55 protein-coding genes, 1 rRNA gene and 1 other RNA gene (1 of these 57 running past the window's edge) are annotated in these 57,671 nt (G+C 34.3%); 22 read left to right on the top strand and 35 right to left on the bottom strand.

What is annotated here, in order from left to right; translation table 11 throughout:
• Positions 1 to 188: 188 nt before the first annotated feature.
• Together rrf and trhA are read left to right on the top strand one after the other, a co-directional pair.
• Positions 189 to 300, top strand: a 5S ribosomal RNA gene (gene rrf, locus BUC31_RS15750).
• Between the two features lie 168 nt (positions 301 to 468).
• Positions 469 to 1,101 carry a PAQR family membrane homeostasis protein TrhA gene (gene trhA / locus BUC31_RS15755; RefSeq protein ID WP_073246026.1) on the top strand — a complete coding sequence of 211 codons (633 nt, stop codon included), beginning with the start codon at positions 469 to 471 and terminating at the stop codon, positions 1,099 to 1,101.
• Positions 1,102 to 1,123: 22 nt separating this feature from the next.
• Here trhA and BUC31_RS15760 read toward each other — a convergent pair whose 3' ends face one another.
• Both BUC31_RS15760 and BUC31_RS15765 read right to left on the bottom strand, forming a co-directional pair.
• Entirely contained in the window at positions 1,124 to 1,549 is a 426-nt protein-coding gene (locus BUC31_RS15760) for a DUF4268 domain-containing protein (RefSeq protein ID WP_073246028.1), read from the bottom strand.
• Positions 1,550 to 2,221 (bottom strand): ZIP family metal transporter, encoded by a 672-nt coding sequence (locus BUC31_RS15765; protein ID WP_073246030.1) that lies wholly within the window; start codon positions 2,219 to 2,221, stop codon positions 1,550 to 1,552.
• 94 nt (positions 2,222 to 2,315) lie between these two features.
• Here BUC31_RS15765 and BUC31_RS15770 point away from each other — a divergent pair, with 94 nt between their 5' ends.
• Positions 2,316 to 3,485 carry a THUMP domain-containing class I SAM-dependent RNA methyltransferase gene (locus BUC31_RS15770; protein WP_073246032.1) on the top strand — a complete coding sequence of 390 codons (1,170 nt, stop codon included), beginning with the start codon at positions 2,316 to 2,318 and terminating at the stop codon, positions 3,483 to 3,485.
• Between the two features lie 221 nt (positions 3,486 to 3,706).
• On the opposite strand, the gene BUC31_RS15780 is transcribed toward BUC31_RS15770, so the two are convergent.
• The 4 genes from BUC31_RS15780 to BUC31_RS15795 all read right to left on the bottom strand — a co-directional run bounded on the left by BUC31_RS15780 (position 3,707) and on the right by BUC31_RS15795 (position 7,750).
• Positions 3,707 to 4,492: a DUF6048 family protein gene (locus BUC31_RS15780; protein WP_073246037.1), complete on the bottom strand. Its 786-nt coding sequence runs from the start codon at positions 4,490 to 4,492 to the stop codon at positions 3,707 to 3,709.
• Entirely contained in the window at positions 4,473 to 4,979 is a 507-nt protein-coding gene (locus BUC31_RS15785; RefSeq protein ID WP_073246039.1) for a DUF6452 family protein, read from the bottom strand. The genes BUC31_RS15780 and BUC31_RS15785 overlap by 20 nt, the downstream gene beginning before the upstream one ends.
• Position 4,980: 1 nt before the next feature.
• Complete coding sequence (rlmD, locus tag BUC31_RS15790) at positions 4,981 to 6,393, bottom strand: 23S rRNA (uracil(1939)-C(5))-methyltransferase RlmD (RefSeq protein WP_073246041.1); 1,413 nt, start codon at positions 6,391 to 6,393, stop codon at positions 4,981 to 4,983.
• 184 nt (positions 6,394 to 6,577) lie between these two features.
• Complete coding sequence (locus BUC31_RS15795; protein WP_073246043.1) at positions 6,578 to 7,750, bottom strand: mechanosensitive ion channel; 1,173 nt, start codon at positions 7,748 to 7,750, stop codon at positions 6,578 to 6,580.
• Between the two features lie 247 nt (positions 7,751 to 7,997).
• Here BUC31_RS15795 and rocD point away from each other — a divergent pair, with 247 nt between their 5' ends.
• Complete coding sequence (gene rocD / locus BUC31_RS15800; protein WP_073246045.1) at positions 7,998 to 9,278, top strand: ornithine--oxo-acid transaminase; 1,281 nt, start codon at positions 7,998 to 8,000, stop codon at positions 9,276 to 9,278.
• Between the two features lie 51 nt (positions 9,279 to 9,329).
• Here rocD and BUC31_RS15805 read toward each other — a convergent pair whose 3' ends face one another.
• The 3 genes from BUC31_RS15805 to BUC31_RS15815 are packed head-to-tail and all read right to left on the bottom strand — an operon-like array spanning position 9,330 to position 10,336.
• Positions 9,330 to 9,641, bottom strand: a complete 312-nt coding sequence (locus BUC31_RS15805) for a CCC motif membrane protein (RefSeq protein ID WP_073246047.1) — start codon at positions 9,639 to 9,641, stop codon at positions 9,330 to 9,332.
• Positions 9,642 to 9,980 (bottom strand): CCC motif membrane protein, encoded by a 339-nt coding sequence (locus BUC31_RS15810; RefSeq protein ID WP_073246049.1) that lies wholly within the window; start codon positions 9,978 to 9,980, stop codon positions 9,642 to 9,644.
• Between the two features lie 17 nt (positions 9,981 to 9,997).
• Positions 9,998 to 10,336 (bottom strand): DUF2752 domain-containing protein, encoded by a 339-nt coding sequence (locus BUC31_RS15815; protein ID WP_317614963.1) that lies wholly within the window; start codon positions 10,334 to 10,336, stop codon positions 9,998 to 10,000.
• 26 nt (positions 10,337 to 10,362) lie between these two features.
• Here BUC31_RS15815 and BUC31_RS15820 point away from each other — a divergent pair, with 26 nt between their 5' ends.
• Positions 10,363 to 10,905: a Smr/MutS family protein gene (locus BUC31_RS15820; protein ID WP_073246051.1), complete on the top strand. Its 543-nt coding sequence runs from the start codon at positions 10,363 to 10,365 to the stop codon at positions 10,903 to 10,905.
• Between the two features lies 1 nt (position 10,906).
• On the opposite strand, the gene BUC31_RS15825 is transcribed toward BUC31_RS15820, so the two are convergent.
• Positions 10,907 to 11,413 (bottom strand): hypothetical protein, encoded by a 507-nt coding sequence (locus BUC31_RS15825; protein ID WP_073246053.1) that lies wholly within the window; start codon positions 11,411 to 11,413, stop codon positions 10,907 to 10,909.
• A gap of 104 nt (positions 11,414 to 11,517) precedes the next feature.
• On the opposite strand from BUC31_RS15825, the gene BUC31_RS15830 reads away from it, so the two are divergent.
• Positions 11,518 to 12,663 (top strand): cysteine desulfurase family protein, encoded by a 1,146-nt coding sequence (locus BUC31_RS15830; RefSeq protein ID WP_073246055.1) that lies wholly within the window; start codon positions 11,518 to 11,520, stop codon positions 12,661 to 12,663.
• On the opposite strand, the gene BUC31_RS15835 is transcribed toward BUC31_RS15830, so the two are convergent.
• From BUC31_RS15835 to BUC31_RS15845, 3 genes are read right to left on the bottom strand one after another with little or no spacing between them, the layout of a single operon-like run.
• Complete coding sequence (locus BUC31_RS15835) at positions 12,664 to 13,314, bottom strand: hypothetical protein (protein WP_073246057.1); 651 nt, start codon at positions 13,312 to 13,314, stop codon at positions 12,664 to 12,666. It abuts the gene before it with no gap.
• A gap of 9 nt (positions 13,315 to 13,323) precedes the next feature.
• Positions 13,324 to 15,789: a TonB-dependent receptor gene (locus tag BUC31_RS15840; RefSeq protein ID WP_073246059.1), complete on the bottom strand. Its 2,466-nt coding sequence runs from the start codon at positions 15,787 to 15,789 to the stop codon at positions 13,324 to 13,326.
• Positions 15,790 to 15,794: 5 nt separating this feature from the next.
• Complete coding sequence (locus BUC31_RS15845) at positions 15,795 to 17,486, bottom strand: M23 family metallopeptidase (RefSeq protein ID WP_073246062.1); 1,692 nt, start codon at positions 17,484 to 17,486, stop codon at positions 15,795 to 15,797.
• A 193-nt stretch (positions 17,487 to 17,679) separates the two neighbouring features.
• Here BUC31_RS15845 and BUC31_RS15850 point away from each other — a divergent pair, with 193 nt between their 5' ends.
• The 4 genes from BUC31_RS15850 (at position 17,680) to rny (ending at position 20,065) form a co-directional block, all read left to right on the top strand.
• Positions 17,680 to 17,970, top strand: a complete 291-nt coding sequence (locus BUC31_RS15850) for a hypothetical protein (protein WP_073246065.1) — start codon at positions 17,680 to 17,682, stop codon at positions 17,968 to 17,970.
• A 13-nt stretch (positions 17,971 to 17,983) separates the two neighbouring features.
• Complete coding sequence (locus BUC31_RS15855) at positions 17,984 to 18,280, top strand: cell division protein ZapA (protein ID WP_073246067.1); 297 nt, start codon at positions 17,984 to 17,986, stop codon at positions 18,278 to 18,280.
• Between the two features lie 56 nt (positions 18,281 to 18,336).
• Positions 18,337 to 18,447, top strand: a non-coding RNA gene (ssrS, locus tag BUC31_RS15860) — 6S RNA.
• A 49-nt stretch (positions 18,448 to 18,496) separates the two neighbouring features.
• Positions 18,497 to 20,065 (top strand): ribonuclease Y, encoded by a 1,569-nt coding sequence (gene rny, locus BUC31_RS15865; protein WP_073246863.1) that lies wholly within the window; start codon positions 18,497 to 18,499, stop codon positions 20,063 to 20,065.
• 48 nt (positions 20,066 to 20,113) lie between these two features.
• Here the strand turns inward: rny and BUC31_RS15870 are convergent, their stop codons facing one another.
• The 16 genes from BUC31_RS15870 to BUC31_RS15945 form a co-directional block, all read right to left on the bottom strand.
• The gene (locus BUC31_RS15870; RefSeq protein WP_073246069.1) at positions 20,114 to 20,434 is read right to left on the bottom strand and encodes a hypothetical protein; all 321 of its coding nucleotides are present in this window, start codon (positions 20,432 to 20,434) and stop codon (positions 20,114 to 20,116) included.
• A gap of 14 nt (positions 20,435 to 20,448) precedes the next feature.
• The gene (locus BUC31_RS15875) at positions 20,449 to 21,660 is read right to left on the bottom strand and encodes a sensor histidine kinase (RefSeq protein WP_073246072.1); all 1,212 of its coding nucleotides are present in this window, start codon (positions 21,658 to 21,660) and stop codon (positions 20,449 to 20,451) included.
• Between the two features lie 105 nt (positions 21,661 to 21,765).
• Positions 21,766 to 23,784 carry a DUF349 domain-containing protein gene (locus BUC31_RS15880; protein ID WP_073246074.1) on the bottom strand — a complete coding sequence of 673 codons (2,019 nt, stop codon included), beginning with the start codon at positions 23,782 to 23,784 and terminating at the stop codon, positions 21,766 to 21,768.
• Positions 23,785 to 23,932: 148 nt separating this feature from the next.
• Positions 23,933 to 24,685, bottom strand: coding sequence for a shikimate dehydrogenase family protein (locus BUC31_RS15885; RefSeq protein ID WP_073246077.1), 753 nt, complete (start codon positions 24,683 to 24,685; stop codon positions 23,933 to 23,935).
• Positions 24,657 to 25,676 carry a DUF368 domain-containing protein gene (locus BUC31_RS15890; protein ID WP_073246079.1) on the bottom strand — a complete coding sequence of 340 codons (1,020 nt, stop codon included), beginning with the start codon at positions 25,674 to 25,676 and terminating at the stop codon, positions 24,657 to 24,659. The genes BUC31_RS15885 and BUC31_RS15890 overlap by 29 nt, the downstream gene beginning before the upstream one ends.
• Before the next feature lie 13 nt (positions 25,677 to 25,689).
• Positions 25,690 to 26,604 (bottom strand): DUF368 domain-containing protein, encoded by a 915-nt coding sequence (locus BUC31_RS15895; protein WP_073246081.1) that lies wholly within the window; start codon positions 26,602 to 26,604, stop codon positions 25,690 to 25,692.
• Between the two features lie 17 nt (positions 26,605 to 26,621).
• Positions 26,622 to 28,025, bottom strand: coding sequence for a tetratricopeptide repeat protein (locus BUC31_RS15900; protein ID WP_073246083.1), 1,404 nt, complete (start codon positions 28,023 to 28,025; stop codon positions 26,622 to 26,624).
• Between the two features lie 104 nt (positions 28,026 to 28,129).
• A complete protein-coding gene (locus BUC31_RS15905; protein ID WP_073246085.1) occupies positions 28,130 to 29,305 on the bottom strand; it encodes an aspartate aminotransferase family protein in 1,176 nt (391 codons plus the stop codon).
• Positions 29,306 to 29,314: 9 nt separating this feature from the next.
• Positions 29,315 to 31,027, bottom strand: coding sequence for an OstA-like protein (locus tag BUC31_RS15910; protein ID WP_396627753.1), 1,713 nt, complete (start codon positions 31,025 to 31,027; stop codon positions 29,315 to 29,317).
• Positions 31,028 to 31,260: 233 nt separating this feature from the next.
• On the bottom strand, positions 31,261 to 32,697 hold the full coding sequence (locus tag BUC31_RS15915; RefSeq protein WP_073246089.1) for a Gfo/Idh/MocA family protein: 1,437 nt from the start codon (positions 32,695 to 32,697) through the stop codon (positions 31,261 to 31,263).
• Between the two features lie 11 nt (positions 32,698 to 32,708).
• Positions 32,709 to 33,506: a 3-keto-disaccharide hydrolase gene (locus BUC31_RS15920; RefSeq protein ID WP_073246091.1), complete on the bottom strand. Its 798-nt coding sequence runs from the start codon at positions 33,504 to 33,506 to the stop codon at positions 32,709 to 32,711.
• A gap of 138 nt (positions 33,507 to 33,644) precedes the next feature.
• Entirely contained in the window at positions 33,645 to 34,916 is a 1,272-nt protein-coding gene (locus BUC31_RS15925; RefSeq protein WP_073246093.1) for an adenylosuccinate synthase, read from the bottom strand.
• Between the two features lie 25 nt (positions 34,917 to 34,941).
• The gene (locus BUC31_RS15930; RefSeq protein ID WP_073246095.1) at positions 34,942 to 35,412 is read right to left on the bottom strand and encodes a Fur family transcriptional regulator; all 471 of its coding nucleotides are present in this window, start codon (positions 35,410 to 35,412) and stop codon (positions 34,942 to 34,944) included.
• A 49-nt stretch (positions 35,413 to 35,461) separates the two neighbouring features.
• Positions 35,462 to 37,666 carry a RelA/SpoT family protein gene (locus BUC31_RS15935; RefSeq protein ID WP_073246097.1) on the bottom strand — a complete coding sequence of 735 codons (2,205 nt, stop codon included), beginning with the start codon at positions 37,664 to 37,666 and terminating at the stop codon, positions 35,462 to 35,464.
• Positions 37,667 to 37,710: 44 nt separating this feature from the next.
• Positions 37,711 to 38,943, bottom strand: coding sequence for a M48 family metallopeptidase (locus BUC31_RS15940; protein ID WP_073246098.1), 1,233 nt, complete (start codon positions 38,941 to 38,943; stop codon positions 37,711 to 37,713).
• Positions 38,944 to 38,988: 45 nt separating this feature from the next.
• Positions 38,989 to 39,801 carry a TrmH family RNA methyltransferase gene (locus tag BUC31_RS15945; RefSeq protein WP_073246100.1) on the bottom strand — a complete coding sequence of 271 codons (813 nt, stop codon included), beginning with the start codon at positions 39,799 to 39,801 and terminating at the stop codon, positions 38,989 to 38,991.
• An 84-nt stretch (positions 39,802 to 39,885) separates the two neighbouring features.
• Between BUC31_RS15945 and BUC31_RS15950 the strand changes: the two genes are divergently transcribed.
• From BUC31_RS15950 to BUC31_RS15995, 10 genes are all read left to right on the top strand, one after another.
• Positions 39,886 to 40,680 carry a DUF6503 family protein gene (locus tag BUC31_RS15950; RefSeq protein WP_244534064.1) on the top strand — a complete coding sequence of 265 codons (795 nt, stop codon included), beginning with the start codon at positions 39,886 to 39,888 and terminating at the stop codon, positions 40,678 to 40,680.
• Positions 40,681 to 40,780: 100 nt separating this feature from the next.
• Positions 40,781 to 41,020, top strand: coding sequence for a MoaD/ThiS family protein (locus BUC31_RS15955; protein WP_073246105.1), 240 nt, complete (start codon positions 40,781 to 40,783; stop codon positions 41,018 to 41,020).
• Positions 41,020 to 41,436, top strand: coding sequence for a molybdenum cofactor biosynthesis protein MoaE (locus BUC31_RS15960; RefSeq protein ID WP_073246107.1), 417 nt, complete (start codon positions 41,020 to 41,022; stop codon positions 41,434 to 41,436). The genes BUC31_RS15955 and BUC31_RS15960 overlap by 1 nt, the downstream gene beginning before the upstream one ends.
• A gap of 149 nt (positions 41,437 to 41,585) precedes the next feature.
• On the top strand, positions 41,586 to 42,569 hold the full coding sequence (gene moaA, locus BUC31_RS15965) for a GTP 3',8-cyclase MoaA (RefSeq protein ID WP_073246109.1): 984 nt from the start codon (positions 41,586 to 41,588) through the stop codon (positions 42,567 to 42,569).
• On the top strand, positions 42,569 to 43,042 hold the full coding sequence (gene moaC / locus BUC31_RS15970; protein WP_073246865.1) for a cyclic pyranopterin monophosphate synthase MoaC: 474 nt from the start codon (positions 42,569 to 42,571) through the stop codon (positions 43,040 to 43,042). The genes moaA and moaC overlap by 1 nt, the downstream gene beginning before the upstream one ends.
• A complete protein-coding gene (locus BUC31_RS15975; protein ID WP_073246111.1) occupies positions 43,026 to 43,619 on the top strand; it encodes an NTP transferase domain-containing protein in 594 nt (197 codons plus the stop codon). Before moaC ends, BUC31_RS15975 begins: the two co-directional genes overlap by 17 nt.
• Entirely contained in the window at positions 43,616 to 44,689 is a 1,074-nt protein-coding gene (gene moeB / locus BUC31_RS15980; RefSeq protein ID WP_073246113.1) for a HesA/MoeB/ThiF family protein, read from the top strand. The genes BUC31_RS15975 and moeB overlap by 4 nt, the downstream gene beginning before the upstream one ends.
• Complete coding sequence (locus BUC31_RS15985) at positions 44,673 to 45,449, top strand: sulfite exporter TauE/SafE family protein (RefSeq protein ID WP_073246115.1); 777 nt, start codon at positions 44,673 to 44,675, stop codon at positions 45,447 to 45,449. Before moeB ends, BUC31_RS15985 begins: the two co-directional genes overlap by 17 nt.
• A gap of 65 nt (positions 45,450 to 45,514) precedes the next feature.
• Positions 45,515 to 46,708 carry a molybdopterin molybdotransferase MoeA gene (locus BUC31_RS15990; RefSeq protein WP_073246117.1) on the top strand — a complete coding sequence of 398 codons (1,194 nt, stop codon included), beginning with the start codon at positions 45,515 to 45,517 and terminating at the stop codon, positions 46,706 to 46,708.
• Positions 46,709 to 46,726: 18 nt separating this feature from the next.
• Positions 46,727 to 47,134, top strand: a complete 408-nt coding sequence (locus BUC31_RS15995; protein ID WP_073246119.1) for a hypothetical protein — start codon at positions 46,727 to 46,729, stop codon at positions 47,132 to 47,134.
• Between the two features lie 79 nt (positions 47,135 to 47,213).
• Here BUC31_RS15995 and BUC31_RS16000 read toward each other — a convergent pair whose 3' ends face one another.
• From BUC31_RS16000 to BUC31_RS16010, 3 genes are all read right to left on the bottom strand, one after another.
• Entirely contained in the window at positions 47,214 to 48,506 is a 1,293-nt protein-coding gene (locus tag BUC31_RS16000; protein ID WP_073246121.1) for an amidohydrolase family protein, read from the bottom strand.
• Between the two features lie 38 nt (positions 48,507 to 48,544).
• Positions 48,545 to 51,499: an amidohydrolase family protein gene (locus tag BUC31_RS16005; RefSeq protein ID WP_073246123.1), complete on the bottom strand. Its 2,955-nt coding sequence runs from the start codon at positions 51,497 to 51,499 to the stop codon at positions 48,545 to 48,547.
• 174 nt (positions 51,500 to 51,673) lie between these two features.
• Positions 51,674 to 52,741, bottom strand: coding sequence for a DUF3810 domain-containing protein (locus BUC31_RS16010; protein WP_073246124.1), 1,068 nt, complete (start codon positions 52,739 to 52,741; stop codon positions 51,674 to 51,676).
• A 68-nt stretch (positions 52,742 to 52,809) separates the two neighbouring features.
• On the opposite strand from BUC31_RS16010, the gene BUC31_RS16015 reads away from it, so the two are divergent.
• A complete protein-coding gene (locus BUC31_RS16015) occupies positions 52,810 to 54,255 on the top strand; it encodes an aminoacyl-histidine dipeptidase (protein ID WP_073246126.1) in 1,446 nt (481 codons plus the stop codon).
• A gap of 61 nt (positions 54,256 to 54,316) precedes the next feature.
• On the opposite strand, the gene BUC31_RS16020 is transcribed toward BUC31_RS16015, so the two are convergent.
• The 3 genes from BUC31_RS16020 to BUC31_RS16030 are packed head-to-tail and all read right to left on the bottom strand — an operon-like array spanning position 54,317 to position 57,031.
• The gene (locus BUC31_RS16020; protein WP_073246867.1) at positions 54,317 to 55,453 is read right to left on the bottom strand and encodes a peptidylprolyl isomerase; all 1,137 of its coding nucleotides are present in this window, start codon (positions 55,451 to 55,453) and stop codon (positions 54,317 to 54,319) included.
• A 13-nt stretch (positions 55,454 to 55,466) separates the two neighbouring features.
• Positions 55,467 to 56,018 (bottom strand): gliding motility-associated peptidyl-prolyl isomerase GldI, encoded by a 552-nt coding sequence (gene gldI / locus BUC31_RS16025; protein ID WP_073246128.1) that lies wholly within the window; start codon positions 56,016 to 56,018, stop codon positions 55,467 to 55,469.
• Positions 56,015 to 57,031: a DHH family phosphoesterase gene (locus tag BUC31_RS16030; protein WP_073246130.1), complete on the bottom strand. Its 1,017-nt coding sequence runs from the start codon at positions 57,029 to 57,031 to the stop codon at positions 56,015 to 56,017. Before BUC31_RS16030 ends, gldI begins: the two co-directional genes overlap by 4 nt.
• Before the next feature lie 75 nt (positions 57,032 to 57,106).
• Here BUC31_RS16030 and BUC31_RS16035 point away from each other — a divergent pair, with 75 nt between their 5' ends.
• Positions 57,107 to 57,671: the 5' portion of an alkaline phosphatase D family protein gene (locus BUC31_RS16035; protein ID WP_073246133.1), read on the top strand. 464 nt of this gene lie beyond the right edge of the window; only the first 565 of its 1,029 coding nucleotides appear in the window; its start codon is at positions 57,107 to 57,109; the stop codon falls past the right edge of the window.

Raw genomic sequence — 57,671 nt, forward strand, 5'->3', positions numbered from 1 at the left:
TGCCCGTCAGGCTTGCGCATACGCTCGTCCCGTTCTTAGGAACGGGGCGGACGACGATCTTTACTTCTTTCTTTTTATTACGAAAATTGCTTAATACTATAAGTGCTTCTTTCCTTTATAGGATCCTGTTCCATTCATGTCAACGATATTGCGGCGAAGGCCGCGATCGGGAATGCCCGATCTAAAACTTAGGTGGCCATGGCGACGGGGCCCACCCCTTACCATTCCGAACAGGGAAGTTAAGACCGTTTGCGCCGATGGTACTGCTATATCAAGTGGGAGAGTAGGTAGCCGCCTTTTTCGAAAGCCCTTTACAGTAATGTAAAGGGCTTTTTTTTATACCATAAAGTCAAGGTTAGGATTCATACTCTAATCTCTTGTTCTATTTTTGTCCTAAACTTCATAAGAATAATTATTCAATTGAATGGTTGATAATAAGATTGTTCGATATATTAAGAACCGATTTAGATGTCTTACTTAAAATCCTTAGAGAAAGAAGAAAAGTTCAATACCATTTCACACGGTATTGGTGCATTATTGGCTATTGTAGGTATGGTATTATTGATTAAGTCAAATAGTCATAAATCTGAGTATGCAACGTGGGGAATAGTAATATATAGTTTGTCATTAATAAGCATGTTAATAATATCTACGATATATCATGCAGTCGATAATAAAATTTGGAAACTAAGAATGAGAATTCTAGACCATATAAATATCTATTATCTAATAGCGGGCACGTATACTCCTGTAGCTTTAATAAAACTTATAAATGGTAATGGATGGTTGATTTTCTTTTCTGTATGGGGTATTGCTATTGTTGGGACTAATTTAAAGCTTTTTTTTACAGGTAAATTTGAAATTGTGTCATTACTTCTTTACCTGGCAATGGGTTGGCTAATAGTATTTGATTTTGAAAACTTAGTAGATAATACTTCTGAATTAGGAATTCAATTGTTGATGTTAGGTGGAGCTTTCTATACTATAGGTATTGTATTCTATGCGGTAAGAAAAATACCCTATAATCATTTTGTTTGGCACCTTTTTGTTTTAGCTGGTGCAATATGTCATTGGTTTTTTATCTATTTAGACGTTATTTAAGGGCTAGCTCTTGTTCTGTAAATTAAGAATCTATAATGTCTTTATATTCTTCGTAAAATGATTCTATTTTATACATAGAAGTATTCAAGAACTGCATAGTTTCTCTCCAACTGTTTTTATTGTGAATAGAAACATCCTTGATTTGAACGTAAATTCTTGAAATATCTTTTTGGTTATCTAGAATAAAGAAGTCTTCATAAATAGCTTCAGGAAGATATTCATCTATTAATATTGATTTTAGAGCTACCAGTTGGTCCCAAACTTTCACACGTTGTTCTAGATCTGAATCTACATCAATGGAAACCATTGCCATTTTTAAATTAAAATGAAACTTAAAGGATAGTCCTTTGACCTTAGTTTTATACAAAGTCCATTTATTTGGAAATGATTTTCCAAAAGCAATCCAAAATTCTTCACGTAATTTTCTAGAGTCTTCTTTACTAAACATTTATAAAAAATATGCGATTGTTATTCCTAGTATAATAACCAGTAACTTCCTTAAATTGAATTTATGACCTTCAGAACTTTCAAATAATATTACGGTAGAAATATGTAAAAATACTCCTATTACTAAAGCATTTAGATAAACACCGTATCTAGATAATAAATCAATGGTATGCGCTAAATAGGTGCCTAAAGGAGTCATTATGGCAAACAATACCATAAAGAGCCCGGCTTGCACTGGCTTTAAATTAGAACCTAAAAGGAAAATACTTAATATAATCGCTATTGGAATTTTGTGAATTAGAATTCCATAAATAATAGTATCATTGGTACCTATTGGAAGACCTTCAAGAAGTGAATGAATACAAAGACTGATAAAGAGTAACCATGGAAAATTTTGACTCTCTTTTGATATGTGTACATGACCGTGTTCTGCCCCTTTAGAGAAGAATTCTAAAAATATTTGAAATAGTATTCCTAACATTATGAAAACTCCAATGGACTTTGAATCAATAGTTGAATAAACTTCAGGTAGCATTTCAAATATTGTAAGTGCTAAAAGGAAAGCACCACTAAATGCTAGTAAAAGTTTAAATGATTCATTTTTTTGTGGCTTTGCTATAAAGACAAAAAGAAAACTAATTAACACTCCTAGAATTGGTAAAATATAAATCATGTAGATGCTAATTAAGCTTTTAGAAAAGGAAATAGGTCATTAATTAAACTAGCGTCAAAATTAGCGTATTTTTGCGGTACGAGAAAAGATGAATATGGGTAATAATTTTAAAATGGTCGCTAAGACCTTATTTGGTTTTGAAGAGCTTTTGTCTAAGGAACTTAGAAATCTTGGTGCTAGCAATGTTGTAGAGGGAACTAGGAATGTATCTTTTGAAGGAGATACTGGTTTTATGTACAAAGCTAATCTATGTTTAAGAACAGCAATTAAAATTATTAAGCCTATACATTCTTTTCGTGTTAGGGATGAAAATGATTTGTACAAGAAAATTTATGCAATGGATTGGACAGAACATCTTTCTGTCAGTGAAACCTTTGCTATAGATGCTACCGTGAACTCTGAGCAGTTTACACATTCTTTATATGTGTCTCAAAAGACAAAAGATGCGATAGTTGATAAGTTTAGAGAAACTGATGGTACAAGACCAGATGTAGACGTTAAAGATCCAGATCTTCGTATAAATATTCATATTCATAATAATGAGTGTAATGTTTCATTAGATAGTTCTGGTTATTCATTACATAAAAGAGGCTACCGTACAGCTACCAATATTGCACCTATAAATGAAGTTTTGGCTTCAGGGTTGTTATTATTAAGCGGGTGGGACGGACAGTCTGACTTTTTAGATCCTATGTGTGGTAGTGGTACCATGTTAACAGAGGCAGCAATGATTGCTTGTAATATACCGGCGAACATTAATAGAAAAGGTTTTGCTTTTGAGAAATGGACCGACTTTGATGCTGATTTATTTGAAAAAATTATTGATTCAAGCTTAAAGAAAACTAGAGAGTTTCATTATAAAATTATCGGTTACGATAAAGCACCTTCAGCGGTAAGAAAAGCTCAAGATAATATTGAGAATGCTAATCTAGAAGATTATATAACAGTAGAGCGAAAAGATTTTTTCAAAACAGAAAAAGAATCGCAAGGAACGCTTCATATGTGTTTTAATCCGCCATATGGTGAGCGTTTGGATATTGAAATGGAGAACTTTTATAGTGCAATAGGTGACACCTTAAAACAAGGATATCCAGGTACGAATGCATGGTTTATAACTAGTAATCTGCCAGCTTTGAAATATGTAGGCTTAAGACCTTCTCGTAAAATAAAAGTGTTTAATAGCCACTTAGAGTCTCGTTTGGTGAAGTATGAGATGTACGAAGGTAGTAAGAAAGCGAAGTATCAAAAAAACACAGAAGAATGAAGTTAAAGTATAAAGTTCTAATCTTTAATTTTTTAAGTTTCGCGGTGCTGTTTGTTTTATTTCGTTATATTTTATACGTTACCGTAACTATGAACTCTCTTTATTTATCTGCTATTGCTGCCATTAGCGCTTCTTTCTTAGCGCCTAAATTTGCTGTAACCAAAATAGAGGGTGTAGAGAAAATTGTGATGAAATGGATTTTTATAAAGGGCTTTAAAATTTTATAGGCGTTCTTTTGGTTTTGGTGGACCTTGTGGTTCGCTAGATAATTCAATCTTTTTCTTAATCTTATTTTTCTTTTTATAAAGCGGTAAGAAATAAGAAATACTGTAGTTATACCCTATCCCGAAATTACTATCCCAGGTTACCTTGTTAAAACCTGGTATCCAAAGATTAGGAAAGCGCTCATCTTCATTTTGACTTAAAATAAGACCTAAGCGAATACTTGCTCCCATATACAAATTGGAGAACACTTCCACTTTCGTGCCAAAAACGCCCTCTATCCATGTGGCATTAAGACCAGAGAATTTCTCAGGTACATCAGAACCGTTAGAAAATCCGTCTGGACTCCAGTATCTATTCGTATCAAAGTATTGATAATTATTAAGCGTATTGTCGAAAGTACTGAATGCTAATCTGCCACCCATATAAATTAAGTTTCGCTCACCGTACCAGTTTGCATAAGTATTTTTGTTTACACCTATTTTTAGGTAATTACCCGAGGTGGTGAAGTTATATAAGTCTTCTTGTCGCGTTTTCTCTTCTGTACCTAATTCTGCAGCCAAATATAAATTTTGCGTTAATCTATAATCAGCTACTATTTCGAAGCCTTTGTAATTATCATCTAAAGCACCTGTTATAATTCTACTTAAATCAATACCCAAACCTAAGCCATATGACTGTTTGTACTCAACAGTATCTTTGGGGTTTAGATCAATAGGCTTACTTTGGCTAAATACCGAACAAGTAATTAAAAGGAATAAAAGATTAATGAAATATCTTGACATGTGTAGAATCTGAGTTAGTGACTAACGATTTTGTTATTTCGATATCTTGAATCCAATTATCAGAATCGGCGGTTACATTTGCATCCAATTCATCATAGTTAACTACAAAACCACAACCACGAGATAGAAAGTCTTCAATTCTTGAGTATGAAAAATTAATGGTGTCAACGTTACCTGTTTCTGCCCCGTCATCATTAGCAGCGGAGTTTTTTATTAATATAAAGCTAGTAGTGTCTTCATCTGTTTTCAACGGAATTGATATAGTACTTAAATTGCTGCGGTCTGTAACGGTATTTACGGTAACCGTTTGACCAACACCAACGACTCTTAAAGTTGGTACTTCTTTTAAGGTAGCTGTATCTGAAATATCATAAAATTCTATGACAAGTAGGGGAGTGTCACCTTCTACGCAGATATCATCTTTCTCACATGATGATGCGGACATAATCCCCAGAAAAATTAATAATCCGATTTGAAATCTTCTCATTTTAAACTTTCTTTTCTAAAAGTACAACATTTTCTACGTGATGGGTTTGCGGAAACATGTCTACAGGCTGAACCTTGGTAATATCATACATTTCTTTCATTAGCTCTAGATCTCTTGCCTGTGTTGCGCTATTACAGCTCACGTAAACTACTTTTTTAGGCGCTATGTTCAGTATTTGCTGAACTACGTCTTTATGCATACCATCGCGCGGAGGATCTGTAATGATAACATCTGGGACACCGTTTTGAGCTATAAATTGTTCGTTGAAAACATTTTTCATATCGCCAACAAAAAAATCAACGTTCTCAATTTCGTTTCGTTCTGCATTTGCCTTGGCATCTAAAATTGCTTCAGGTACCGATTCTATACCCACTACTTTTTTTGCTTTTTTAGAAACGAATTGTGCAATAGTACCAGTGCCCGTATACAAATCATATACTAATTCATCACCTTTTAAATCGGCAAAATTTCTGGTAATTTTATATAACTCGTATGCTTGCTCTGAATTTGTTTGATAAAAGGATTTTGCATTAATCTTGAATTTCAACCCTTCCATTTCTTCAAAAATATGGTCTCTACCAGAAAAACAGATAATTTCTTGATCGTATATAGTATCGTTCTGTTTTGGGTTGATTACATATAATAAAGACGTAATCTCAGGAAAAGTTATAGAAAGATGATTTAAGAGTAATTCTCTTTTCTCTTTATCGTTTTCAAAAAACTGTACCAATATCATTATTTCACCAATAGATGATGTACGTATCATTAATGTACGCAGCATGCCATATTGATTTCTTGGATTAAAAAAGGTTAATCCGTTTTCAACTGCAAATTTTTTGGTTTCTAGACGTATTGCGTTTGATGGGTCTTTTTGTAGGTGACACTTTTTTATGTCCAAAATCTTGTCCCACATGCCAGGTATATGAAAACCTAAGGCATTTCTATCTTCAATTTGATTATCAGATTTTACTTCTTCAAGCGTTAACCAACGACTATCAGAAAAAGAAAATTCCATTTTGTTTCTGTAGAAGTATTGTTGTTCTGAGCCAAGAATTGGTGTGAGCTCAGGCAAATCTAAATGACCTATTCTTTTTAAATTATTTTCTACTTCTTTCTGCTTATAAAAAAGCTGGTGTTCGTAGCCCATATCTTGCCACTTGCAGCCTCCACAAACATTAAAATGCTGACAAACTGGATCTACTCTTTTATCTGAAAGACTATGAAAGTTAATAGCAGTTCCTTCAAAGTATGCTTTTCTCTTTTTGGTAGTTTGAACATCTACTACGTCACCTGGTACGGTGTTGTTTAAAAAAATGACCCTACCATCAGGAGCTTTGCCAATAGTTTTACCTTTTGCAGCAGCATCGGTTACCATTACATTTTCAAAAACTACTCGTTTTGTCTTTTTTCGCATGTGGCAAAAGTAAGCATCCGTTGGCATTTATTATAACTAATAAACAAAGTAGACCTGTTATATTTAGTTAAAAAAGTTAGTTTAATTAAGAGGTGAAGCTATGATTTGTTTTGTAGAAATGAAAAAGTCCGGAAACCTTTGTTATAAGATTTCCGGACTCTGAAAATTAAATAGGTTTTTGCTACTATTTAGTTTTATTGAATTTATTTAAAATTCTTTCCATTTGTTTACCAGCGGCTTCTCTACCTCCAAGTCCAAATGATAAAGCAATTGTTACAGCAATGGTACCTAGTGTAATACCAAAAGCCATATTTATTATTTCATCGCCAATACCCATTGTTTTAAGACCCATTGCCAAGAAAATAGCTAAAATGCACATTCTTACAATTGAAGCAACAAAAAGACTGTTTTCATCTTTAGCCATTGCTTTGTGAGCTGTAGAGGCTATCCAATTTCCTATGATTAAGATTACTAATCCGAAAAGAATATTTCCAGAAACTCCTACTAAAGTGTCTAGTACATTGGTAAGTTTTTCAAATTCTAATTTTTCTAATGCAGTGGTAATTCCGAAAAGAACAATGAAAAAATATACAACATTACCTAGAAGTTTTGCAAGGTTTGTGTTCGATGATAAGCTGCTTAAATTCATTCGGTTAACAATACCATCTAAATTTAAACTCTCTAATAAGTCTGTAACTAAGTTAGCAACAAATTTACCTCCAATAACGAAGATTAATAGAATAAGTACAGCAACAATTATTTTCGGAATTGCATTAAAAAATTGTTCTAACATATGGGTAGCTGGAACAGAAATAGCATCCATATTTAAAATATTTAAAGCCGTAATCAATAAGGGTATAAATATGAATATGAAAACAACTTTTTTAAGTATGTTGACTAAATTTAAATTCTCTGGTAGTTTTAATTTAGGTACAAAACTTTGTATAGTTTCACCAGAAAGACCTACTAGTTCAGATACTATGGTAGCTAGCATATAACCTATATAACCTACTAGTCCTGCACCAACAATATTAGGTATGTAATCTGTAAAGCCATTTAGTAAATTTTTGACCGGGTCTAAAACACTTGTCATGCCTAGTTTTTCTAGGGCTAGCATGAAAACAAAAATCATGATAAAGAAGTATACAAGTTTGCCTATAAAAGAAGAAAGCACAACTTTACCAGACCCTAGTTTACTATCAATATCAGTTCGTTTAATTAATTTGGTAATAAGTCTTTTCAAAAATCCGGCAATAAACCATCCTATAAGAAGGATAAGTATTGCGCCGATGGTGGTTGGTAAAAAATCGCCGACTGAATTTGAAAGGCTAGACATCATGTTCTCTAAATAATTCATAGTGTTCTTTTTATAATAAATTGGTTCTATTCATTAGGACACAAATTTTTGTTAAAGGTCACATTTTATCGTAGTTCATAGGTTCTTTTAAGTTTTATAGTGGTTCGAAAAAAATATTTATTATGTTTGTAATTCTACAGGATGATTTCTCTCCCACGCTGAATTTTCGCCCCGATGACTTTTCGGGATTTGAAAGGAAAAAGGTATAGAAGGAATTGCTAAAGTTTTATTTAAAGTAATTTTTATCATGTCAATTTTAGAAAACATCACTTCTAAGGATGCTATTGCATTAGAAGAAAAACACGGAGCTCACAATTACCACCCATTACCTGTTGTATTAAGCAAAGGAGAAGGTGTTCATGTTTGGGATGTGGAAGGGAAAAAGTATTATGATTTCCTTTCTGCTTACTCTGCGGTAAATCAAGGTCATTGCCATCCAAAAATTGTAAATGCAATGACAGAGCAAGCCAAAACATTGTCTTTGACCTCTAGAGCGTTTTACAATGATATGTTGGGTAAGTACGAGAAATATGCAACAGAAACTTTTCATTTCGATAAGTTATTACCAATGAATACAGGTGCAGAAGCTGTAGAGACGGCTTTGAAAATTTGTAGAAAATGGGCATATGAAGAGAAAGGTATTGCAGAGAATGCAGCTGAAATTATAGTTTGTGAGAATAATTTTCACGGGCGAACTACTACTATTATTTCTTTCTCTAACGATCCTGTAGCTCGTAAGAATTTTGGACCATATACAGACGGATTCATTAAAATAGAGTATGATAATTTATCTGCTCTTGAAGAAGTTTTGAAATCAAATTCAAATGTTGCTGGCTTTTTAGTAGAACCTATTCAAGGTGAAGCAGGGGTTTATGTGCCTTCTGAAGGTTATTTAAGCGGAGCTAAAGCATTATGTGAAAAGTATAATGTATTGTTTATTGCAGATGAAGTACAAACTGGTATTGCTAGAACAGGTCGTTTATTAGCAACTTGTGGTAATTGCTCTTGTTCAGATAAGCATTGTAGTGGTACACCTGAGATTAAACCAGATATTTTAATATTAGGTAAAGCATTGTCTGGTGGTGCTTACCCTGTTTCTGCTGTTTTAGCTAATGATGCCATTATGAACGTGATAAGACCAGGAAACCATGGTAGTACTTTTGGGGGTAACCCAATTGCTGCAGCTGTTGGTATGGCCGCTTTAGAAGTAGTAAAAGAAGAGAAGCTTGCAGAAAATGCCTTTGAATTAGGTGAGCTTTTTAGAGCTGAGCTGAATAAATTTATTCCTACTACAGATTTGGTTAATAGTGTTAGGGGTAAAGGTCTTTTAAATGCAATACTTATTAATGACAGTGAAGATAGTTCTACTGCATGGGATATTTGTATGGCGTTAAAAGAAAACGGATTACTGGCAAAACCAACGCATGGTAATATTATAAGATTTGCACCGCCATTGGTAATGACAAAAGAACAGCTTTTAGATTGTGTTTCTATTATTGTAAAAACACTGAAAGAGTTTAAAAACTAGTAATAAAAAATCCCCGATGTAAATCGGGGATTTTTTTTGATATTTATTTTCTTATTGAAAATCGGCTGTCATAAAGAAAGCCATTATCAATCCGAAGTAAAGAATACAAAACACTAAATATATTAGGGCTAAAGCTAGACCTACATAAGAGAGAATTCTTCCCGTACTAATATTTTCATATCCTCTATAATTACCAGGATTAGCCTCATAATGTCTCTTTGCTGTTTTAGCATTGCTTAAGCCGATAAAACTGAATATGGCACCGAAAGGACCACAGCAGAAAAGGGTTAATACAATAGATAAAATACCAAAAGTTAATGCGTTACTAGAACCTGGTATTTGTTGATATTCTGAATTGTTCATTTATTCCATTGGTATTCCAAGTTGTTCATAAATTTCAGAGGTCTGCTCTATATAAGCATCCCAACCGCCCATAGAAACTATAGAGTATATTGTCCATATTAGTGATAGAGCTCCCAAGACTAATCCGATTATAGCAACAATTTTAGTTGTCTTAAGCGTACTGAAGTTGGAATATTCTTGAGGATTTTCCTGATAAGTTTTAGTGTCTTTGTTTATTAATATTAAAGCAATCCCAGACATAATAACACCTCCAATACCTGCACTTACGCAGCAGCATAAAAAAGAGACGATACTCAGAATAAGAGCGATAGTAACATTAGGTAATTTTTGTTGTTCCATAATTTAAGGTTTAGTTATTAGATAAATTTTAAAATATAATTGGTTAGTATAAAACCTACGGTACTTACCATAAGAGTAATTGTAATTGCATTTGAATGTTTAAAAGGGTATAGCTTATTGAGCCCTAAAAAGCCAAAGAGTAATAGCATAGGGTAAATAGCAGGGTACATTAAAAAAGCTGAGATAAACTCGCCCTTTATTAAAAATAATAGTGAACGCTGTAAACCACAGCCTGGGCAATCAACGCCTAATAACTGTTTGGTAAAACAGGGTAGCATGAAACTTTCTAGTCCCAGAAAAATGATTAATGCCTTAATGCGCATCTGTAAATAAATTAATAGTCCGAAAATTACCATTATTTTTGTGTATTCAAAACAAAAACATGTCTCATTTTAATATTGGCGATACCGTAGAAACAATTGATGACGTCATTAAAGGCGTTGTTGAATCTATTAATGGCACTAATATTACCATGTTAAGTGACGATGGTTTTCCATTAACATTCGCGGCTCATGAACTTGTTTTAATTGCCGATGATATTAGAGTTTCTAATTATGAGATCGCTCAAATAAAAAAGGAAAAGGAAATACCTAAACGTAGAAAGACAACAGTTTTAAGGACTAAAGAACGTACGGCACCAAAAATGGAAGTTGATTTGCATATTAATCAACTAATGAAAAATCCTAAATCGGTAAGTAAGTATGATATGCTAAATCTACAATTAGATACTGCCAAACGTCAGTTAGATTTTGCCATCAGTAAACGAATACAAAAAATTGTGTTTATACATGGTGTAGGTGAGGGAGTATTGAAAGAAGAACTTGGTTATCTATTCCGAAAGTACGACAACGTTAAATATTACGATGCCGATTATCAAAAATATGGGCTAGGGGCTACCGAAGTATATATTTTTCAGAATTTTTAGATTACTCTGCAGTTGTAGTTACTGTACCAAACTCACTTATTTGTAAATCTGTAATTCTACTGCCGTTTTCATTTAAGAAGGTAATGCCGCTTAGCTGAATGGTATGGCTGTATGTAATGTCGTCTTCAGTAGTGGTCGTTACAAAAATACTACCTGCCTCTGCCTCAATTTCTTCTAGAACAGTTGGTGTAAGTGGTGGTGGTGAATCACAAAAATAACTACTGCTAACGGTCTCAGAGAAAATACGATAGGTAATTTGAGAACTTCCAGGAACTAGACTTTCAATTTCAGTAGTTGAAACTTCATTTTTTAAAAGTTCACTAGGAAGATTCAATATTAATGCCTCATCACCATTTATCTTGAACAAAACATTTTCGGTCGTAGCAGAAACATCATTACAACTTTGAATTGTATCGATACTATCAAAATCTACGGTTTCTATTTGAAGGTCACCATCATTACATCCAAAGAACAAAATCGAACAACCAATTAAGAGGTATTTTTTCATAATTCAAATTTAATTTAAAAATTGGAAATCTGTCTGTAGCATCACTGTCAATTATGGGTTAATTAACTATTTTTGTTCATTATTTATTTTAAGAGTAGGCTTATATGAAACATGTATATTTAGATAACGCAGCCACTACGCAAATTCACCCTAATGTTATTGCAAAAATGCAAGACGCATTAGGTACTTATGGTAACCCTTCTTCTACACATAGTTTTGGTAGAACGGCAAAGACAGCCATAGAAAGTGCTCGTAAAACTATAGCTAAGTATATTAATGCACAACCTTCAGAAATTATTTTCACATCTGGTGGCACCGAGGCAGATAATATGATTATTAGATGCGCCGTGCGTGATTTGAATGTAAAAACTATTATTACTACAAGAATTGAGCACCATGCAGTTTTACATACCGTAGAAGAATTAGAACAAAAGGGTTTAATTCAATTATTATATGTTGATTTGGATGAATATGGTAACCCAGATTTGGTACATTTAGAAGCACTTCTACAAAAAGATGAATCTAAAAAGTTGGTAAGTTTAATGCATGTAAATAATGAAATTGGAAATAAAATAGACTTAGAAGAGATTACTCTTTTGTCAAAAAAATACGGAGCTTTAGTTCATTCTGATACCGTACAATCTCTAGGACATTTTAATTGGGATGTAAAATCATTTCCTATTGATTTCTTAGCAGCTGCAGCACATAAATTTCACGGACCTAAAGGTATTGGTTTTGCTTTTATTCGTAAGAATTCTGGTTTAAGCTGTATGATATCTGGTGGTTCTCAAGAACGCGGACTTAGAGCTGGTACCGAGTCTTTTCATAATATCGTAGGTCTAGAAGAAGCTTTTATACATGCATATGATAATTTAGATGAAGACAAGAAATATGTTGAGGGGTTAAAATCTTACTTTATCGAGATGGTTAATAAAGAAATACCTGGTGCCAAATTTAATGGGCATTCGGGTGATTTAGATAAAAGCACGTATACTTTGGTGAATGTTTGTTTACCTATTTCTGAAGCTAAATCAATGCTACTTTTATTCAATTTAGATATGAAAGGTATTGCTTGTTCTAAGGGTAGTGCATGCCAGTCTGGTAGCGATGCAGGTTCTCACGTACTTACACAAGTATTATCTGCTGAAGATATGAAAAAGCCATCTGTACGCTTTTCGTTTTCTACTTATAATATCAAAGAAGATATCGATTATACGATTGGTGTTTTAAAAGATATTATAGAGGCGTAATTAATTTTTACGATCGCGTTTGCGCTCTCTCTCATAAGGGAATTTTCTAATAGCTAACTTCATCATACGATCAATAAGGTCGGTGGTGTTTTTGCCGGTCTTTTTATTAATTTCCTTTTCGTATTTCCATAGTAATTTACCGGAATCGCCATCGCTTATCTTAATGCCAATACGACCATAATTAGCACCGCCAGAGAAGTAGTCTGTAAAGCTGAATTCTGTAGGAACGCCGTTAGATAGTAGAATGTTCAAATCTAAAGTACCACTGATAATGCCATCTACCCCTAATATTTCACTTAGCTCTTTGGTGGTATACACATCAATATTGTCATAACTAATATTTTCCTTTGCTAGTATAGCAGCCGTATTTTCGATATTTTGAAAGGTTACAGGCAGCTTTTTCTTTTTACTACGTTTAGAGAAATACGTTTCTAATGCATTTTGTACAGCATAACCTTCGTTCTCTTCCAATCTTTTTTGTTCAGACTTAGAGATTTTTTCATTCAAGTCTAAATTGGTCAAGAAAGGTATAATGGCCAAAATATTATGATCAGCGCTCAAGTCATCAAAACTGGGGCTTTCATAAATGTTTTTCTGAGCCATAACGGCGAAAGAAGAAATAAATGCAAATAAGAAAAGTATTCTTTTCATCTGTAATGTTTAAAGGCGTAATCCTAATTTTAAATTTAATACTCTAGAAGTAAGATAATTTGGCACAGCATACTCAATTTTGCTGTCTGCATCTCTCACCCAAGTATTGGTAATTGAATTCTGATTGTTGAATAAATTGAAAATTTCAAAACCTAAACTCAATTCTTTAAAATTATGAAGCCAATGTGTTCTTGAAAATTGTTTGTCCTTATTTGCAAAAATATAGGAAATTCCTAAATCTGCACGTTTATAATCTCTTAATCTATTCTGAAAAATGTAAGGATCAGCATAACTGGGCGAGCCACCAGGAACACCAGTTTGATAAACTAAGTTTAAATACATCTTTACATCTGGTATGGTAGGTATGTAATCTTGAAAAAGAATAGCGAATTTAAAGCGTTGATCTGTAGGGCGAGGTATGTAGCCTCTATTATTTCTATTCTCTTCGGTTTTCAAATATCCTAGACTTACCCAAGATTCTGTGCCAGGTACAAAAGCACCGTTTAGTCTAACTTCTGCACCATATACATAAGCTTCTGCATCATTATTAGCAGCGTAACGAATACGAACATCTTCTAAGGTATATGGGTTTACATTTTCTAATTTCTTGTAATATGCTTCGCTAATCAGTGTAAAAGGCCTATCCCAAAGCAGAAAGCTATATTCATTTCCTGCAACGAGATGAAAAGCTTTTTGTGCTTTTACATTGGGTTGAATAGTGCCGGTGTTATCACGTAGCTCTCGGTAGAAAGGTGGTTGATGATAAATTCCGGTAGATAGTCGAAAGAGCATATCTTTTTTCCATTCAGGCTTTATAGCAAATTGTGCACGCGGACTGAATACGGTTTGTGATGCTTTTTCTACACCAGTACCACTCACGGTCCAATGATGTGAGCGTATACCTATATTATAGTATATATATGCATTTTTCCATGTATTTTGGGTGCCTAATTGAACATAACCAGAAAACCGATTCGTTTTTACAAAGTTTAGAGCATTTAACCCTGTATATGCTTCCAATGGTGCATCAAAAGGTTCAGAAGGCTGATTGTTTATGAATTCAGTGCGAGGTGGTCTAATAGAAAATCCGGCGGAATCTATAAACTCAGATTCTCGCAACTGATCTCTTATGTCTTCATGAGTATATTTTGCTCCCCATTCCAATACAGAATTGTTCATGGAGTGAGAACCTTTATGTTCTAAATTGAAGATTAGAGCATCTAAATCATTTCTTGTACGGTTGAACTGAGAACCAATTCCGCGAGATGTTAATACCTCGCCTGCCGTGTTGCTTCCTATATTGCTATCAACATCACCAAGCTCATAGGCTGCAACAACATCTGAATATTCTTCTTCAATGGTATGGTAAATAGAGGATATAAGTTTTAAAGTGGTCTTTTCATTTAAAAAATAACTGCCTTTTAAAGCACCTAAGGCGGTAGTGTATGTATTGTTTTCCTGCCCTTCATAATACACTACTAATGCCTGCGGGTTATCTATAGTGCCAAAATTAGTCTGTCTATTTAACGGTTCATTTTTATAATCGTTAACAGCTAAATTACCTAGAAAATTAAGTTGAAACTTTGGCGAAAAGCGGTACGTCAAATAACTTTGAACATCTGTAAATGCCGGATTAAAATTGCTTTGTGTCTGCTGGCTATTAACCAATAAAGAGTTATTTCTATAACGAACTCCAGATACAGAACTTAATTTTTGATTTTTAGAAACGGTTTCTAAACTAGCGCTAGCGCCAAGAAAACTTGCATTTGCCCTAAGAGAAAATAGGGTAGGGGTCTTGTATTTAATATCTAGAACAGAGGCTAGTTTATCGCCATACTTCGCTTGAAAACCGCCAGCTGAAAATTTTACATTTTGTACTAAGGCACTATTTACAAAGCTTAAACCTTCTTGTTGTGCAGAACGAATTAGAAACGGTCTATATACCTCTATTTCGTTTACATACACTAAGTTTTCATCGTAGTTGCCTCCGCGTACAGCATATTGTGTACTTAATTCATTATTAGATGAAACACCAGGTAATAACTTTAATATTGTTTCTACTCCGGAATTTGCACCTGGTATCTTTCTGATTTTTTCTGGAGATATGTTTAAAATATTGCTGACTTCTTTCTCGCCAGTTGCAGAAACGGTAACTCCGTCTATTTGGGTAACATCACTTTTTAAAACAGGATTGAACTCAAACGTTTCATTCGTATTTAATATGATATTTTCTAAAACAACATCTAGATAAGCAATATGAGAGAAAATTATAGTATTCTCTTTATCTGAGGTAATCTCTAAAATGTAAAAACCGTTAGAATTTGTTGTGGTCCCTAAACCTTTACTCGTAATATTTACATTTGGTAAGGGCTCATTGTCATGACCTAATACTATACCTGTAATAGTAGCATTCTGTGCAAAACCAATGGCGCTGCATAGTAATAGTATCAGGCTTAGAATGTTAGGTGGTTTCAAATATGTTATTTTCTATAAAAAGAGGTGGTTAGGGTGTTCGTATTTCCTACATTATCTGTAACGGTAACTTCAAGTACACATTGCGTTTGGTCTGCAATCTTATCATCAAAATTATAGGTTAATGTATTACGCTTAGGTTCGTATTCCATTAAAATCCATTCACCATTTAATGTAGCAGAATATTTATCTATACCACTTAAGTCATCAGCTATTTGTACACTCAAGTACTTATAATTGTTTAACCATTGCTTGTCTTTAAAATTCTTGGTTCTGATAGTGGGTGCAACAGAATCTTTAGCTAAAGTGTACGTACCTAAATTACGTGTTCTTGTTGTAAATTCGTTACCACGCTTATAGGTGTTCGCATGGTTTGGTCTAAGTTTGGAATCTAGCCTAGCAATAAATAATTGTTTTTGTTCTTCTTTTGAATATTTAGAGACATCAAAAGTTATTGTGAAATTTTTATGTGCCGGCACTGTGTTACGATGAATGGTTACCGTGTCTTTTCCCTTCTTTAAATCGATATAAAAATTTTCATAAAAAGTGTTTGTTGGAAAATAAACTTTGGCACCACCTAAATCAAAATTATTAGGTTTTTTTGCAATAACGTAATTATCTGTTTTCGCAATTACTTTTTTGTTGCCTAATAAATTCTTTACGCCTTCAACAGGTATATTAAGTTCTACCTTATTACCAGCGTAATCTTTGATCAATAATTTTGCAGTATAACTTAAACCTTCGTTTATTTTTATTTTACCATCGTTATATAAATCTTTATAAATACTCAGGTTATTGCCTGCCGATTTAAAGCTCTTCTGAATTTTCTGTCTATTTCTACCATAATAATCATAGTCTACGAGCGTGTTTATGTATCTAGTCTCACCAAAAGAAAATGACTCAAAATCATACAAGGAATATATTTTTCCATTTACACTAAGTTCAACACTATATACACCGTTTTTATTGGCGGCCATATCTAGCCTATCAAAACCAATAAAACCGACTCCAATTTCACCTAGGGCAGTAACTTTATCTGCTAAAAATGAACCATCAGTCTGTTTACTGAAGTTTACCTGTGTTCTTTTATAATTATTATTAACATGAGATTTATCTGTAAGCGGATAAACAAATAATTTTTCAAGGATAGGATTTGTAGCATCAGCTACATCTAAGCCATACATTAAAGGGTTGGTCGGTTTTTCAGAAATGCTACTTCTAATTTCAAAATGTAAATGTGGACCAGCAGAACCACCAGTGTTACCACTATAGGCAATTAATTCACCTTTGGATACTTTTAATTCCCCGTAATCAGGAAAAACCTCGACTTCAAATGATTTTTTATTGTATTGTAATTTTTTGATATAAGCTTCAATAGTAGGAGAGAACTTCTGAAGATGTCCGTAAACCGAAGTATACCCATTTGGATGCGCTATATAAAGAACTTTGCCATAGCCCCAAAGTGAAACCTTTATACGGGTAATGGTACCATCGCCAATTGCGTTTATTGGTACACCTTCTCGTTGCTGTGTTTTAATATCAACACCAGAATGAAAATGGTTAGAACGCAGCTCGCCAAATGTACCCGCTAAAATAATGGGGATATCCATTGGTGGTCCAAAAGCATCTTTCGGATAATTTTCTTGTGCGAAAAGATTGAAACAAAATAATAATAACAGACCAAGGGATATTTTTTTCATAGGTAGACAGCAATAGTGCGAAAATAATTAATCAATAACAATTCCGTGAAGTTGAGGGCGCTAAAATTATTATAAAGAGTTTATTGTAATGTATTCTGAGATTAAGAACGACAGATTTACGAATATTTCATAAAACTATTGCTAAGTCATATAATGTATGTTAACTTTGTGTAAATCGCATTGATTGTAATGTATGGGCGAGTTAATTAAAATTGTTGATTCTTTAGAAAATAAAATTAGCAAATTGTTGCATAAACTTGAGGTTTTAAACAATGCTAATATTGAATTAGAAAAAGAATTAACGAATATAAAATCTTCACAAGAGAATACCAGTAAAACGGTATCTGAATGGGAAGAAAAATATAATTCACTCAAACTTGCAAATTCAATGCTTGGCAGTAATACCAATAAAACAGAAGCTAAGCTTAAAATAAATACATTAATACGAGAGTTGGACCATTGTATAGCTCAATTGTCGGAGTAATGTTTATAATAATATGTCAGAAAAGCTCAAAATAAAACTTTCTATTGCTGATAGGGTCTACCCATTGACTATTGACCCTGCTCAGGAAGAAGGCTTGCGTAAAGCCGCTAAAAACATAGAACAGTTGGCTAAAAAATTTGAGCAGAATTATGCAGTTAGAGACAAACAAGATGTTTTGGCCATGTGCGCCTTGCAATTTGCGTCTAAAATTGAACAAAATGGCATAGAGCAAACAGAAGGAACCAAAGAAGCTGAAGAGCGTTTACAAGCGCTAGAAGATTTGGTGACATCTAAATTAGCTTTGAAATAAAAACGTTCTTTTAAATACATTAAGTTACTGCCCACATTGGTAATACCTTTTGACAAACTCAACATTTATTTTTTTTAAAAAGGGTGAGTTTAGATTGTAAAAGCAAGCCCTACTTGTATAGGGATCCTTGATCAGTCTGTTAGCCCTAAACCTGTTTACCGGAGTTTGATCAAAACTTCTCCAATGTGGGCTTTTTTTTTATTAATAAATTACACTATGGATAGTACAATGATAATTATTGCCGCAATAGTTGGGCTGGCAATCGGTTTTGCAATAGCAAAATTTTTGGAAAAAGGGAAAGCCTCTAAAACCATAATAAACGCAAAGAAAGACGCTGAACGCATATTAAAAGATGCAAATGCAGAAGGAGAGAGTGTCAAGAAAGAAAAGATTTTACAGGCGAAAGAGAAGTTTTTAGAATTAAAAGCTGAGCATGAAAAGGTTATTAATAGTAAGGACAGAAAGATAAACGAAGCAGAGAAGCGCACTAGAGATAAGGAGTCTCAAGTGAGTAGTGAACTTGCCAAAAACAAGAACATGAACTCTCAGCTAGATAATAAATTGAAAGACGTAGAGCAGAAAAAAGAACTTTTTGACAAACGTCATGAAGAGTTGGATAAAATGCATAAAAGCCAAATTCAACAATTAGAAGTTATTTCTGGTCTTTCTGCTGATGAAGCTAAAAATCAATTGGTACAAAGTTTGAAAGAAACGGCTAAGACTGATGCTATGGCCTACATTCAATCTACTGTTGAAGAATCTAAACTTACAGCACAACAAGAAGCACGTAAAATTATAATTAACACCATTCAGAGAATTGGTACAGAAGAAGCAGTTGAGAACTGTGTATCTGTATTTAATATTGAATCTGATGATGTTAAAGGTAGAATTATTGGTAGGGAAGGTAGAAATATTAGAGCTTTAGAAGCTGCTACCGGAGTTGAGATTATTGTTGATGATACGCCAGAAGCTATTATACTTTCTTGTTTCGATTCTGTTAGAAGAGAGGTTGCAAGACTTTCGCTTCATAAGTTAGTGACAGATGGTAGAATTCACCCGGCAAGAATTGAAGAGATTGTTAAGAAGACCGAAAAACAAATAGAAGCAGAAATTGTTGAAATAGGTAAGCGTACTGTTATCGACCTAGGTATTCATGGTTTACACCCAGAGTTAATACGTGCAGTTGGTAGAATGAAGTATAGATCTTCTTACGGTCAAAACTTGTTGCAACACTCTAGAGAAGTAGCAAAACTTTGTGGTGTTATGGCTTCTGAATTAGGATTGAATCCTAAAATTGCTAAACGTGCAGGACTTTTGCATGATATAGGTAAAGTACCAAATACTGAAAATGAAATAGAAACACCACACGCTATCTTAGGTATGCAGTGGGCTGAGAAGTTTGGTGAAAAACCAGAGGTATGTAATGCCATTGGTGCTCACCACGATGAAATAGAAATGACAACTCTTATTGCACCAATTGTTCAGGTTTGTGATGCTATTAGTGGTGCAAGACCAGGAGCAAGAAGACAGGTGTTAGATTCTTATATTCAGCGTTTAAAAGACCTTGAAGAGGTTGCATTTGGCTTTAGCGGTGTACAGAAGGCTTACGCTATACAAGCTGGTAGAGAGCTTCGTGTTATCGTTGAGAGCGAGAAAGTAAATGATGATAGAGCTGCGCAGTTGTCGTTTGAGATTTCACAGAAAATACAAACAGATATGACTTATCCTGGTCAGGTGAAAGTTACTGTAATACGTGAGACAAGAGCTGTCAATGTAGCAAAGTAATATTAGTTTATAAGATAAAATTAAAGCCTCTATTTATAGCGGCTTTTTTTATGTCTTATTGAGAGAACTGATCCATTTCAATAATTTCTCTTCTTCTAAACTAGATAGGTTATTCTTTCTGCCTTTTGGCATTTTTTTAGTTATAAAGACCTGATATTCTATTGCTTTTGCTAGGTCATCCATATTTTCCAATGAAAAGATGGTTCTGTTCTTTTTTGCAGAATGACAAATGTTGCATTTTGTACCTAATACTAAATAGGCATCTTGTTTTGTCTTATTAGTTTGATATTCTAGTACTTGTTGGTCGTTAATTGATGTTTGAGGAATAAAATTGATAAAAACTAAAATAATATAGATTATTGATTTCATTCACTAACCAATATTTAGGAAAGGTTTTTGGAAAGTGTAAAACTGAAATGCACACCTTCTTTATCGTCATCACGCTTTCTTATGGTAATTTTACCTCCTAGTTTTTCTATTAGCTCTTTAATAGTTGTTAGCCCAATACCGGTATCGGTAGCACCTTCTGTGTTAAGTTTTTCGAATAATAAGAAAACCTTTTTCCAATATTTCTCAGGTATACCAGGTCCATTATCTTCATATGTGAAAGAATAAGCATTTTCATTTTCACTAAAAGAGACTTTTATTTCAATATCAGACTTATTGGTGAATTTAATACTGTTGGATATTAAATCTCTAAATATTTGGTCAAAGCTATTTAAGGAGTGTTCTATATTATGGTCACAATTTTCTAATTGTAATGAAACAGATTCACTATAAGATTGTTTACTAAGTACGTTTTCAATTTCTTTTGATATATTAAAATTTTCCAAATTTATCTCAGCATTGGTAATGGAGTTGTAATTGATAATGCCAGTGATCAAAGATTCCATATATTCAACCCTATTGTCTATAATACCTAAGTATTTTGGTATCTCAGTATCTTTAAAGAACTCTGTATAATCCTCTTTTATAAAACCAACAACAGAACTAATACCTAATAAAGGGGTTTTCATATCATGTGCCATTCGATATGATAACTGCTTTAGCTGATTATTTTTAATACGTAATTCTTCATTAATAATCTTTTCCTTAATATTTTGTCGTCGAAGTTCTAGTTGTGCCATTACCTGATCGGCAAGGTCTTTTAGAGAGGCTTGTTGTCTCTCGGTAAATTCAGCCCGTGGTTTAGTGTCTATAACACAAAGTGTACCTATAGATTCACCTTCTTTAGTATTTAATGGGGCACCGGCATAAAACTGCACTGATGGCCCGCCTGTTACTAAGGGGTTATCAGAAAAACGTTCATCTTTACTGGCGTCGTTTACTAATAATAGAGAATTGGGAGTGTTAATGGCATGTGCGCAAAAAGCTAATTCTCTTGGTGTTTCGGTAGCATCTATGCCATGATGAGATTTAAACCATTGCCTACCTTCATCAACTAACGAAACTAATGCCATGGGCGTATTGCAAATATCTGCTGCAATACGCGTTATGGCATCATATTCTTTTTCTTCTAGGGTATCAAGAACATTAAAGCTTTTTAATGCTTCTAACCGCTGTTGTTCGTTTTTTGGTATTTCTGGCTTAACCATATATTAGATATAACTAATCGCTAAATTTATAAGTAGGTAATTTTTTACATAGTTAACGCCCGAATGATATAAATGTTATATGTCTAGCAATATTAAAAAAAATACTTATTCTTCGGTTGTAGGCTCATCAGTCTCCTCAACTTCTTCATCTTCTTTTAGAAGTGTATTTTTCAAGATGTTTAATTTTTTCAGTTTTGCTTTCCAAGCACCCAATGACTCTTTGTGTTGATTGACTCTTTTAATAACATCTTGTACTAACGGATTAGTTTCAGATGCGTTAGAGAAAAACTGTAAGTTATTTTCTAACTGTCTAATTTCATCTTTGCTTTCATCTATTTTTTTTCTGATAAATGCACGTTCATTCTGTATAGCACGTTCTTGATTGTCGTTATTGCTAAGTTGCTGAATCTTGTTACCATATTTCAACAGTTCAGATTCTTGCTTGCTAACACCACATTTTTCATATAGTGCATCTATAATTTTATCGAACTTCTGATTGATATTTTTCTTTTTGAAAGGAACTCTTCCATAAGTTTTCCATTCTTCAGAAAATTTCTCGATTTCCTCTAAATCTTTAGCTTTGTCACCGCTTAATTCAAATGCTTTAAGACGGTCAAGGAATTCATCTTTTAATTTAAAATTGGCTTCCTCTTCTTTAAAAGCATCATTTTTAAGCGCATTTAACCTATCGAAATAGTGATTGCAGGCAGTTTTGAATTCTTTCCATAATTTGTCGGAGTACTTTCTTGGAACATGCCCAATTTTTTTCCATTGACCTTGTATACGCTTCATTTCTGCAGTAGTCGCATCAAAATCGTCACTATCCTTTATTGAAACCGCTATTTCTAATAGGGCTCTTTTTTTGTCTAAATTTTCTTGTTGATCTTTTTTAAGGTTCTTGTAAAAGGCATTTTTATTCTGATTGAATACACGTACTGCTCCTTTAAAACTGTTCCAAGTTTTAGAATTCACTTTTTGTGGTACTTGACCTGCTTTGAAAAAGGCCTCTCTAAGTTCTTCTAATTTCTTTATCTGTTGCTGCAGTGTACCATGATTGCTAGATACATTTTCACTAAGCGTATTTATCTCAGCAATAATTGCATGCTTGCGTTCTAAATTTTCTTCTTTTATCTTATCAAGATTTTTAAAATAATCTTGTCTTCTTTCGTGAATAATTTTTGTTGCGGCACTAAAACGGTCCCAGATTTCTTCTCTGTGGTCTTTACCTACCGGACCTAAATCTTCTTTCCAGATTTTGTGTAAAACCTGTAGTTCTCTAAAGGCTCTATTTAAATCTGGTTCTTTTGATAGTTCTTCGGCTCTAGCAACTATTTTACCTTTTTCCTCAAGGTTGTGCTTAAAGTCTAAATCTCTTAAGTCTCTATTGATATTTAAAAAATCATAGAAAATTTCAATGTGGTGGTGGTATGTTTTCCAAACATTATTATAATCTGCACGTGGTATAGCTCCTGCATGGCGCCATTTAGCCTGTATATCTTTGAAATTGTTATACGTAGTATTTATATCTTCTTCAACATTAACTAAGGCTTTCAGCTGTTCAATAAGATCTAATCTATAGGCAAGATTTTCTTTATGGCTTTTTTCTAAGCTCTTATAATGTTGGTTACGCTTGTCTCTATATTCTGAGTATACTTCGTTGAATTGTTGTTTGTCTACAGAATTATATCTAAAATCAATTTCATTACCACCGTTAGCAATAAATTCTTCTTTCTTTTCTTCTAGAAACTCATCAAATTTCTGATTGAATTCGTCTTTAATGGTATCAACATGTTTTCTTATGGCTTGAACTTTTTCGTTCTTCACTAAGCGTTGTAATTCGCCAACCAAATTTTCCATGCTCATTTCATGGTAATCTGGCATAGGTATTTCATGTCTTTTTACAGTATCCGTATCTTCAGCGTCTTCAGCATTAGAATCGTCAATCTCATTCATTACATCAGTTTCTTCTAAGGCTTCTTTAGTATCAGTTGAAGGTTCTGTTGGTAATTCTGTTGATTCTTCAGTAGTATTCACTGTTTCTTCTACTGTGTTTTTAGCAGATTCTATTGCAGTATTTTCCTCTATTGAATTCTCTGGTAATTGTTGTTCTTTATCCTCAGACATATTCCTAAATTATATGCTTACAAGATAGTGACAACCCTACTACTGGCAAAGTATTGATTAGTCTTTTTAGTTAAAAGGTAAAAGAGTAATCTTACGAAAATCTATTATTTGCAATGTCTTGCTTGTAGATAAGTTAAAGGTTAAGAGGTTAACGGTTCCAGATTTCCCAAGATTTTTCAGCTTGGAATTCTAGCATTCTATGTCCGTTACAAATTGTAGCCCCATTAGCTTTGCCTGCAGATAAGAATGCAGTTTCTTCAGGGTTATATATTAAGTCAAAAAGTAGATGTTCTTTACCAATTTTGGAATACGGAATTGCAGGTTTTTCTTCAACCTTAGGAAAAGTGCCTACAGGAGAGCAGTTTATAATTAAAGTATGTTTAGCTATGATATCATTGGTTAAGTCATGGTAAGTAAATCCATTGTTTTTACCACTTCTTGATACAAAAGAAAGTGTTATGCCAAGCTCTTCAAGTACAAATGCTACAGCTTTTGACGCTCCGCCAGTACCTAATATTAGTGCTTTTCTATGGTGTTCTTTTAAATGTGGTTCCAGTGATTTTTGAAATCCGTAGGCATCAGTATTGAAGCCAATTAAACCATTCTTAGTAAATTTTATGGTATTTACGGCACCTATCTTTTTGGCCGCAATATCTATATCGTCTAAGAAAGCCATTACTTCTTCTTTATACGGAATGGTAATATTCAGCCCTTGTACATTTTCAGTGTTTTTGAAGATGGTTGGAAATTCTGAAATAGCTTGTAAATCGAAGTTTTGATACGTGCAATGGTCTAGCCCCATATCTTCAAACTTTTTTTTAAAATATCCTCTTGAAAATGAATAAGAAATATCTTTACCTATTAAGCCGTAATTAACGTTCTGTTTTTCTGTTTTTTCCATACCAATCTAAAAGTAGCAAAATACTAATACCAAATATAATACAGATGATTGCCATCCAATTTTCTACGGTGGTCATATCTGGTAGAAACCGTTCGTAGTTCATTATTATTTGTTTTCCGTTAGAATCTAAAATGCTTTCACCATCTATTCCTGTTTTGAAGATAGTTTTTTTCCATGGCCAAACAACTCCTAGAGATCCTGTTATAAAGCCCAAAATGGTTGCCGTAGTAACATGTTTATAGTGTTTTAGTACGAAGGTCAATACATGTGAAAGAGTAACTAGACCTGTTGCCGATCCTAATGTGAATACGGCTAAGATTTTAAGTGTGTGTAATCTTTCGGTATTAGAAGTGAAACTAAAATCACCTATTAGTAATTCTGAGAACGTATCATATAATGCGTTTACAGAATCTACTAGTAGCAGCACATAATTACCTAAAAGTATTAATATAAAGGAACCTGAAAGTCCGGGTAATGTCATGCCTGACACACTGATCATTCCACATAAAAAGATGAATAGTAAGTTATCGTTTTCTTTCGCCGGACTAAGAAAACTGATGGCTACACCCACGCTTAGACCTATAATAGCAGCTGTAAATGTTTTCTTTTTCCAATAGTCAAAATCTTTACCTATGTAGTAAATAGAACCTAAGATCATACCGAAAAAAGCAGACCACACATACAATTCATGTGTTACTAAAAAATAGTCTAATATTTTAGAAACACTAAAATAGCTCACTAACATACCGAAAATGAGTAGCGTTAGAAAAGAGCCATTTATATATCTGTAGAAACTTTTAAGTCTACCATTAATAAGAAGCTTAAATGCTTTTGTATTTATTTTTTGAAGTGAATAAATAAATTCTTCGTAAAAACCACCAACAAAGGCGACAATACCGCCAGATACACCAGGTACTTTATTGGCAGCACCCATACAAAGTCCCTTTACGACCAAGAAAAATTTATCGGTAAAGGATCGGGGTTCGTTCATGTAGGTTTTTGCGTTACTTCTTAGAAGCTGATTTTTCTAATATAAAAATAAGAGAAAAACCTATTACAGCAGCTACAATAGCAAAGGTTAATTGATTATCGCCTTGAAAAGCGAAAGGTGAGATGTTTTCATCTACAACAATTTCTTTTTTACCAATTTTAATTACCTCTATAATATACTTCCAAGGCCATATTTTGTTCAATGAACCTAAGATGAATCCTGTTAAAACCGCAAGTGTTGCATCTTTATAATTGGTAAACATCCATTTTAATACTCTAGCAAAACTTAAAATACCAAAAACTATCCCGAAAATGAAGGTTATTAGAATACCAAAATCCTTTTCATTTAAAGCTCCTAAAACAGTTTTGAATGATCCCATTAGAACTAAAATGAATGCTCCGGAAATTCCTGGCATTACCATTGCACAAATGGCTACAGCACCTGATAAAAAAATGTAAGGCAGACTGCCAGAACTAGTTGAAGGGGGTAGGGTCGTAATATAAAAAGCACTTACGGTACCTATTATGAATAATACAATTGCTAATACGTTCCATCTTTTAATCGATTTGGCTACGAAAATGACACTTGCTAATACCAAACCGAAAAAAAATGCCCATGTAACTATAGTGTGCTCTTCTAATAACCAGGCAATCGCTTTGGATAATGTTAAAATACTAATCATCATACCAATTGCCAATGCCAACAGGAAGTTGCCATTTAATTTCTCCCAGAACTTTTTAAAACCTTCTTCTTTTAATACTTTTAAAGTAGTAAGGTTAACGTTGTTGATTGAAGTAATGAATTCTTCGTATATACCTGTTACAAAAGCTATTGTGCCACCAGATACGCCTGGCACTAATTCGGCAATACCCATTGCCATACCTTTTAGAGATATGAAAGTGTAATCTTTAAGTTTTCTATTGTCCATGAAATGTAGAACCTAATCTATGAGGTTTTATTGTATTTTCTTACAATTTCTTGTGTCCATTCAGACTTGCCGTATTCCGGAAAATTTTCAGTGAACAAATGTAGTTTTTTCTGTTTTTTGTCAATTTTTAGAGCATCCATTAACATAATACGAGCATTAATTGGGTCTTCAGCAAGTAGTAGATAGCCTACAGACCTATATAAAAGCTTTAAACTTTCAGGATAAAACTCTCTTCCTTGAGATAGAATTTCTACGGCAGATGATTCATCTCCGTTTAAATGAACAACTTCAGCCCAATTCAACCACGTGTCCAATTCATAATTTCCTAGTTCTACCGCTTGTTTAAATGCAAAATCTGCTTGGTCATAGTTTTTTAATGCCATGTAAATATTTGCGCATTTTTTCCAGTACTGCGGATTTTCACCATCTATATTTAAGGCCTTATTGATGTAAAATATAGCTTTTTCAAAATCTTTAGTATTAAAATATAGATTTGTTATAGCCAACCAACCTTTGTCTAACAATGGATCTTCGTGAACCGTTTGGTAGAAATAGTATTTAGCCATTTCTGTATCCTTCAGTTTTTCATAACATTTTCCTATTCTTAAAAATGCATGAGATGTTGGGTCTTCAATAGCAATAGTAGTCTCGTAATTTTCGATAGCCTCTTTATGTCGTCCCAATTTTTCAAGTACTTTGGCTTTTTCAAAATATGCACCTATAAAAGTGTCATCTGAAATAACAGCAAAATCAAAAGCGCTCAAGGCTTCTGTAAACATTTCTTTATAATAGTATTGTTTACCCAATTGATGCCATGCGACTTCGCAATATGGGTTATTTTCTAAATAACTGTTCAAGTAAACAATGGCACCATCGTAATCTTCAAGAAACTCAAAGCAATACACCACATTATAAAGTGAAGAGTAATCTTGTTCATCAAACTCTACACATTTCATAAAGCTCTCTTTGGCATTATCAAAATTGTCCATGAACAAATATTCCATGCCCAAAAGACTATAAATGTCAAAACTATTATTTGTAAAACTTAATGCCTTTTGTAGTAATTCTATAGCACCTTCGTGATCATCTCTCTTCGAAAATATATTGGCACGTTGAATATAAATTTCATCATTGTAATTATCTAGCCTTTGTAGCTCATCTAGAAGTGCTTCAGCCTTTTCCATCTGGTTTTCAAAAACCATGACTTCTACTTGAAGTAATTTCAATTCTATAGAAGCTGGATGTTGCTGTAGACCAATTTTAATTCCTTTTTTAGCCAAAGAAACCTTCCCATGATTTAGGTAGTGGTGCACAATATCTTCAAAATCCTCAGCATCAAAGAAATAGACATCGTCTGTCTTTAACATTGATTCGAATTTCGTAATTGGCTTGTCCGGTCTCTCGTTAGATTCTAACGCCATAGGAACTTTTTGGTTTTACAAGATATTTTAAAAGTAAGTGATTGTACGGGGTTTCAGCCACGGTACGAATCGATATTATTAACAAATTAGTTAACAACGTTGATTTACATAGAGTTAAGAAGTGCTAAAATTTTTGCGCAACCTTCTTTAATTTCTTTTTCTGAAATAGTTAATGGCGGAGAAATTCTTACGGCTCTATTTTCGAATAATAACCAGAAGAGAATTAGGTTCTTTTCCTTTGCTTGCAGTACTAATTCGTTTGCAGTTTCTGGTGTATCCATTAGTAAAGCAAGCATTAAACCTTTGCCTCTAATTTCTTTAATCTTCGGATGTTTTAATAGCGATTTAAATAGTGCTTCTTTCCTTAAGGTATCTGCGATTAAATTCGAGTTTAATAATACATTCAGAGTTGCTAAACTTGATGCTGCGATTACAGGATTACCGCCAAACGTAGTAATGTGACCCATTTTCGGATTCTCACTTAACGTATGCATAATCTCTTTACTGGCTGTAAATGCACCAACAGGTAAACCTGATGCCATGCCTTTGCCGATAACTAAAATATCGGGAACGCAATCAAAATGTTCAAATGCAAATAGCTTTCCTGTTCTGCCGAAACCTGGCTGTATTTCATCTAAAATAAGTAATGCACCCACTTCTTTGCAGCGTGCTTTTACTTTCTTTAGATAATCGTTTTTTGGGAGTATAAAACCAGCACCACCTTGTATGGTCTCTAATATTACACATGCAGTTTTGGTGGTGATTTTCTCTAAATCTTTTTCGTTGTTGAATTCGATATGATAAATATCTGGCAGCAAAGGTCTAAATACACTTTTACGCTCTTCAAAATCCATAAGGCTTAAACTACCCATGGTATTACCATGATAGGCAGATTTAGCGGCTATAATTTCAGAACGACCAGTATATCTGCGAGCCAATTTTAATGCGCCTTCAATAGCTTCGGTTCCTGAATTTACCAAATAGGTAACCTCTAAAGGTGCAGGTAAATTGTCTGCCAATAATTTGGTATAGGTAGTCGCTGGTGATTGCGAATATTCGCCGTACACCATTACATGCATATATTTATCTACTTGATTTTTTATTGCTTCAACAATCTCTGGGTGACAATGACCAAGTGTGCAAGCTGAAACACCTGCAACAAAGTCTAAATGTGCATTGCCATTGGTATCATGAATATAACTGCCTTTGGCATGAGATACTTCCATACCTAAAGGATAGGGGGAAGTTTGTGCTTGATATTGTAGAAAGTCTTTATTCATTTCAAAGACCTATTTTATCTTTTTTGGTTTCACAGATTTTTTAGGGTCTGTTGCTTTGTCTTGACCCGAAATATTGTTGATTGGGTCAGTATCGTTTTTACTTCTTTGTTGCTCTTCGGCATCAATATCAATGGGGTTGTCAATACCGTTAATAACTACAAGTTCTAAGTTGTTATCATCTTCATCAAAAATATCACCTTTGGTGAGTATACGCTCATCTCCACGCCAAACGAAGCCTTTTAATATTCTGCTATTTTTTGGTAAATCTTTTTCCGGAAATATATCTCCATCAGGATCTGTGTAAAATGTAAGATCTTCAATATCATTTTCCGCCATAGTAATTCTAATTTTACTGCAAACGGTTTTATCTATCCCTATAAGTTCATCATCATCATTATACATATAGTAAACTACCTCAGTATTCTGAACTAAGTCTATGAGTTTTAATTCGTTTTCAATAAACTTCCCATACAAATTAATCCCTTTGGCTTGGTTGTAGCCTGTCATGCTAACACTGTCTAAAGAGATTATAAAAGCATTGTTCAATACTTTTAAAGAATCTAATTTTTCAGTTTCTAAATTAGATTTTAGGTGAATACTATCACCTGTCATTTGGTTGGCGCCGTTCCAAATAATCGGATTTTTAATTAACTGAGTAATACCTGTCTTTTGTGCAGAGTGTATACTATCACATTTTCCGCTTAAATCAGTTTTGTAGAATTTTGCATTTCTAAAAGCACGCAGAATTCTATCTTCTGGTTTACCGGTGACCATTAGCGTATCGCCATGTACATAAAGTGAATCTCTTTCTTGCACAGAGATAGAAACCGCTCTTCTCGTGGCGAAAACAGAATCTTTTGCCTTATATACTTCGGCGTAATGTGCTCTAATTATACCGTTATTGATAGTATCTGTTACAGTAATGTTGTTGGTCGCAGATGCAAATTCTTTAGCCTTATTAAAGTACACGCTGTCACCTTCAATAATTCTGTTGTTATAATCTATACGTGTGTTTTTAATTCCGTAGCCGCTTTCAATCTTGGTGTCGTAAAATCCTCTCTCACAATATATTTTGTAAGCCTCGCCATTAATTGTGGACGGACCGTACATATAAGCGTTCTTGGAAGTAGTGTAGTAATCTAATTGTTCAGAGTCTAAAGTGTATTCAGGATTTTTTACATGTACACTATCTAAAAATTGATACTTTTTTAGTTCCATAAAATACTTGCCAATTTTACTGGTCAATGTATTTGCAGAATCTATTACCGTACCATTATCTTGATAAAAAGCTTCTTGTTTTTCGCGATCTAAACGTAAGGTATCTGTTCTTAAGGTCATGTCTGAATTTGTTAAAACAACATTTCCCCAAGCCTTAGCCAATTTTACATCACCTAAATAATTGATTTTTTTACTGGTCATTTCAACCGAATCGCCTTGCTTTAGTATAACATTGCCAATGGCTTCTAAACGATTCTCTAACTGGTAGTAAATGGCAACATCGCACCATAAATCGGCACCTTGATGTTCAAATTGTACTTGTCGGTCATCTTTACTAAATATAGATGCACCTGGGTATTCAGCTTCATTTTTTGTGAAGTTGGCACCATACACAATATTAATTTGTTTGGATTCTTCTTCTACTGCATCTTGTTGGGCATAACCAAAAAGAGTACATGCAAAGAATATTAGAACAACTGAATAAATCTTTTTCAACCTAAAAATTTTTTCAAAAATAGAACATTTTAAAAGAGCCTTGTCATGCTTAAGATACTTTTGGGAGATTAAAGCGAAAAGTGCTAGTGTTTATTTTATTTGCATACGGGTAATTGGATTAGAAAAATTACTTTCTAGTTAACCTTTAAATACTATGCTTTTCAAACATGTTATGTCAATACAGTGAAATAAGGCATAAAAAAAACCACTGGAAAGTGGCTTTTTTTTATTTTAAATATGAATTAGAAGTTTCTGTAATCTCCTTCTAAAAAAGCGTTGGCTTCATCTTCAGAGAATTTAGCATTTTCACTGTCCCAATGTAAAACTTGATTAGGGAATCTGCCAGCGATAACACCTAATAAAATAGTTTCAGTAAGTCTAGATGCATATGAAAATGGTGCGGTAGTTTCACCTGTGCCCAAACAGGCATCTACAAATTGGTGGTAATGTTTAGGTCCTTCCAAATCATAATCGCGAATTGGTTTGCTCATATTATTTGCTTTTTCTACAGCTTCTATTTCTGCAGAAATATCTACATATTTACCGTCTACTATCTTTTTTGGTAGTTGCATAAAATGCGGTAGTAATAGTCTTCCTTTTTCGCCAATGAACATAGCACCTTGATCTGGTAATGTACCTTCGCCAGCAGTTTTAGTTTCTAGAGACATTTTATCTGCCATAGAGTCTTTAGAGGTTTCTTTTGAATCTGCCATGTTCTCAGCTCCCGGTAGAATTAAATCTACATGGTCTTTAGGTGCTCCAGGTCCATCATACCAAACCCATTTTAATGTTTCAGTTGTATAAGCCGTTTGTGGGAATTCGTAAGTGACAATATTGTTTTGCGGAAAACCGAATCCGTTTGGTTCTCTACATTCATTTTTAATGTTCATAGGAACTTGTAGGTCTAGAGCATTATACGGGGTGTCAAAAATATGGACGCCCATATCACCTAAAGTACCACAACCATAATCGACTAATTTTCTCCAATTACCTGGGTGATAGAATCCTTCTTTATATGGTCTCTCAGCTGAAGTTCCTAACCATAAATTCCAATCTAATGATTCTGGTATTGGATCTGACCCTGTTGGTTCGGTTCCGTCATAGCCCCAATCTTTTGGTGACCATGCTCGTACCGTATGTACTTTGCCAATAATGCCAGATTGTATTAATAGGGTTGCTAGTTTATAATCGTAAAAAGAATGTACCTGAATTCCCATTTGGGTAACCAAGCCTTTTTCTGTTGCCAATTTGTTCATAGCCCTAGCCTCAGATACATAATGTGTCAACGGCTTTTGACAATATACTGGCTTGTCTAATTCCATTGCCATCATTGAGGCAGGTGCGTGGGTATGATCAGGAGTAGAAACGACTACAGCATCGATTTCATCACCCATTTCTTTTAGCATTACCCTATAGTCGGTATATGTTTTTGCATTTGGATGCAGTTTTTTTGCTTCTGCCAAGTTATTTGCATCAACATCACACAATACAGTTACATCCACTTTATTATGAGATGAAATTGCTTTTAAGTCTTCGGCGCCCATATTACCAACACCAATATGCGCAGTACGGAGTCTGGTTAATTTCTTTTCTTCCTTTTTACAAGACCAAAGTCCAGATGGTAATAATACAAACGTGGAAAGTGCTGCTGCGTTTTTTATAAAGTCTCTTTTGTTCATTGGTGTGGTGGTTAAAGTTTTTTGATTTTTATGTTTCTAAACCATATAGGGCTAGAATGATCTTGAAAGCCTATGTAGCCAGTTTTGAATTTGCCATAATCTTTACTGTTCTTCCATTTGTCTGAATTCTTTTTCAGGTACCAGGCTTCATCCCAAGGTACAAATGACACTACTTTTTTACCGTTTAGCCAATGTTCAACTTGCTCAGGTGTAAAAATGATTTTAGTAGTGTTCCATTCTCCAACCGGATTCAATATTTTTCCTTCTGGATCTGCCGCATGCATGGCATAATCTGAAGCTGTTTGTTGAAGTGGTTTTAGTTCCTCTGGTTTATCAGTATAGCCTAAACTTAAATTGTAGTCGGTTAAGTCGTGAATGCTGGCGTAGTTTTCGTCGTCTATCAATTGATACTCTGGTGAAACTTCTGGCGGACTATCATAACCTTCTTTTAAGTGGTAGAAAATACCGCTATTACCACCTTTTGGTAATTTCCATTCTACATAGAGTTCAAAATTATCAAACTCTTCTGCACCGTAAATAATGTCAGTGCCACCCGTGTAGTCTTGCTCTTTACCTAATTCAGTATCAAATTGTAGTTCTCCATCTTTAGCGATCCATCCTGGTGGTAGTTCTTTACCATTATAAGCGCGCCAACCTTTAGTTGTGGTGCCGTCGAACAAAGTGATCCATTCGCCTTTAGCTGGTTCTTCAGTTGCTGTTTGCTCTTCTGCTGTTTGTTTTTTTTCCGTTTTACAAGAAACTGCTAAAGCAGCAAATAAAAATAGGATAGAGAAGGTGGTTTTTTTCATATATCGAGTTGTAGTTGAAAGATGTGAAATTTACATTTTACACGATACTGAAATTACAAAAAAAAAGAATGGCGATAAAGGTATTTCCCTATATCGCCATTCCTGTAAGTTGAACAACCTCTCCTGGTCGTTAGATGTCTATCTTGATATTGTTTGAGTTCTATCTGGACCTACAGAAACAATCTTAATTGGCACTTCTAATTCTTTTTCAAGGAAATCAATATAATCATTAAGTTCTTTCGGCAATTGGTCTGCTGAAGTCATTTTGGTTAAATCTTCTTTCCAACAAGCGAACTCAGTGTAAATAGGAGTTACATTTTCTGGTTCTATGTTATAAGGGAAATGAGTTATAGTTTCACCTTTATATTTATAAGCAGTACATACTTGTAGGCTATCAAAACCAGAAAGTACATCACCCTTCATCATATTTAATTGTGTAACACCATTTACTTGACAAGCGTATTTTAATGCTACAAGGTCTAACCAACCACAACGACGAGGTCTACCTGTTACTGCACCAAATTCGTGACCTACTTTAGCCATTTCTGCACCAACTTCATCAAACAATTCTGTTGGGAAAGGACCAGAACCTACACGTGTAGTATATGCTTTGAAAATACCATATACTTCTTTTACTTTATTAGGTGCAATACCTAAACCTGTACAAGCACCTGCAGCTGTTGTATTAGATGATGTAACAAATGGGTATGTGCCAAAATCGATATCTAATAAAGAACCTTGAGCACCTTCTGCTAAAATAGTTTTTCCTGCTTTTATAGCTTGATTTAAGTATTCTTCACTATCTATAAAAGTTAATTCTTTTAAACGCTCTACAGCTTCAAAGAATTCTACTTCCATTTCATCCAAATCATACTGTACATCTACATTGTAGAAACTAATCATAGTTTCATGCTTATCTGCTAAAAGACGGTATTTTTCTTTCCAAGACTCTAATTCTAGATCTCCAACACGCATACCATTTCTACCGGTCTTGTCCATATAAGTTGGACCAATACCTTTCAAAGTAGAACCAATTTTTGCTTTTCCTTTAGATGCTTCAGAAGCTGCATCTAACAAACGGTGAGTTGGTAATATTAAATGTGCTTTTCTAGAAATAATAAGTTTTGCTTTGTAGTCTATGTTGAACTGGTCTAAACCTTCTAGTTCTTTTACAAAAACAACTGGATCGATAACAACACCGTTACCAATAACATTCATTGCCTTTTTATGAAAAATTCCTGAAGGAATAGTTCTAAGTACGTGTTTAATACCGTCAAATTCTAAGGTGTGACCAGCATTTGGACCACCTTGAAAACGCGCAATAATGTCGTAATCTCTAGTTAATACATCAACAATTTTTCCTTTTCCTTCGTCACCCCATTGTAGGCCTAACAATAAATCTACTGCCATCTAAATATTATATACTTGGTTAGTTCTATTTAATTTCTTTTTTGCCCGCATCTTTTGCAGGAGTATTTTTAGTCCCATAAAAATAAAGGGAATGTGTGTTTATTGTAATATCAAAAACTTCTTCTATCGTTTTCTTTATAGATTGAATTCGTGGGTCACAGAACTCCATTACCTCACCGGTATCAGTAAGAATAACGTGGTCATGCTGACGGTCAAAATATGACTTTTCGTATTGTGCCTGGTTTTTTCCAAACTGGTGCTTACGTACCAATTTACAATCTAAAAGGAGTTCTATAGTATTGTATAGGGTAGCCCTACTAACGCGATAGTTTTTATTCTTCATTTTAATATAGAGTGATTCTATATCAAAATGCTCTTCACTTTCGTAAATCTCTTGAAGTATGGCGTAGCGTTCAGGTGTTTTTCTATGTCCTTTGTCCCCCAAAAAGGTTGTGAAGACGTTTTTTACAATTTCTTGATTTTTATCAGAAGACATATTTACTTATTAATACACAAAGGTACAGTTAAATTTTAATTTCCTTTTTCTAAATACGTGTAACTTTATGAATTCCGTTGATGTTCATAAGATTGTCGGTCAGCTTTTTTAATACAGCTTTGTTTTTGACCACCACGGTAATCTTCCCTTTAAAGGTTCCGCCATCTGTACTGAAATTTAAATTACGCATATTTACGTGCATAATATCAGATATAACTTCTGTTATATCACTCACAAGACCCATATTGTCAATACCGGTAATTACAATATCTGCTTGGTATTCTTGTTGAGAAGAATCTATCCACTTTGCGCTAATTATACGGTATGCATAATTAGATTGTAAAGAAATGGCATTGGGACAGTTCTTTTTGTGAACCTTAATGCCTTCAGATACGCTAACAAAACCAAACACATCATCACCAGGTATTGGGTTGCAGCATTGAGAAAGTTTATATTCTAATTTTTCTTCTTCTTTACCAAAAACCAACATGTCATACTTAGAAGTAATCTCATCCTTGTTGATGTCTTCTGGTATAGGCGTTTTGCGCATTCGGTTCTTGAAGAAACTAATGAACGCATTACTGTATGATGAAGCAAAATCTTTAAGCATGGCATTGTCTATTGATCCAATACCAACTCTATAAAATAAATCTAAACTTGTTTTAAGTTTAAAGAAGGTGACCATTTTATTAATGGAATCTTCATTTAAAGTAATTTTTTGTGATTTTAACTTACGACGTAATATCTCTTTTCCGTCTTCAGCAACAGATTTTTTCTCTTCCCTTAAAACAGATTTAATTTTTGCTCGTGCCCTTGCTGTTGTAGCATAATCTAACCAGTTTTGATTAGGTTTTGCTTGGTCAGAGGTTATAATTTCAAGTTGGTCACCACTAGATAATGTGGTATTTAATGGTACTAATTTACCATTGACTTTTGCGCCTCTTGTGCGCATACCTACTTCTGTATGTATGCTAAATGCAAAATCTAAAGGAGTAGCACCCTTTGGTAAAGATTTTAATTCTCCTTTAGGGGTAAATACAAATATTTCTTTTGAATAGAGGTTGAGCTTAAATTCTTCAACAAAATCGACAGCATTGGTATTGGCGTTTTCCAAAGCTTCTTGAAGTTTGTTTAACCAAATTTCAATACCCTGTTCTTTTTGATTACCATGCTTGTATTTAAAATGCGCCGCATAACCTTTCTCAGCTATTTCGTGCATGCGCTCACTTCTGATCTGTACTTCTACCCATTTGCCTTTAGGTCCCATTACGGTAATGTGTAAGGCTTCGTAACCCGTAGATTTTGGCGAGGATATCCAATCTCTTAATCTAACCGGGTTAGGAGTGAAGTGATCGGTAACTATGGAATAAATTTTCCAGGCAAGAAATTTTTCGTTCTGTGCGTCGGATTTGTAAATAATTCTAATGGCGAATTTGTCATAGATTTCCTCAAAAGTGACATTCTGGGCAATCATCTTTTTACGCATAGAGAAGATAGACTTCATCCTCCCTTTTATAATATAATTGAGTCCTTCTTTTTTAAGAGAATTGTCAATAGTATCAGAGAAAGCATCGATATAGGCTTGCTGATCTTCCTTGCTATCTTCTATTTTGTCTTTTATAGATTTATAGACCTCAGGTTCAGTATACTTTAAACTTAAGTCTTCTAATTCCGTTTTAATATTGTAAAGCCCTATTCTATGTGCTAAAGGTGCATATATGTATAAGGTTTCAGAAGCAATTTTTACTTGCTTATGCTCTGGCATAGAATCCATGGTGAGCATATTGTGATAACGATCGGCAATTTTAATAATGATTACCCTAACATCATCATTTAAAGTCAAGAGCATTTTTCTGAAATTCTCTGCCTGTTGAGAGATATTCATGTCTTTCTTTAAATGCGATATTTTTGTGAGTCCGTCAACAATACGAGCTACAGTTTCACCGAACATGCGGTCAATATCATCTAATGTGTATTCGGTATCTTCAACAACATCATGTAGTAGGGCAGAGGCAATAGATACAGCATCTAGACCAATTTCTGATGCCACAATTTTTGCTACCGCTATAGGGTGAAAAATATAAGCTTCGCCCGATTTTCTTCGTTGAGTTTTGTGCGCATCAACAGCTATCTCAAAAGCACTTCGTATTAGTTTTTTATCCTCATCTGTTAAGGTTTGGTAACTAATACGCAGTAATTCTTTATACTCGTGAGCTATAAGTTTATTTTCTTCTTCTATTTCTACCTGTGTCATACTAGATTAAAAATAAGATAATCTTATATGATGGGCAACAAAAATTATGCCTTTAAATTACGTATGCGATCAATAAGTGGTGGATGTGAATAATGCATAAAAACATATGCAGGATGCGGAGTTAAGTTGCTAAGACTGTTTTTTGATAGCTTTTTTAAAGAAGTCACTAAAGGCAAGGCTGCGTAAGTATTCTTTGCATAGTCATCTGCCTGATATTCAAATTTTCTTGAAAAGTGATTCATTAGCAAGCCTGTGATTTCTGAAATGGGACTATATAAGATACCAAAACCGATTAATGCAGCATGAAAACTTGGTCTTTCTACACCTATTGCCAATGAAACTTCAGGATTATTAATAAATAATGAAAGTATAAATAACATTACTCCTGTAAGTACTATTGATGTGGCTAGATTAAATATGATGTGTTTTCTTTTATAATGCCCTATTTCATGGGCTAAAACAGCAACTATTTCTTCTTCTTCTAAATCGTTGATTAAAGTATCATATAGGGTTACTCGTTTTTCTTTTCCGAAGCCTGAGAAATAGGCGTTGGCTTTTGTGGAGCGTTTAGATCCATTGATGACAAAAATGTTTTGTAGATCAAAACCTACTTGAGCTGCGTAATTTTCTATTTTCTCTTTTAAGCTACCAGCTTCTAAAGGCTCTTGTTTATTAAACAAAGGCACAATTAATTTACTGTAGAATAAATTCATGAACAATGTGAAAATCGCTACAAATGCCCAGGTATACACCCAGAAGTTAGTGCCTGCCCATTGAAAGAACCATATTACCAGAGATAGAATTGCACCGCCAAAAATAATGGTCATTGCCCATTGCTTCAATTTATCAATTAAAAATGTCGCTTTTGTGGTTTTATTAAATCCAAATTTTTCTTCAATTATAAAGGTTTGGTAGTATGAAAACGGAATGTTGAGAATATCGCTTCCGATCATGATAATGCCAAAGAATACTAATGCCTGTATAATAATGTTCTCGCTGATAATTTGAGCAACATTATCTACCCAAGCAAATCCGCCGAAAAATAAAAAGGCTAAGATTAATGCTAACGAAAAAATAGAGGTAAAAACACCAAACTTGTAATTGGTTAATTTATATGCTTGTGATTTTTCATATTCTTCAGCATTATAAACGTCATTTAAATCTTCAGGAATAGGGTCTTTAAAGCGTTTTGCATTCAAATAATTCATTACTGTAGCAAGTATGAATTCTGCAATCAAAATGAAAAGGATGCAATAAAAGACGAATGTTTTATCCATATAGTGTAGTTGCAAACGAAAACTGTACTATAAAAAGTATAAATGTTACTTGTTTATTTTTCGCTGACGTTTCGCTTCAAAGATAAGTATTGCCGCAGACACAGAAACGTTCATAGAATCTATTTGACCCTCCATTGGTATAATGATGTTCTGAGTACTGTTTTTTAGCCATTCTTCACTTAATCCAGAATGTTCGGTACCTACTACTATTGCAGTAGGTGCTGTGAAATTGACTGTCGTATAATCTTTAGATGCTGATAGTGCTGCACAGAATATTTGAAATCCTTCTTTTTTTAAATAAGATATAATTTCAGTAGTGCTACCCATTTTTACATTTCTAGAAAAAAGGCATCCTACGCTGGATCTTATAATGTTCGGATTATATAAATCTGTTTTAGGGTTGGCAATTAAAACTGCATCTAAATTTGCAGCATCTGCAGTTCTTAGTAATGCACCAATATTACCAGGTTTTTCGGGAGCCTCGGCGATAAGTATTAGCGGATTCTTAGTTTCGAATTTCAATGTGGAAAGTTGATGGTCTTTACTTTTAGCAATGGCTATTACTCCCTCGGTCGTGTCTCTGTAGGCTAATTTTTTATAGATTTCTGTGGTTACTGAAATAAGTTGATCTGAGTGAAAAGATTTTAAAATACCGCTACTTTCAGAACTCTCTAAAATGTCTTCACAGTATAATACCGTTTCTATTTCATACTGTGCGCCAATTGATAGTTGTAATTCAAGCAGCCCTTCTAAGATGAAAAGACCTGTTTTTTTGCGCTCTCTAGATTTTTCTTTTAAGAGTAAAATCTTCTTTATCAGTGGGTTTTGAGCGCTACTAATGTGTTTTGTTGCTTGCATGAAATACAAAAATAGTTCAATTTGGTAAGTCTACTATAGTTTCTCGACTAAGCGATTTCAAAAAATAATAAATAATTAATTGAAATGATGAGTAAATTTTACCTTTTAGTTTTAGCCTTTGCTATATTTTCATGTAAAGAAACACCAAAGAAAGAAATGATTACCGATGCTGTTGAAGAAGTAGCTATTCAGGTAAATTTAGATAAATATCCTGCCAAATTAAATAAAGTATTTGAAGCACATGGTGGTTTAAATGCTTGGAAAGGCTATAAAACATTGAATTTTGAAATGCCTAATGAAAAATTCAACGAAATTCAAACTATTGATCTTCAGAACAGATTCGATAAAATTTCTACACCAGATTATACGCTTGGTTATAACGGGGAAGTTTGGCTTTTAGATAACACCGGTAATTATGAAGGCAAGCCAAAATTCTATCATAATTTAATGTTCTATTTCTATGCGATGCCTTTTGTATTGTCAGATGACGGAATTAAATATGAAGAAGTTGATGCTTTGGTTTATGACGGAATTTCATACCCTGGGTACAAAATTTCATATAATAGCGGAGTAGGAGCGTCTTCTACAGATGAGTACTATATTCATTATGATGCAAAAACGTATGAAATGAGATGGTTAGGGTATACCATGACCTATTTTAGTGGTGAGCCATCAACAAAAATTAACTGGATAAATTATGCTGATTGGGTAAATGTTGATGAAGTTTTGTTGCCAAATTCTATTACATGGCATAAGGTTGAAGAGGGTAAAATTAAAGAAGCAGCTAAAACGGTAAATTTTGAAAATGCTAGTTTATCTACAGACGCTAAACCTCTTGATTTTTATGCTGCACCTGAGAATGCTGTAATTGTGGAGTAAGGCTTTTCTCAAAATCATATAATTTTTTTAAAATAGGTGCCATTTTTATGGCACCTTATTTTTTATACCTAACTTGGAATTTATCTAATTTTAAAGGGATATGAATGTACTTTTTTTTGGCATTACAAAAGATATTGTAGGTAGCTCTGAAATCAGTTTTTCTGATGAATTTAAACCTATAAACGTTGCCGAATTAAAAAAGCAACTTGTGGAATCGTATCCTGAATTTTCTAAATTGAATTCATTGGCAGTAGCTGTAGATAGTGAATATGCTGATGATAATGTACTATTGAAAGGCAATGAAGAGATTGCCATTATACCACCAGTAAGCGGAGGCTAATGAAGAAAGTAATTGAGATAGTTGATGTTATTGATACCGCGAAGGTGTATGCTGAATTAAGCGATGCCAATAGTGGCGGAATCTGTGTTTTTGTAGGTGCCGTACGTGAGTTTACGAACAATGAAGAAGTAGTTGCTTTAGAGTTTGAAACGTATAAGGCAATGGCTTTAAAAGAAATGGAGAAGATTGCCGATACCGCAATGCAAAAATGGTCATTGAATAAAGTGGTCATGAGACATGCCGTTGGTGAAAAAGGGGTTGAGGAACCAGTAGTAATTGTTGGTGCGTCATCCGCTCATAGAGATGCTTGTTTTGAAGCATGTAGGTTTTTAATAGATACCCTAAAGGAAACAGTACCTATCTGGAAAAAAGAGAAGTTTAAGAATAAAACGGTATGGGTTTCAGCACATCCGTGATTTTATAGAGAATAGAAATTAGAGACAAAGAATAAAGAAAATAGATTAGAGAGAAGAGAGAATTTGAACTTGTTTTAGAGTTTGATTTTTGTATTTGAACTTGACTCTTGAACTTGAACTTTTTTTGTATTTCAATTGGTAATGAAAGTATGTTAGTAGACAACCACAATAGAGAAATAAATTACTTGAGATTAGCGGTTACAGACCGTTGCAATCTGCGTTGTAATTATTGCATGCCAGAAGAGGGAATCAATTTTGCCAAAAACGACAAGTTGTTTACCATAGATGAGTTGGTGAAATTAAGTGAGATAGTGGTTTCTCAAGGCATAGACAAAATACGAATTACAGGTGGTGAGCCTTTTGTTCGTAAAGACTTGATGGTGTTGTTACGTAGCTTGTCAAAATTAGATGGGTTAAATGACATTTCTGTGACTACGAATGCAACTTTGATTGGTCCGCATATAGATGAGTTGAAAGAATTGGGCATTAAGAATATTAATGTGAGTATGGATGCTATTAACCGCGAGACTTTTGAGCGTATTACGCGCCGCGATCATTATGATGTGGTGTATAATAATATGATTCGATTAATTACCGAAGGCTTTAATGTTCGTATTAATTTCATTGCTTTAGAAGGTCAGAATACTGATGATATTCTTCCAATGCTAGAATTGACTAAGCACTACAATGTATCTGTACGTTATTTGGAAGAAATGCCTTTTAATGGTGGTTCAAAAGAATTTCAGACTATAAAATGGGATTTTAAGACCATACTTGAACATATTAGAAGTGAGCATCCAGATTATTATAAATTAGAATCTCCAAAGACATCAACTTCCATGAATTATAAGATTCCCGGTTTTAAAGGGACTTTCGGAGTTATTCCTTCTTTTAGTAGAACTTTCTGCGGAAGCTGTAATCGATTGAGAATTTCGGCTACAGGTGATGTAATTACATGTTTATATGCCAAAGCAAGTGTAAATCTTAGGGATATTATGAGAGCTGATGATGTGGAAGAGAACATCAAAAAAGAAATTTTAAAGGCTGTAGGCAGTCGTGCCAAAACAGGTTTTGAGGCACAAGAAAAATATAAGGATGTATTTAGTAATTCAATGACTTCAATAGGAGGATGATGCAGAAGAAATTATCACATATAGATGAATCTGGGAATGCTACCATGGTAGATGTTTCTCAAAAAATAGCTTCGGTAAGAACAGCAATTGCTAGTGGAACTATAAAATTTCCATCAGAGGTTTTCAAATCTTTATCTGATCAAGATTTTGTTGGTAAAAAAGGAAGTATTGTACAAACAGCTGTTATTGCGGGTATACAAGGTGTAAAGAAAACGGCGGAATTGATTCCGTTGTGCCATCAAATAAACTTGTCTAAAATCAATGTTGAAATTGAACCAAGTTTAGACGCTTTTCAAATTACATGTACGGTAAAATGTAATGAAAAAACAGGTGTAGAAATGGAAGCTTTAACGGGTGTTTCAATAGCTGCATTAACTATCTATGATATGTGTAAGGCTCTTTCACAAGATATAGTGATTGGTGCAATTCAATTAGAACAAAAAACAGGAGGGAAAAATGATTTCCAACGCTAAGTTGTACGGATTGGTGCTTTCTGGTGGTAAAAGCACTAGAATGGGTAAAGATAAAGGTCTAATTACGTATCATAACCTGCCACAACGTGAACATTTATACCATTTGTTAAGTGAGGTTTGTAATCAAACATTTCTAAGTATCCGTAAAGATCAAGAGAGTGAGATTTCTAATTCGTTTAAAACTATTCTAGATCAAGATGAATTTCGTGGTCCTTATAACGGACTGCTATCTGCTCATAAAGCACATCCAGAAGCTGCTTGGTTAGTATTGGCGTGCGATTTGCCATTGATGGATAAAAACGCACTTAAAGAATTAATAGCTGCAAGAAACTCAGATAAGATAGCGAGTGCATTTGCTGATGCTGAAGATCCTTTACCGGAACCACTTTGTGCTATCTGGGAACCAGAAGCTTTAAAGCAATCTGTTGAATACCTAAAAGCAGGAAATGGATCTTGCCCAAGAAAATTCTTAATTAATGCAGATGTCAACTTGGTGTTTCCAAAACAAAAAGAAGTACTGCTCAATGCAAATTCAAGAGCAGAATATGAAGAAGCGCTACTTAAAATAGTACCATGAACCAAAATCGTTACCAAAGACAAATCACCTTAGCCGGATTTGGAACCGAAGGTCAGCATAAGCTAAATAAAGCTAAAGTGCTTGTTGTTGGTGCTGGCGGACTAGGTATTCCCGTGTTAACTTATTTGAATGCCATGGGTGTTGGTACTTTAGGTATTGTTGATGCAGATGTAGTTTCGTTATCTAACCTTCACCGTCAAGTTTTGTTTACCGAAGCTATGGTGGGTAGTCTTAAAGTTGAGGCAATAAAAAAGCAATTATCAGCTCAAAATTCAACTACACAAATACATACGTATCAAACTTTTTTAACGGTCGCTAACGCACTTGATATTATTGAAAATTATGATGTAGTTGTTGATGCTACTGATAATTTTCCCACTAGATATTTAATTAATGATGCCTGTGTAATTGCAAATAAACCTTTCGTTTATGGTGCATTACACGCTTTTGAGGGTCAGGTGAGTGTTTTTAATTATAAAGGTGGACCAACATATCGGTGTTTGTTCCCGTCCATGCCAGCGGCAGATGCGGTGCCTAATTGTAATGAAAATGGCGTATTAGGTATTTTGCCTGGTATTATTGGTAATCTACAAGCTTTAGAAGTAGTAAAGATTATTGCAGAAATAGGAGAGGTGCTGTCGGGAGTTCTATTGCTGTTTGATACGCTTACTCAACGAACACAACAAATGAAGTTCAAGTTGCAACCAGGTAACAATGATATTAAAACACTCGCAACCAGCTACGAGTTTAACTGTGAGCTTCCTTTGAAATCAGTAGAGGCTGTGGAGTTTAATGCTATTCTGATTGAACAGGCTGTTGAGCTAATTGATGTGCGCACAGTAAAAGAATTTCAAAGACAACATTTAAAAGAAGCCAAACATATTCCTTTAAGTGAATTAATCAATAGAGTATCTGAGGTTGATCTTGAGAATACAGTTTATGTTATTTGTCAGTCTGGTGTACGAAGTAAAAAGGCAATTATCAAGATGCAAGAATTATTCCCAGGTAAAGACTTTGTCAATGTTAGCGGAGGTATGAACCAGATGAAAAATTATGTTGATACCTATTGAGCAATTGGTGTTTTTATGCATTGGTTTTTTTATCATTGCCACCTTGTATTCTTCTGTAGGTTTTGGTGGTGGCTCTAGCTATTTGGCTTTATTGACACTTGTTTTAACTAGTTTTTTTGCCATCCGGTCTATTGCATTGGTTTGTAATTTGGTGGTAGTTTCAGGTAGTACGTATCTCTATTTTAAAAATGGTCATGCAAAACTAAAAGATTTTCTTCCCTTTGTTTTGGCGAGTATTCCGTTAGCATACATAGGCGCAACATTCCGATTAAAAGAAAGCGTTTTTTTTATAATTTTAGGATGCTCACTTATTCTTTCCGCATTGTTTTTGGCTGTTCAGACGGTTGAAATTGATAAATCAAAAAAAGAAGTGGAAGATTACCCTAACTATTTAAGTTATGTGTTAGGGGTGGGAATCGGATTCTTATCAGGATTAGTAGGCATCGGTGGAGGTATATTTTTAGCTCCCGTTCTAAATCATTTACGATGGAATAAAGCTATAAAAATAGCTGCTCTTGCCAGTTTCTTTATTTTGGTTAATTCGGTTTCCGGATTATTTGGATTGATCACAAGCGATTCATTGTCATTACCATTGCGAGAAACTATTTGCTTGGTTATAGCTGTTCTTCTTGGCGGACAGTTAGGTATTCGCATCAGTCTTAAAAAACTATCGGCAAATGGTATTAAAAGGGTAACTGCTTTATTGGTATTTGTAGTAGGTATTCGAGTCTTATTGGTGAATGGACTCGAATTGTTTTAGAAGATTTAATTAATTGGCTTCAATTCTTCAAGGGTATAATTTATAATAGTTTTACCTTTAATTCCATGATTACATTTAAAGAAGCATACCAAAAAGTGTTAGCCCATCCTCTAGATTTAGGTACAGAGATCGTTTCACTTATGGATAGCTTAAATAGAATATTGGCAGAAGATATTTACGCCGATCGAGATTTTCCTCCTTTTGATCGCGCTACCAAAGATGGTATAGCCGTTCAGTTTTCAGATTTTGCAAATAATGGACACTCTTTTAAAATTGAAGGACTTGCTGCTGCTGGCGTAGTACAACAAGTTTTGAATGATAAAAACAACTGTCTGGAAGTAATGACCGGTGCAGTTGTGCCAGAACATTGCGATACCGTTGTGATGTATGAACACATCACTATTGATGAAGGTAAAGTTACTATCAATGAGAAAGTGACTAAAGGTCAGAATATTCATTACCAAGGTAGCGATGAAAAAGCAGATGCGCTTCTTTTATCCAAAGGGAAAAAAATTACTCCTGCAGAAATCGGAGTAATGGCTACTGTTGGTAAAGCAACAGTAAAGGTTATGGGTAATCCTAAAGTTTGTACCATAGCTACGGGGAATGAATTGGTTGCCGTTAATGAAACTCCTAAACCACACCAAATACGAAAATCGAATATGCTGACTATTAAAGCGGCATTATTGAATTCTAAAATTGAAGCCAGTTCTCTTCATTTGTTAGATGATAAAAAAGAAATTGAGCGAGAACTAGAAAGAGCTTTAATTGAAAATGATGTGCTATTATTGAGTGGGGGAGTGTCTAAAGGGAAGTTCGATTTTATTCCTGAGGTAATGGAATTTTTGGGAGTCCATAAGGTGTTTCATAGAGTGTTACAAAGACCAGGAAAGCCATTTTGGTTCGGTATTCACCCAAAACTGAATACGGTTATTTTTTCTTTTCCAGGAAATCCGGTTTCTACATTTGCTAATTATCACCTCTATTTTTTACCATGGCTACAGACCTCTTGGGGACTTCCATTAGATAATTCGTATATTAAGCTAAGTGCAGCAATTAAAATAACACAGCCGCTAACCAGATTTATTCAGGTTAGTACGGAAGTAAAAGATGGAATATTTTGGGCTACGCCCGTTGTTGAAAATGGTTCGGGAGATTTAACTAGTTTGGCAAAGGCTGACGGGTTTATTAATTTAGAACCAAGAACTGAAGAATATGAAGTAGGGGAGGTAGTACCTTTTGTAAAGACCAGATGGTAACCAATTAAAATTTTATATATGAATCCTGTTGTAAAGAATATTTTGGCGGTCGTAGCCGGAATTGTTGTTGGTAGCATAGTTAATATGGGAATTATTATGATCAGTGGTTCTATTATTCCGCCACCAGAAGGTGCAGATATTACAACTATGGAAGGGTTAAAGGCTTCTATACATTTTTTTGAACCCAAACATTTTATTTTTCCTTTTCTTGCTCATGCCTTAGGTACTTTGGTGGGTGCGGTTATAGCAACAAAAATTGCAGCAACGAGAAAACTATTGATGGCACTGCTTGTAGGTTTATTTTTCTTAATTGGTGGTACTGCAAATATTGCAATGCTTGGCGGACCAATGTGGTTTACTGCCTTAGATATTATAGTAGCTTATATGCCTATGGGATATTTAGGATATAAGCTTGCTAAAAAATAAATGCTAACTTATTAAAAATAAAAAGAGGCTGTCTACAATTGTAGACAGCCTCTTTTGTTATATTAATTTGTGAAGTTTACTATTTTCCTTCGTACTTGCCCATATAGCGTTTCCAAAGTTCGGTTTGGTGTGTTTCTAAAGAAACTGTTCTACCGTCTATAAACACATGTGTTAATTGATTACCTGCCATATCTAACGCATCACCTTCAGAAATAAATAATGTAGCACTTTTTCCATTTTCTAAAGTACCGTACATATCATCAATTCCTAAGATTTTTGCAGTGTTCCCAGTTAATAACTGTACTGCAGTTTCTTTATCCAAACCTTGCTGAGCTGCTTGACCAGCATAGAATGGTAAATTTCTAGTTTGAAAATTTTCTGCATCTGAATTTTGTATCCCAACTAATAAGCCTGCGTCTACCAATAATTTTGGTAATTTATAAGGTAGGTCATAGTCATCATCATCAAAAACAGGTAAATTATGTGTATACTGTACTAAAACAGGGATGTTGTTACTCTTTAAAAATTCTGGGATTTTATATGCATGGTAACCACCTATTAATACAACTTCTTTAGCACCATAACTTTTTAAAGTATTAATAGCATCAATAATTTGTTTTTCATCATCTGCATGTACATATAATTTTTGACTACCATCAAATACACCTTGCATTGCTGCATATGCAGGGTTTACCTCTTTAGGAGTAGATTTGCCGTATGCTGACGCATTTTTAAAGAATGAAGTTACTTCTTCAATTTGCTTGCTGTAATCTTTATTTGGTTGATATCCTGGGTCTTCACCAGCCCACCAGCGACCTTGCTTAAAAGTAGTTGGCCAGTTTAAATGAACACCATCATCAACTTTAATAGCTGCATCTTCCCAGTTCCAAGCATCAAACTGTACAATGCTTGATGTACCTGAAATACGACCACCGGTAGGAGCGATTTGAGCGATTAAAACTCCATTAGGGCGCATACTTTCTACTACTTTAGATTCCGCGTTATAAGCGATTAAACTTCTTACATGCGGAATAAAATCACCTATTTCATCTTCATCATTTGATGCTCTTACAGCATCGATTTCTACCAATCCTAAGGTTTTAGCGGGAGCAATAAAACCTGGGTAAACATGCTTTCCTGTTGCATCTATTACTTTCCCTTTTCTGGCAATTCTCATTTTAGAATCGCCTACGAAAGTGATTTTTCCGTCTTCGAACATAATCAAAGAACTTTGAATTACTTCTCCGTTACCCAAGTGGGCAGTGGCACCTTCAATGGTAATGGCATCGGTTTGTTTAGCGCCGGGCGTTTGCTGTGCCATAGATGGTATGACCAGACCTATAGCTATGATTAACGTTATAAATTTTTTCATTTGTATTGTTTTATATTTTTGAACTATAGCTTATTGAATTAAAGGCTTTCACAAGTGAAATCTCGTTTTATACTTTGTTTTGGACCTTGTGTCTTCTTACCGCCACTTTTTTCTTTAAGCATCATCGTAACCAATTCGTTTCTTTCCTTCTTAATAGTTTCGCGGTTCTTCTTATCTGTTTCTAAATCGAAATAAGTAACACCTTCAATCATGGTCTTTTCAGCTTTGGAGTATATAGAAAGAGGATTGCCAGACCATAAAACTAAATCGGCATCTTTACCTTCTTTAATACTACCCACACGATTATCTAAGTGTAAAAGTTTTGCAGGGTTAATAGTTACCATCTTCCAAGCTTCCAATTCTGTCATTCCACCATACTTGATAGTTTTTGCAGCTTCTTGGTTTAATCTTCTGATCATTTCACGATCATCACTATTAATTGCCGTAACAACACCTTGCTTTTGCATTATTGCTGCATTGTATGGTATGGCATCGTTTACTTCAAATTTATATGCCCACCAGTCACTGAAGGTACCAGCACCAGCACCATGCTCTACCATCTTATCGGCTACTTTATAACCTTCTAAGATGTGAGTGAACGTATTAATTCTGAACCCGAAATGTTCTGCAACTTTCATCATCATATTGATTTCGCTCTGTACATAAGAGTGACAAGAAATAAAGCGCTCTCCATTTATGATTTCTGCCAAAACTTCCATTTCTTCATCATAACGGTAAGGCTCACCGTTTTTCTTTTTAGTGTCATATTCCTTAGCTCTTTGGAAATAGTTCATGTACATCTGTTCAACACCCATACGTGTTTGCGGAAAACGTGAGAAGCTGCCCCAGTTACTTTGTTTTACATTTTCGCCAAGGGCGAATTTTATAAACTTTGGAGAGTTTTCATAAATTAATCCGTCTGCTTCCTCACCCCATTTTAATTTTAATATGGCAGATCTACCACCTATTGGGTTTGCAGAACCATGTAATAATTGTAACGATGTAACACCACCTGCAAGAGACCTGTAAATACCCATGTGTTCTGGGTCAACAACATCTTCCATTTTTACTTCTGCAGAGCTATTTTGACCAGCTTCGTTTACGGCTAAAGCTGCAATGTGACTATGTTCGTCAATAATACCCGCTGTTAAGTGTTTGCCTGTAGCATCAATTACTGTTGCACCACCAGCACTTAAGTCTTTTCCTATTTTAACAATCTTTCCGTTTTTAACAAGAACATCGGTATTTTCTAAAACACCTGCATCTTCACTTGTCCATACCGTAGCATTTTTGAACAATGTATTTTGTGCTTTTGGCTTAGATGCAAATCCGTATCCTACATTAGGGAAGGTCACTGGCATCACTTTAATCGCCTCGGCAGTTTTGCCTTTTTCTGCTTCTTTTTCTGTGAACGATTTGGATTTGGTTGCCGTGAATTGAGATTCAGTACCATCTGGCAATACCAAACGACCAGTTAAGTTGTCTGATGTTTTGGTTACAGCACCTATCATTCTAAAGGTTTTTTCACCTTTATCTGTAGCAAATGACATTGTTACCCAATTGTCATCATAAGTAATTTTAGAAGTTAATTTTGTAGTGTCTTGTTTTACTTCGATTTTAGGTTTAGAAATTTCACCTGTTATGGAAACATCATATGATTTTCCTTGCACGGTTAAATTGTAATCTCCTCGAATGTCTTTTGAATCCATTGCATTTACAACACTTTTTGTACCCTGAACCCAGTTTTCGTAAAGTGTGGTAGATTTATCAAAAACATCACCTGATGTAATTAAAAAGTTGGCTATTGCTCCTGTTTTTAAAGAACCAATTTCATTTGATTTCCCTAAAATTTGAGCAGGTACAGTAGTAAGTGCTTCTAATGCTTTAGTTGATGAAAGTCCGTATTCAATGGCTTTCATTAGTTTCTCTTTGAAATTGGCAGCAGATTTTAAATCATGTGTAGTTAGTGAAAACTGAATTCCGTTCTCTGCTAATACCTTTGGATTAGAAGGAGCCTGATTCCAATAACGCATATCTTGTAAAGAAACATAACCAACAGCATACGGATTAGAAACATCATATGCATCTGGAAAATTTAGCGGTAGAATGTATTTGGCATTGGTAGCTTTTATTTCTTCAATACGTTCAAACTCATTACCACCACCTAGTATGGTGTATTGAATACCATTTGCATCTCCAATTTTATCGGCACGTAAATCATGAGATTTATCTTCAGCTTCAAAAATCTGCACTAAGCTTTTGTTTTCATTAAGTGCCTCTAAAGAAAGGTCTGTTGTGGAGGCATTGCCTTTAGCGTACCAGTCGGCATCACTATACATTTGTCTTAACAGAGCCAATGTTCCCATTAAAGAACCTGGGTAAGATTGCCCTTTGGCAATACTTCTGGTTAAAGAAAAATATTGCGCAGAACGGTCATCTAAGATTCTATTCGCATTAGTTCCGTTTCCGTTTAAAGCTATAAGAACACCAGTACCTCTGGCAATACCATCTTGAATGTGAGAGTTAACGACACCGAAACCAGCTTCACGCAGCACTTTGGCTTCCTTGTCATCATAAGTGAATTTTTCAATTGCTTTGTTTTCTGGCATTATATGATCGTTCCAATAATACCCTTCTCTAGAAGGTTCATATTGGGCAGATCTGCCTCTACCCGGCTTTTTCTTAGCTTGTTCTACACCAAATTTAGAGTACACATCTATAAAAGAAGGATAAATAGATTTACCGTCTAAATCTATTACAACAGCATTTTTAGGAATGCTAACTGAGCTTGAAGCACTGACAACCTTACCGTGCTGTATTAATAGTGTTCCCTTTTCAATGACTTGTGTAGGGGTTACGAAGATTTTTGCATTTGTAAAAGCCGTGTAGTTGTTATTGTTGACTTTTACCCCAGCATTTTCTGGGAAATAATCTTGTGCAGTTAAAAATGAGCCATACCCGAGTAGGCATAGCGCAAAGAATAGTTTTTTCATTACGTTTGGTTTGAATTAGTGTTTTAAAAATACTCGGATTCTAGAGTAAATACGGTCTCTTTCACTTTTGTTTAACAGTTGAGTGCATCGTAATTACGAATAGTTAGTTTTTTCTTAATTTATTATAAAAAGGGTGGTTAAAATGCCTTTAGATTGATAAGTTCTTAACCTATTTTAAAGTGGGTGGTCTTTATGGTAAGCAACCAAAAATAATACTACTGCACTATAACTTTTAATACCCTCTGTTTGGTTATTAGCTTTGAGAAATGTATCGAAAATAGTTTTAAATACAGGTTCCATAGGGTTTTCGTAAGAATGCCAAAAAATTGACATTTCTTGAAAGTTACTTTTTACACCAGGGTTTAGTAATAGCATCAATCTATCAAATTCTTTGGTGTCGGTGCGTCTTATATCATTTAAACAATAGCCTAAAGCATAGGCGTAGGCGGCATATTTAAAATATACGTCTTCATTGTTAGATGTTACCAGGTAGCCAATAAAGTTTGTTTCGTTTTCGGCAGAGTACCCTAATTGATGCCCTACTTCATGGCCAGCAACAAAAGGGAATCTAAAGTTGGGCAGTAGGTCATTGACTTGAGCTTCATTGGTAAACGGATTTAAATATCCGGCGTAGCCCATATATGTTAATCCGGTGCTGAATAATGATTTTTTTATACTTGGTCTATCGTAAGCCAAAAACGGATGAATTGTTTCTAAATGATCATAACCTTGTATAGTTTTATCAAAAATTTCTTTCTGAGAATACGGAATTTTAACGGCTAAAGTAGAGTCTTTTGTAATTGTAAATTGAGACACATTGGTTTTGAGAATTAACCGTTCTGTGAATTCTAATAGATCTTGATAGTCTTTGTTGGGTACTAACGCTAACTTTTTTGACAGCGGTTCTCTATAATAATTCATGCCCCACATGACATGAAACGTAAAATAAGCAACAGAAAGAACCATTGCTACATTCTGTAAAAACTGAAGTTTATGGCGCCAAATGTATTTTCGGTTTTTAATTATGTAAACAAGTGCGAGCAGTATAAGAATGAAATAGAAAATATCACCAACAGAGAACGGTACCCATCCAAATAGGAGTCTAAAGAATTTTGAAATAACTGGGTATAATCCGTTACTATAATATTCCTCAACTATATCAGTTCGTGTACCTAGCCATTTTACAATGATGATTTGGGGAATCAATGAAATTGCAATGGCATTCTTTAAAGATATCTTCATTATCTCAAAAATAGCGAAATCCTTTTTCTATCAGTATTTTTGCAAGCACTAACCGTGAAAAAAAATGTATGGATATTAATAAATTGGAGCCAACGGCTGTTTGGAAGAATTTTTCAAAATTGAACGCGGTGCCTAGACCATCTAAAAAAGAGGAAAGGGTAATTAGCTTTATGTTAGAATTTGGTAATGCCCTTGGCTTGGAAACTTTTTCTGATGCTATTGGTAATGTTATCATAAGAAAACCTGCTACCAAAGGCATGGAAGATAAGAAAATGATAACGCTGCAGAGTCATTTAGATATGGTTCACCAAAAAAATGCAGATACCGTATTTGATTTTGATACTCAAGGTATAGAAATGTATGTTGATGAAGATTGGGTGAAAGCAAACGGTACTACATTAGGTGCCGATAATGGTATGGGTGTAGCTGCAATTATGGCTCTTTTAGAGAGTGTAAATATTCCTCATCCTGCTCTTGAAGCCTTATTTACTATTGATGAAGAAACAGGTATGACCGGTGCTTTTGAATTAAAGGCAGGAGTTTTACAGGGTCAAATTCTATTAAACTTAGATACTGAAGAAGATGACGAAATTGATATAGGTTGTGCTGGTGGTATTGATGTTACGGCAACAAGAACCTATAATGAAAAAGATGGTACCCATGGTGATGCCGGTTTAGAGATTACCGTAAAAGGTTTAAAAGGCGGACATAGTGGTATGGATATTCATAAAGGGTTGGGTAATGCCAATAAAATTATGAATCGATTACTTTATTTAGGACTTGATTATAATGTTCGTATTAGTTCTTTAAATGGTGGTAGTCTGAGAAATGCGATACCAAGAGAGAGTGTTTGTAAATTAAATGTTGGTAGAAAGCAGGCCGATAAATTTTTGAAGAAAGTTAATAAGCTTTCTGAAGCTATTAAAGCAGAGTTGAGTGTTCAAGAGCCTAATTTACAAATAGAATTAATTGATATTAAGCCTGCTAAAAAAGTAATGGGTCTAGGTGCTCAAGAAAAATTGGTTAAGGCTGTTTATGCAGCACATAACGGAGTCTATGCCATGAGTGGTGCTATTGATGATTTAGTAGAAACTTCGAATAATATAGCTATTGTTAAGGTTAAAAAAGGGGAAATAAAGATTGGTTGTTTAACGCGTTCATCTGTTGATACTGCGAAGTTAGATTTAGCGAATTCTTTACGTTCTGCTTTTGAAATCAGTGGTTTTGATGTAGAACTTAGTGGTTCATACCCTGGATGGAATCCGAATCCGAATTCTGAAATATTAACTGTGGCTAAATCTACGTATATAGATTTGTTTAAAGAGCAACCAAGGGTTGTTGCTTGTCATGCAGGTTTGGAATGTGGTATTTTAGGTCAAAATTATCCTGATGTAGATATGGTAAGTTTTGGACCTACTATTCTTGGAGCTCATTCACCAGATGAAAGAGTGAGTATTTCATCTGTTCAGAAGTTTTGGAAACTACTTTTAGAAATATTAAAGAATACAAATTAGAATTACAGGTATAAAAAAAGCCCTTTAGTGAAAACTAAAGGGCTTTTTTTATTTGGGAATATTATTCTGTTATTCCGGTAATTTCTAAATCGAAAATTAAATCTGCATCTGGTGGAATTGGACCGCCACCTTGTGGTCCATATCCTAAATGAGACGGAATGAATAAACGAACTTTATCGCCAACTTTCATCGTTAAAAGTCCTTCTCTAAATCCTGCAATTAAACGAGATTCAGGAGAGTAATCCATTGGTACTGGCATATAACCACCACCTTGTTGTCTCTTGATGTCAAACATACCATATTTCTGAGCAACTTCTTCGTAGTTACTATCGAACAAAGTGCCATCCATTAAATAACCAGCATACATTACGTTTACTTTCTGACCAACCTTTGGTTTTTCACCAGAACCGGTTTCTAAGGTTAATACTTTAAGACCAGAAGGTAAAGTCTGAGCTTTTGCTTTTTGAGCTTCTGTAGAAGAAGCAAATTCAGCTTTTATTTTTTGAACTTCAGCTAATTTTTCAGCTTTCTCTTTTTCAATAGCAGCAAGTCTATCTTCTTCACCATCAAAATAATCGGTCATTATTTTAACAGCATCGAACTTACGTGCTTCTTTACCGTTTCTAATGATTTCTACGGTATTCATTAAAACTGGTTCTACCGGCTTATTGCCAGCACCTACTGCAACATTTGCTATAGAATCAACAACATCCATACCTTCTACAACCTCACCAAAAACGGTGTGCTTGTTATTTAACCAAGGTGTCTCTTTATGCGTGATGAAGAACTGACTACCGTTAGTTGTTGGACCAGAGTTTGCCATTGAAAGAATACCTTTTTTATCATGTACTAATGAATCATTGAATTCATCCATGAACTTATAACCTGGGTTTCCAGTTCCTTGACCTAATGGGTCTCCACCTTGAATCATGAAATCTTTCATAATTCTGTGAAATGTTAGTCCGTCATAATATTTTTTTCCTTTGTATTCTTCGCTAACAAAGGTATTTGTTCCCTCTGCTAAAGAGATAAAGTTAGCAACTGTAACAGGAGTTTTATCTTGCTCTAAACGAACAATAATATCGCCTTTAGATGTTTTGATATCGGCAAACAAACCGTCTCCTAAGTCGGCTCTTTTTCCGGTTTTGCAGCTGGCTAAAACTAAGGCTATAACTGCAAGCAAGTACATTTTTTTAATCATAATGGTCATTTTAATTTACTGTGTTGTCTTCTTGTTTTTCTATTTGTAAAATTGTAATTGTAGATTTAATAGGTACGTTACTTCCTATTTTATTTTCATCGCCATGGTAACCAAACGCAATTGATGATGGAAAAAGAAATGTGGCACGTTCATTAACTTTTAGCATTTTTATAGCTTCCCTAAGACCTAGAAAAAGCTCTTGCTTATCTACTTTATAAGTAAAAACACCAATTTCTTCTTTGGAGTAGATGGTGTCGTTATCTAAGGATAATATGTCGTAGTTGAATGCTACTAAATCTCCTGTTTTAGGTGTGTAATTACTTTCTTCATTAACCGTTAAGTAATGATACCAAGAACCAGAATTACTGTGAGAGTAGTGTTTTAAAGAATCTAATGCTATAATTTCTTGAATTTTACTTTCTTCAGCTTCAAGTAGCTTACGACTTCTTTCAATAGATGCCTTAAAGAAACTCCCGCTTTTTGTTTGAATAGGTTTTCTTGGTTCTGGTCCATCACAGCTAACGACCAAAATGGCTAAAAATAAAAATGAAACTAATCTCATGATTGTAATTGATTCTTATATAAAGGTAGCAAAGAAGTAAATTTTGTAATGGTTTCTTCTAAATTATCATCACTTTTTCCACCTGCAGCATTTGTATGTCCGCCACCACTAAAATGTTTTCTTGCGAAATCATTTACAGAAAACTCCCCAACCGATCTAAAAGATATTTTATAAATACCTTCTTCTCTGTTTTCTATGAATATGACGGCAAACTTAATACCATCTAATGTTAAGCCATAATTTACAAAACCTTCGGTGTCACCTTTTTGATAATTATAGGTATCTAATTCGTCTTGACTCATTGTAATATATGCCGTAGAATATTCTTCTAATATGACCATATTCTTTAATGCGCAACCCAATAAATGTAGTCTGCTTGGAGAATTAGTGTCGTATATGCGGTGATGAATTTCTGTTCCTTCAGCACCTTTATCCATAAGGTCGGCAATAACTCTATGCGTATTACTTGTAGTAGCAGCAAACTTGAAAGAACCGGTGTCTGTCATAATACCGGTATATATGCAATTAGCCATTTCTGGGGTAATACTGTTCTCATCACCCAATTGATTGATCAGTACATATACCATTTCGCAAGTAGAACTCATTTTTACATCTGAGTACATGATTTTAGCGTAGTCTGAGGGCTCTTGATGGTGGTCTACCATTACAAAAGTTGCCTTTGCAGATTCTAGTATTTCGCTCATTTGGCCTACACGACCAAGATGGTTAAAATCTAATGTAAAAATGATATCAGCTTTATTAATGCATGATTTGGATTGCGAATTTTCTTTTTCAAAATTCAAAATTTTATCTGATCCTGGCATCCATTTTAAAAACTTAGGATAGTCGTTGGGTGCAACAATGCTAGCTGTATGACCGGTGTTGACCAAATAATGCCAAAGTGCTAATGTTGATCCAATGGCATCTCCATCGGGATTCTTATGTGGGATAATCGCTATTTTCTTTGGTGAAGAAAGTAGCTTTTTAAGCTCGTTTAGGTGCTCTAAATTCATGGCGGCAAAGATACAATTTAATAATATAGGCTTTAAAGCGAAAGCCTTAATTTTACCCAGACTTAACTATCTCATATGAAAATTACATACTTTTTTATTTCCTTACTTCTTTTAGCGTCATGTTCATCGAACAAAAAACAAGTTGATAATAAAGCTACAAAAAGCGATTTCGTTTTAGCTTTTGGTTCTTGTAACAGAATTGATTTACCAAATCTTTTATGGGATGATATTTTAAATACCAAGCCAGATGTATGGGTGTGGGGCGGTGATAATATTTATGCAGATACTGATGATATGGTTGCTTTACGGGCTATGTATTCTAAGCAGAAGGAGCAAACGGAATATAAAAAACTAGTAGAAACCACAGATATATTGGGTACTTGGGATGATCATGATTATGGTCTTAATGATGGCGGAGTAGAATTTGTGGCAAAAGATGCTAGCCAGCAAGAGTTTTTGAATTTTATGAATGTGCCAGAAGATAGTCCGCTAAGAAAGCGCCAAGGGGTTTATAATTCTAAGAAATATGATGTAGATGGTCATTCTATTAATATTATCATACTTGACACCCGATACTTTAGAACACAATTAACACCTGATACTGAAACTTCTAAAAGAATTAAGCCAAATGACTATGGTG

Origin of the sequence: Maribacter aquivivus, assembly GCF_900142175.1 — a bacterium.
In the GTDB taxonomy this organism is placed as follows: Bacteria; Bacteroidota; Bacteroidia; order Flavobacteriales; family Flavobacteriaceae; genus Maribacter; species Maribacter aquivivus.

Coding starts and splice junctions, on each gene's coding strand:
- trhA (WP_073246026.1), top strand. CDS start 469: ATGTCTTACTTAAAATCCTTAGAGAAAGAAGAAAAGTTCAATACCATT.
- BUC31_RS15760 (WP_073246028.1), bottom strand. CDS start 1,549: ATGTTTAGTAAAGAAGACTCTAGAAAATTACGTGAAGAATTTTGGATT.
- BUC31_RS15765 (WP_073246030.1), bottom strand. CDS start 2,221: ATGATTTATATTTTACCAATTCTAGGAGTGTTAATTAGTTTTCTTTTT.
- BUC31_RS15770 (WP_073246032.1), top strand. CDS start 2,316: ATGGGTAATAATTTTAAAATGGTCGCTAAGACCTTATTTGGTTTTGAA.
- BUC31_RS15780 (WP_073246037.1), bottom strand. CDS start 4,492: ATGTCAAGATATTTCATTAATCTTTTATTCCTTTTAATTACTTGTTCG.
- BUC31_RS15785 (WP_073246039.1), bottom strand. CDS start 4,979: ATGAGAAGATTTCAAATCGGATTATTAATTTTTCTGGGGATTATGTCC.
- rlmD (WP_073246041.1), bottom strand. CDS start 6,393: ATGCGAAAAAAGACAAAACGAGTAGTTTTTGAAAATGTAATGGTAACC.
- BUC31_RS15795 (WP_073246043.1), bottom strand. CDS start 7,750: ATGAATTATTTAGAGAACATGATGTCTAGCCTTTCAAATTCAGTCGGC.
- rocD (WP_073246045.1), top strand. CDS start 7,998: ATGTCAATTTTAGAAAACATCACTTCTAAGGATGCTATTGCATTAGAA.
- BUC31_RS15805 (WP_073246047.1), bottom strand. CDS start 9,641: ATGAACAATTCAGAATATCAACAAATACCAGGTTCTAGTAACGCATTA.
- BUC31_RS15810 (WP_073246049.1), bottom strand. CDS start 9,980: ATGGAACAACAAAAATTACCTAATGTTACTATCGCTCTTATTCTGAGT.
- BUC31_RS15815 (WP_317614963.1), bottom strand. CDS start 10,336: ATGGTAATTTTCGGACTATTAATTTATTTACAGATGCGCATTAAGGCA.
- BUC31_RS15820 (WP_073246051.1), top strand. CDS start 10,363: ATGTCTCATTTTAATATTGGCGATACCGTAGAAACAATTGATGACGTC.
- BUC31_RS15825 (WP_073246053.1), bottom strand. CDS start 11,413: ATGAAAAAATACCTCTTAATTGGTTGTTCGATTTTGTTCTTTGGATGT.
- BUC31_RS15830 (WP_073246055.1), top strand. CDS start 11,518: ATGAAACATGTATATTTAGATAACGCAGCCACTACGCAAATTCACCCT.
- BUC31_RS15835 (WP_073246057.1), bottom strand. CDS start 13,314: ATGAAAAGAATACTTTTCTTATTTGCATTTATTTCTTCTTTCGCCGTT.
- BUC31_RS15845 (WP_073246062.1), bottom strand. CDS start 17,486: ATGAAAAAAATATCCCTTGGTCTGTTATTATTATTTTGTTTCAATCTT.
- BUC31_RS15850 (WP_073246065.1), top strand. CDS start 17,680: ATGGGCGAGTTAATTAAAATTGTTGATTCTTTAGAAAATAAAATTAGC.
- BUC31_RS15855 (WP_073246067.1), top strand. CDS start 17,984: ATGTCAGAAAAGCTCAAAATAAAACTTTCTATTGCTGATAGGGTCTAC.
- rny (WP_073246863.1), top strand. CDS start 18,497: ATGGATAGTACAATGATAATTATTGCCGCAATAGTTGGGCTGGCAATC.
- BUC31_RS15870 (WP_073246069.1), bottom strand. CDS start 20,434: ATGAAATCAATAATCTATATTATTTTAGTTTTTATCAATTTTATTCCT.
- BUC31_RS15875 (WP_073246072.1), bottom strand. CDS start 21,660: ATGGTTAAGCCAGAAATACCAAAAAACGAACAACAGCGGTTAGAAGCA.
- BUC31_RS15880 (WP_073246074.1), bottom strand. CDS start 23,784: ATGTCTGAGGATAAAGAACAACAATTACCAGAGAATTCAATAGAGGAA.
- BUC31_RS15885 (WP_073246077.1), bottom strand. CDS start 24,685: ATGGAAAAAACAGAAAAACAGAACGTTAATTACGGCTTAATAGGTAAA.
- BUC31_RS15890 (WP_073246079.1), bottom strand. CDS start 25,676: ATGAACGAACCCCGATCCTTTACCGATAAATTTTTCTTGGTCGTAAAG.
- BUC31_RS15895 (WP_073246081.1), bottom strand. CDS start 26,604: ATGGACAATAGAAAACTTAAAGATTACACTTTCATATCTCTAAAAGGT.
- BUC31_RS15900 (WP_073246083.1), bottom strand. CDS start 28,025: ATGGCGTTAGAATCTAACGAGAGACCGGACAAGCCAATTACGAAATTC.
- BUC31_RS15905 (WP_073246085.1), bottom strand. CDS start 29,305: ATGAATAAAGACTTTCTACAATATCAAGCACAAACTTCCCCCTATCCT.
- BUC31_RS15915 (WP_073246089.1), bottom strand. CDS start 32,697: ATGAACAAAAGAGACTTTATAAAAAACGCAGCAGCACTTTCCACGTTT.
- BUC31_RS15920 (WP_073246091.1), bottom strand. CDS start 33,506: ATGAAAAAAACCACCTTCTCTATCCTATTTTTATTTGCTGCTTTAGCA.
- BUC31_RS15925 (WP_073246093.1), bottom strand. CDS start 34,916: ATGGCAGTAGATTTATTGTTAGGCCTACAATGGGGTGACGAAGGAAAA.
- BUC31_RS15930 (WP_073246095.1), bottom strand. CDS start 35,412: ATGTCTTCTGATAAAAATCAAGAAATTGTAAAAAACGTCTTCACAACC.
- BUC31_RS15935 (WP_073246097.1), bottom strand. CDS start 37,666: ATGACACAGGTAGAAATAGAAGAAGAAAATAAACTTATAGCTCACGAG.
- BUC31_RS15940 (WP_073246098.1), bottom strand. CDS start 38,943: ATGGATAAAACATTCGTCTTTTATTGCATCCTTTTCATTTTGATTGCA.
- BUC31_RS15945 (WP_073246100.1), bottom strand. CDS start 39,801: ATGCAAGCAACAAAACACATTAGTAGCGCTCAAAACCCACTGATAAAG.
- BUC31_RS15950 (WP_244534064.1), top strand. CDS start 39,886: ATGATGAGTAAATTTTACCTTTTAGTTTTAGCCTTTGCTATATTTTCA.
- BUC31_RS15955 (WP_073246105.1), top strand. CDS start 40,781: ATGAATGTACTTTTTTTTGGCATTACAAAAGATATTGTAGGTAGCTCT.
- BUC31_RS15960 (WP_073246107.1), top strand. CDS start 41,020: ATGAAGAAAGTAATTGAGATAGTTGATGTTATTGATACCGCGAAGGTG.
- moaA (WP_073246109.1), top strand. CDS start 41,586: ATGTTAGTAGACAACCACAATAGAGAAATAAATTACTTGAGATTAGCG.
- moaC (WP_073246865.1), top strand. CDS start 42,569: ATGCAGAAGAAATTATCACATATAGATGAATCTGGGAATGCTACCATG.
- BUC31_RS15975 (WP_073246111.1), top strand. CDS start 43,026: ATGATTTCCAACGCTAAGTTGTACGGATTGGTGCTTTCTGGTGGTAAA.
- moeB (WP_073246113.1), top strand. CDS start 43,616: ATGAACCAAAATCGTTACCAAAGACAAATCACCTTAGCCGGATTTGGA.
- BUC31_RS15985 (WP_073246115.1), top strand. CDS start 44,673: ATGTTGATACCTATTGAGCAATTGGTGTTTTTATGCATTGGTTTTTTT.
- BUC31_RS15990 (WP_073246117.1), top strand. CDS start 45,515: ATGATTACATTTAAAGAAGCATACCAAAAAGTGTTAGCCCATCCTCTA.
- BUC31_RS15995 (WP_073246119.1), top strand. CDS start 46,727: ATGAATCCTGTTGTAAAGAATATTTTGGCGGTCGTAGCCGGAATTGTT.
- BUC31_RS16000 (WP_073246121.1), bottom strand. CDS start 48,506: ATGAAAAAATTTATAACGTTAATCATAGCTATAGGTCTGGTCATACCA.
- BUC31_RS16005 (WP_073246123.1), bottom strand. CDS start 51,499: ATGAAAAAACTATTCTTTGCGCTATGCCTACTCGGGTATGGCTCATTT.
- BUC31_RS16010 (WP_073246124.1), bottom strand. CDS start 52,741: ATGAAGATATCTTTAAAGAATGCCATTGCAATTTCATTGATTCCCCAA.
- BUC31_RS16015 (WP_073246126.1), top strand. CDS start 52,810: ATGGATATTAATAAATTGGAGCCAACGGCTGTTTGGAAGAATTTTTCA.
- gldI (WP_073246128.1), bottom strand. CDS start 56,018: ATGAGATTAGTTTCATTTTTATTTTTAGCCATTTTGGTCGTTAGCTGT.
- BUC31_RS16030 (WP_073246130.1), bottom strand. CDS start 57,031: ATGAATTTAGAGCACCTAAACGAGCTTAAAAAGCTACTTTCTTCACCA.